The organism is Vibrio jasicida CAIM 1864 = LMG 25398, from assembly GCF_000400365.1.
GTDB lineage: Bacteria > Pseudomonadota > Gammaproteobacteria > Enterobacterales > Vibrionaceae > Vibrio > Vibrio jasicida.
In genome coordinates, this window is record NZ_BAOG01000063.1 from 173,015 (window position 1) to 230,182 (window position 57,168).

The 57,168-nt window shown below is 45.5% G+C and carries 57 protein-coding genes (1 of these 57 running past the window's edge); 35 read left to right on the forward strand and 22 right to left on the reverse strand.

Translation table 11 applies throughout. The features are described from left to right. Positions 1-49: 49 nt before the first annotated feature. A complete protein-coding gene (locus VJL_RS18240) occupies positions 50-277 on the reverse strand; it encodes a PAS factor family protein (RefSeq protein WP_038869823.1) in 228 nt (75 codons plus the stop codon). Positions 278-1,443: 1,166 nt separating this feature from the next. Here VJL_RS18240 and VJL_RS18250 point away from each other — a divergent pair. Next, positions 1,444-1,626: a hypothetical protein gene (locus VJL_RS18250; RefSeq protein WP_038869821.1), complete on the forward strand. Its 183-nt coding sequence runs from the start codon at positions 1,444-1,446 to the stop codon at positions 1,624-1,626. A 116-nt stretch (positions 1,627-1,742) separates the two neighbouring features. Beyond that, positions 1,743-3,008 (forward strand): RidA family protein, encoded by a 1,266-nt coding sequence (locus tag VJL_RS18255; protein WP_038880124.1) that lies wholly within the window; start codon positions 1,743-1,745, stop codon positions 3,006-3,008. A 68-nt stretch (positions 3,009-3,076) separates the two neighbouring features. Here the strand turns inward: VJL_RS18255 and rnk are convergent, their stop codons facing one another. Both rnk and VJL_RS18265 read right to left on the reverse strand, forming a co-directional pair. Then, positions 3,077-3,469 carry a nucleoside diphosphate kinase regulator gene (gene rnk, locus VJL_RS18260; RefSeq protein WP_038880127.1) on the reverse strand — a complete coding sequence of 131 codons (393 nt, stop codon included), beginning with the start codon at positions 3,467-3,469 and terminating at the stop codon, positions 3,077-3,079. Between the two features lie 214 nt (positions 3,470-3,683). Continuing rightward, positions 3,684-4,529 carry an AraC family transcriptional regulator gene (locus VJL_RS18265; RefSeq protein WP_038869815.1) on the reverse strand — a complete coding sequence of 282 codons (846 nt, stop codon included), beginning with the start codon at positions 4,527-4,529 and terminating at the stop codon, positions 3,684-3,686. Between the two features lie 776 nt (positions 4,530-5,305). Between VJL_RS18265 and ureG the strand changes: the two genes are divergently transcribed. After that, complete coding sequence (ureG, locus tag VJL_RS18270; protein ID WP_038869813.1) at positions 5,306-5,929, forward strand: urease accessory protein UreG; 624 nt, start codon at positions 5,306-5,308, stop codon at positions 5,927-5,929. Between the two features lie 302 nt (positions 5,930-6,231). Here ureG and VJL_RS18275 read toward each other — a convergent pair whose 3' ends face one another. Then, complete coding sequence (locus tag VJL_RS18275; protein WP_038880130.1) at positions 6,232-6,438, reverse strand: hypothetical protein; 207 nt, start codon at positions 6,436-6,438, stop codon at positions 6,232-6,234. A 360-nt stretch (positions 6,439-6,798) separates the two neighbouring features. Here VJL_RS18275 and VJL_RS18280 point away from each other — a divergent pair, with 360 nt between their 5' ends. Beyond that, positions 6,799-7,503 carry a carbonic anhydrase gene (locus VJL_RS18280; protein WP_038880133.1) on the forward strand — a complete coding sequence of 235 codons (705 nt, stop codon included), beginning with the start codon at positions 6,799-6,801 and terminating at the stop codon, positions 7,501-7,503. Between the two features lie 563 nt (positions 7,504-8,066). Here the strand turns inward: VJL_RS18280 and ulaG are convergent. Both ulaG and ulaR read right to left on the reverse strand, forming a co-directional pair. After that, entirely contained in the window at positions 8,067-9,134 is a 1,068-nt protein-coding gene (ulaG, locus tag VJL_RS18285) for an L-ascorbate 6-phosphate lactonase (RefSeq protein ID WP_005448892.1), read from the reverse strand. Between the two features lie 124 nt (positions 9,135-9,258). Beyond that, positions 9,259-10,014 carry an HTH-type transcriptional regulator UlaR gene (ulaR, locus tag VJL_RS18290; RefSeq protein ID WP_038880136.1) on the reverse strand — a complete coding sequence of 252 codons (756 nt, stop codon included), beginning with the start codon at positions 10,012-10,014 and terminating at the stop codon, positions 9,259-9,261. Between the two features lie 386 nt (positions 10,015-10,400). On the opposite strand from ulaR, the gene VJL_RS18295 reads away from it, so the two are divergent. The 8 genes from VJL_RS18295 to VJL_RS18330 all read left to right on the forward strand — a co-directional run bounded on the left by VJL_RS18295 (position 10,401) and on the right by VJL_RS18330 (position 17,460). Then, positions 10,401-12,161 (forward strand): PTS ascorbate-specific subunit IIBC, encoded by a 1,761-nt coding sequence (locus tag VJL_RS18295; RefSeq protein WP_005434683.1) that lies wholly within the window; start codon positions 10,401-10,403, stop codon positions 12,159-12,161. Between the two features lie 121 nt (positions 12,162-12,282). Further along, positions 12,283-12,759, forward strand: coding sequence for a PTS sugar transporter subunit IIA (locus VJL_RS18300; protein ID WP_009696580.1), 477 nt, complete (start codon positions 12,283-12,285; stop codon positions 12,757-12,759). Between the two features lie 9 nt (positions 12,760-12,768). After that, positions 12,769-13,461, forward strand: coding sequence for an L-ribulose-5-phosphate 4-epimerase (locus tag VJL_RS18305; protein ID WP_009696581.1), 693 nt, complete (start codon positions 12,769-12,771; stop codon positions 13,459-13,461). Between the two features lie 4 nt (positions 13,462-13,465). Further along, positions 13,466-14,287: a Cof-type HAD-IIB family hydrolase gene (locus tag VJL_RS18310; protein WP_038880139.1), complete on the forward strand. Its 822-nt coding sequence runs from the start codon at positions 13,466-13,468 to the stop codon at positions 14,285-14,287. Positions 14,288-14,292: 5 nt separating this feature from the next. Next, on the forward strand, positions 14,293-14,940 hold the full coding sequence (locus VJL_RS18315) for a 3-keto-L-gulonate-6-phosphate decarboxylase UlaD (protein WP_038880142.1): 648 nt from the start codon (positions 14,293-14,295) through the stop codon (positions 14,938-14,940). An 8-nt stretch (positions 14,941-14,948) separates the two neighbouring features. Next, the gene (locus VJL_RS18320; protein WP_038880145.1) at positions 14,949-15,830 is read left to right on the forward strand and encodes an L-ribulose-5-phosphate 3-epimerase; all 882 of its coding nucleotides are present in this window, start codon (positions 14,949-14,951) and stop codon (positions 15,828-15,830) included. Between the two features lie 183 nt (positions 15,831-16,013). Further along, on the forward strand, positions 16,014-16,442 hold the full coding sequence (locus VJL_RS18325; RefSeq protein ID WP_038880148.1) for a hypothetical protein: 429 nt from the start codon (positions 16,014-16,016) through the stop codon (positions 16,440-16,442). Between the two features lie 151 nt (positions 16,443-16,593). Next, entirely contained in the window at positions 16,594-17,460 is an 867-nt protein-coding gene (locus VJL_RS18330) for a glycerol kinase (RefSeq protein ID WP_038880151.1), read from the forward strand. 126 nt (positions 17,461-17,586) lie between these two features. Here the strand turns inward: VJL_RS18330 and nagB are convergent, their stop codons facing one another. Further along, a complete protein-coding gene (gene nagB / locus VJL_RS18335; protein ID WP_038869802.1) occupies positions 17,587-18,387 on the reverse strand; it encodes a glucosamine-6-phosphate deaminase in 801 nt (266 codons plus the stop codon). 374 nt (positions 18,388-18,761) lie between these two features. On the opposite strand from nagB, the gene VJL_RS18340 reads away from it, so the two are divergent. Continuing rightward, on the forward strand, positions 18,762-19,013 hold the full coding sequence (locus VJL_RS18340) for a DUF3081 domain-containing protein (RefSeq protein WP_038880154.1): 252 nt from the start codon (positions 18,762-18,764) through the stop codon (positions 19,011-19,013). Positions 19,014-19,156: 143 nt separating this feature from the next. On the opposite strand, the gene VJL_RS18345 is transcribed toward VJL_RS18340, so the two are convergent. Next, positions 19,157-19,510: a MaoP family protein gene (locus tag VJL_RS18345; RefSeq protein ID WP_038869800.1), complete on the reverse strand. Its 354-nt coding sequence runs from the start codon at positions 19,508-19,510 to the stop codon at positions 19,157-19,159. Positions 19,511-19,658: 148 nt separating this feature from the next. Here VJL_RS18345 and VJL_RS18350 point away from each other — a divergent pair, with 148 nt between their 5' ends. Further along, a complete protein-coding gene (locus VJL_RS18350) occupies positions 19,659-20,552 on the forward strand; it encodes a LysR family transcriptional regulator (RefSeq protein ID WP_038869799.1) in 894 nt (297 codons plus the stop codon). Positions 20,553-20,712: 160 nt separating this feature from the next. Here VJL_RS18350 and VJL_RS18355 read toward each other — a convergent pair whose 3' ends face one another. Further along, a complete protein-coding gene (locus tag VJL_RS18355; RefSeq protein WP_038869797.1) occupies positions 20,713-21,156 on the reverse strand; it encodes a DoxX family protein in 444 nt (147 codons plus the stop codon). 348 nt (positions 21,157-21,504) lie between these two features. Beyond that, positions 21,505-21,708, reverse strand: coding sequence for a hypothetical protein (locus VJL_RS18360; RefSeq protein ID WP_038869796.1), 204 nt, complete (start codon positions 21,706-21,708; stop codon positions 21,505-21,507). Between the two features lie 204 nt (positions 21,709-21,912). Here VJL_RS18360 and VJL_RS18365 point away from each other — a divergent pair, with 204 nt between their 5' ends. From VJL_RS18365 to VJL_RS18375, 3 genes are all read left to right on the forward strand, one after another. Continuing rightward, positions 21,913-23,280: a DNA-3-methyladenine glycosylase 2 family protein gene (locus tag VJL_RS18365; protein WP_038880157.1), complete on the forward strand. Its 1,368-nt coding sequence runs from the start codon at positions 21,913-21,915 to the stop codon at positions 23,278-23,280. Next, positions 23,277-23,759, forward strand: a complete 483-nt coding sequence (locus VJL_RS18370) for a methylated-DNA--[protein]-cysteine S-methyltransferase (protein ID WP_005434707.1) — start codon at positions 23,277-23,279, stop codon at positions 23,757-23,759. The genes VJL_RS18365 and VJL_RS18370 overlap by 4 nt, the downstream gene beginning before the upstream one ends. Before the next feature lie 108 nt (positions 23,760-23,867). Beyond that, entirely contained in the window at positions 23,868-24,689 is an 822-nt protein-coding gene (locus VJL_RS18375; protein WP_038880160.1) for a hypothetical protein, read from the forward strand. A gap of 72 nt (positions 24,690-24,761) precedes the next feature. On the opposite strand, the gene VJL_RS18380 is transcribed toward VJL_RS18375, so the two are convergent. Beyond that, positions 24,762-25,370 (reverse strand): DUF6198 family protein, encoded by a 609-nt coding sequence (locus VJL_RS18380; RefSeq protein WP_038880163.1) that lies wholly within the window; start codon positions 25,368-25,370, stop codon positions 24,762-24,764. Positions 25,371-25,588: 218 nt separating this feature from the next. On the opposite strand from VJL_RS18380, the gene VJL_RS18385 reads away from it, so the two are divergent. Continuing rightward, the gene (locus tag VJL_RS18385; RefSeq protein ID WP_038880166.1) at positions 25,589-25,984 is read left to right on the forward strand and encodes a GFA family protein; all 396 of its coding nucleotides are present in this window, start codon (positions 25,589-25,591) and stop codon (positions 25,982-25,984) included. A gap of 26 nt (positions 25,985-26,010) precedes the next feature. On the opposite strand, the gene nhaD is transcribed toward VJL_RS18385, so the two are convergent. Both nhaD and VJL_RS18400 read right to left on the reverse strand, forming a co-directional pair. Continuing rightward, positions 26,011-27,441 carry a sodium:proton antiporter NhaD gene (gene nhaD, locus VJL_RS18390; RefSeq protein ID WP_038869787.1) on the reverse strand — a complete coding sequence of 477 codons (1,431 nt, stop codon included), beginning with the start codon at positions 27,439-27,441 and terminating at the stop codon, positions 26,011-26,013. A gap of 420 nt (positions 27,442-27,861) precedes the next feature. Further along, a complete protein-coding gene (locus VJL_RS18400; RefSeq protein ID WP_038880172.1) occupies positions 27,862-28,887 on the reverse strand; it encodes an acyltransferase in 1,026 nt (341 codons plus the stop codon). Positions 28,888-29,140: 253 nt separating this feature from the next. Between VJL_RS18400 and VJL_RS18405 the strand changes: the two genes are divergently transcribed. Continuing rightward, positions 29,141-29,731, forward strand: a complete 591-nt coding sequence (locus VJL_RS18405) for a TetR/AcrR family transcriptional regulator (protein ID WP_038880323.1) — start codon at positions 29,141-29,143, stop codon at positions 29,729-29,731. Between the two features lie 122 nt (positions 29,732-29,853). Then, positions 29,854-30,708 carry an alpha/beta fold hydrolase gene (locus VJL_RS18410; RefSeq protein ID WP_038869784.1) on the forward strand — a complete coding sequence of 285 codons (855 nt, stop codon included), beginning with the start codon at positions 29,854-29,856 and terminating at the stop codon, positions 30,706-30,708. 113 nt (positions 30,709-30,821) lie between these two features. Here VJL_RS18410 and VJL_RS18415 read toward each other — a convergent pair whose 3' ends face one another. Continuing rightward, positions 30,822-33,362: a glycosyl hydrolase family 18 protein gene (locus tag VJL_RS18415; RefSeq protein ID WP_038880175.1), complete on the reverse strand. Its 2,541-nt coding sequence runs from the start codon at positions 33,360-33,362 to the stop codon at positions 30,822-30,824. A gap of 394 nt (positions 33,363-33,756) precedes the next feature. After that, complete coding sequence (locus VJL_RS18420) at positions 33,757-34,260, reverse strand: DUF2850 domain-containing protein (protein ID WP_038880178.1); 504 nt, start codon at positions 34,258-34,260, stop codon at positions 33,757-33,759. Between the two features lie 221 nt (positions 34,261-34,481). Between VJL_RS18420 and ppnP the strand changes: the two genes are divergently transcribed. Further along, positions 34,482-34,766 carry a pyrimidine/purine nucleoside phosphorylase gene (gene ppnP / locus VJL_RS18425; RefSeq protein WP_005448986.1) on the forward strand — a complete coding sequence of 95 codons (285 nt, stop codon included), beginning with the start codon at positions 34,482-34,484 and terminating at the stop codon, positions 34,764-34,766. Between the two features lie 163 nt (positions 34,767-34,929). After that, positions 34,930-35,211, forward strand: a complete 282-nt coding sequence (locus VJL_RS18430) for a hypothetical protein (RefSeq protein WP_038880181.1) — start codon at positions 34,930-34,932, stop codon at positions 35,209-35,211. A gap of 20 nt (positions 35,212-35,231) precedes the next feature. Here VJL_RS18430 and VJL_RS18435 read toward each other — a convergent pair whose 3' ends face one another. Continuing rightward, the gene (locus tag VJL_RS18435) at positions 35,232-36,416 is read right to left on the reverse strand and encodes a GGDEF domain-containing protein (RefSeq protein WP_038869777.1); all 1,185 of its coding nucleotides are present in this window, start codon (positions 36,414-36,416) and stop codon (positions 35,232-35,234) included. A gap of 447 nt (positions 36,417-36,863) precedes the next feature. Between VJL_RS18435 and VJL_RS18440 the strand changes: the two genes are divergently transcribed. From VJL_RS18440 to VJL_RS18480, 9 genes are all read left to right on the forward strand, one after another. Beyond that, positions 36,864-38,195, forward strand: a complete 1,332-nt coding sequence (locus VJL_RS18440; RefSeq protein WP_038880184.1) for a carbohydrate porin — start codon at positions 36,864-36,866, stop codon at positions 38,193-38,195. Positions 38,196-38,611: 416 nt separating this feature from the next. After that, positions 38,612-39,616, forward strand: a complete 1,005-nt coding sequence (locus VJL_RS18445) for a LacI family DNA-binding transcriptional regulator (RefSeq protein ID WP_038880186.1) — start codon at positions 38,612-38,614, stop codon at positions 39,614-39,616. A gap of 22 nt (positions 39,617-39,638) precedes the next feature. Further along, complete coding sequence (locus tag VJL_RS18450) at positions 39,639-40,886, forward strand: ABC transporter substrate-binding protein (RefSeq protein ID WP_038880189.1); 1,248 nt, start codon at positions 39,639-39,641, stop codon at positions 40,884-40,886. A 60-nt stretch (positions 40,887-40,946) separates the two neighbouring features. Further along, complete coding sequence (locus VJL_RS18455) at positions 40,947-41,936, forward strand: carbohydrate ABC transporter permease (protein ID WP_038880192.1); 990 nt, start codon at positions 40,947-40,949, stop codon at positions 41,934-41,936. 1 nt (position 41,937) lies between these two features. Beyond that, the gene (locus tag VJL_RS18460) at positions 41,938-42,822 is read left to right on the forward strand and encodes a carbohydrate ABC transporter permease (protein ID WP_038880193.1); all 885 of its coding nucleotides are present in this window, start codon (positions 41,938-41,940) and stop codon (positions 42,820-42,822) included. Positions 42,823-42,845: 23 nt separating this feature from the next. After that, positions 42,846-44,195, forward strand: coding sequence for a GH1 family beta-glucosidase (locus VJL_RS18465; protein ID WP_038880196.1), 1,350 nt, complete (start codon positions 42,846-42,848; stop codon positions 44,193-44,195). Further along, positions 44,195-45,289 (forward strand): ABC transporter ATP-binding protein, encoded by a 1,095-nt coding sequence (locus tag VJL_RS18470; RefSeq protein ID WP_038880199.1) that lies wholly within the window; start codon positions 44,195-44,197, stop codon positions 45,287-45,289. Before VJL_RS18465 ends, VJL_RS18470 begins: the two co-directional genes overlap by 1 nt. A gap of 134 nt (positions 45,290-45,423) precedes the next feature. Next, positions 45,424-46,446 carry a LacI family DNA-binding transcriptional regulator gene (locus VJL_RS18475; RefSeq protein ID WP_038869764.1) on the forward strand — a complete coding sequence of 341 codons (1,023 nt, stop codon included), beginning with the start codon at positions 45,424-45,426 and terminating at the stop codon, positions 46,444-46,446. A gap of 209 nt (positions 46,447-46,655) precedes the next feature. Continuing rightward, entirely contained in the window at positions 46,656-47,996 is a 1,341-nt protein-coding gene (locus VJL_RS18480; RefSeq protein WP_038880201.1) for an MATE family efflux transporter, read from the forward strand. 78 nt (positions 47,997-48,074) lie between these two features. Here VJL_RS18480 and VJL_RS18485 read toward each other — a convergent pair whose 3' ends face one another. After that, a complete protein-coding gene (locus VJL_RS18485; RefSeq protein ID WP_038880204.1) occupies positions 48,075-49,754 on the reverse strand; it encodes a pseudouridine synthase in 1,680 nt (559 codons plus the stop codon). Positions 49,755-50,000: 246 nt separating this feature from the next. Between VJL_RS18485 and yidD the strand changes: the two genes are divergently transcribed. The 3 genes from yidD to VJL_RS18500 all read left to right on the forward strand — a co-directional run bounded on the left by yidD (position 50,001) and on the right by VJL_RS18500 (position 52,304). Then, complete coding sequence (gene yidD, locus VJL_RS28050) at positions 50,001-50,351, forward strand: membrane protein insertion efficiency factor YidD (protein WP_081635002.1); 351 nt, start codon at positions 50,001-50,003, stop codon at positions 50,349-50,351. Between the two features lie 31 nt (positions 50,352-50,382). After that, complete coding sequence (locus VJL_RS18495) at positions 50,383-51,357, forward strand: DUF3137 domain-containing protein (RefSeq protein WP_038880209.1); 975 nt, start codon at positions 50,383-50,385, stop codon at positions 51,355-51,357. A gap of 149 nt (positions 51,358-51,506) precedes the next feature. Further along, positions 51,507-52,304 (forward strand): Cof-type HAD-IIB family hydrolase, encoded by a 798-nt coding sequence (locus VJL_RS18500; RefSeq protein ID WP_038880211.1) that lies wholly within the window; start codon positions 51,507-51,509, stop codon positions 52,302-52,304. A gap of 114 nt (positions 52,305-52,418) precedes the next feature. Here the strand turns inward: VJL_RS18500 and VJL_RS18505 are convergent, their stop codons facing one another. The 3 genes from VJL_RS18505 to VJL_RS18515 are packed head-to-tail and all read right to left on the reverse strand — an operon-like array spanning position 52,419 to position 54,389. Continuing rightward, positions 52,419-52,823, reverse strand: coding sequence for a hypothetical protein (locus tag VJL_RS18505; protein WP_038880213.1), 405 nt, complete (start codon positions 52,821-52,823; stop codon positions 52,419-52,421). 10 nt (positions 52,824-52,833) lie between these two features. Continuing rightward, positions 52,834-53,925: a GGDEF domain-containing protein gene (locus tag VJL_RS18510; RefSeq protein WP_038869750.1), complete on the reverse strand. Its 1,092-nt coding sequence runs from the start codon at positions 53,923-53,925 to the stop codon at positions 52,834-52,836. Positions 53,926-53,927: 2 nt separating this feature from the next. After that, positions 53,928-54,389 (reverse strand): putative pterin-binding protein, encoded by a 462-nt coding sequence (locus tag VJL_RS18515; protein ID WP_038880326.1) that lies wholly within the window; start codon positions 54,387-54,389, stop codon positions 53,928-53,930. A gap of 275 nt (positions 54,390-54,664) precedes the next feature. Here VJL_RS18515 and VJL_RS18520 point away from each other — a divergent pair, with 275 nt between their 5' ends. Next, positions 54,665-55,036: a DUF805 domain-containing protein gene (locus VJL_RS18520; protein WP_038869746.1), complete on the forward strand. Its 372-nt coding sequence runs from the start codon at positions 54,665-54,667 to the stop codon at positions 55,034-55,036. Positions 55,037-55,055: 19 nt separating this feature from the next. Here VJL_RS18520 and VJL_RS18525 read toward each other — a convergent pair whose 3' ends face one another. Next, entirely contained in the window at positions 55,056-56,246 is a 1,191-nt protein-coding gene (locus tag VJL_RS18525) for a BamA/TamA family outer membrane protein (protein WP_038880214.1), read from the reverse strand. A 196-nt stretch (positions 56,247-56,442) separates the two neighbouring features. Then, a protein-coding gene (fghA, locus tag VJL_RS18530) for an S-formylglutathione hydrolase (protein WP_038880216.1) crosses the window boundary here: on the reverse strand, positions 56,443-57,168 show its 3' portion. The gene runs 114 nt beyond the window's last position; the window shows 726 of its 840 coding nt (coding positions 115-840); the start codon falls outside the window, past its right edge; its stop codon occupies positions 56,443-56,445.

Consider the following 57,168-nt stretch of genomic DNA (forward strand, 5'->3'; position numbering starts at 1 on the left):
GCCGACTTTTTTGGTTAAGGGCGTGAGAAAGCTTATTCCTCGTTATCGATTATTTGTTGCTTAGGATGATTCTTTCCGCATCGCCTACCGCTCTGGTTAAGCTTTGGTTGCTGGACAGTTGACCGGAACTTACTGGACCAAGAACATGGGTATATAGTGCTAACTGCTTCTCGAATGGCAGTTTTAGAGTGTTGTAAAGCTCCTGCCTAATTTGAACATGAGACTCTTGTGGGGCTGAAGATAAGCGTAGTAGGGTTTCATGAATAACAGTTTTCATCTGTTGTTTGTCCTTTTGTTTTCTACGTTGTTAGGGCTTAAATAAAGTAGCACCACCGAGCATGTGCATACTCGGTGGTGGTCGTGTGCATCTATATTGGTTTGGGCGAGATTGCTCGCTTTATCCAAGTTTTAGTGAGTGCTTCAAAGTGAAAGCACTTCTTTTGTTATTTTCTAGCTCAAGAGCTTATTAATTCGGTTGATCACCGTTAGGTTCTGGTGCTGTCTGTCTTTTCTAATTTCGTTAACTAAGGTTTTCCTTAGCCTCGCTTTAGTGACTTCTAATGGAGGGACGTTCAGTGACCCCTTCACTCTGCATGAGATAGTGTCGGGGCAATATATCTCACCTTTGGCTGTATTTCTTAGTAGCCAACGAAAGCAATTTGGACATAACTTATCTGTTTTCTCGAACATATTTTTTTTGGCTTACTATCCGTTAAATAGATAAAAAATTAACACCATTCGAATATAAGCGGATGTTATACCCATCACTGGCGATAGACTTAAACTGACAAATAAAAACGTTATCGAAATTAAACTTGTATTTATTTGAATTTTCACAGTTGTAGAAGAGTAAGCTTGAGTCTAATTCGACAAAGACGTTGTCTTCTGAATCGCAAGAAAAGGAGGTGACATCATCAATAGAATTGAGAAAACTTAATATCTTGTTCCAGTATGTGGCATTGAAGGGCTTTAACCTAATCTCAAAGTCCTCAATCGATGAATAGTCAATCCTTTCTAAGTTCATTTTCTACCTCAAAAAAAGCCCTAACCAAAATTGGATAGGGCTAAGTTGTGCAAGAGCGGAATAAAGTTATTTGTGAGTAGGTTACTCAATTCATATGAGCGAGTGGACTCTATCAAATAGGAGTTTATATCGACAAGTGGGTGTGAAATATTTCTTATTATTTCAAAACATTATGACTTAATTGTTTAATTTATAAAATCAAATGCAAGCCTTTTTCTGTTCTTCTTGGTTTCATTTTATTAATGATATTAGAGATGAAATTTTGAGTAGGAAAAGCTGCATCAAGGCAATGGGAAACTTGAAATGTAAAGCGTGTAAAAATTAAACATAATGCGCGCATGTTGTAATGAATTGCGTCTAAATAATCAGCATAATCTTATAGTTTTACTTACGATGTGATTGTTTGTGAAAGGAGAGGTATGAAAATATTTAGAGGCATATTAATTGATTTAGTCATCCTTGTTGGGGTCCTATCCGGAATGATTACTTTCTCTTTAAATAAAATCGATATATTAGGAACGATTCTGATTATCACCGCTTCTTTGTTGATCTTAGCTCTATTTATCTATGGTTTAAAAGATGGATATAACAGAAGCGGTTAACTCTATTATTATTCTATATTAAATTGCAATGAAATATAGCTGATAGCTCTCCTTTCTAGCCTCAATGATGTTCACGTAAGTTAAATACTTTTATCATTAATTAAAGGTAACATTAAATGACTGGCACCATTATTAAATGCTCTAGAAACACAGAAACTGCACCACTTAACAGCCATTCAACGCAAAGTGTTGCGTTTTCTCACTACAACAATATCTCCGCTCAACTTCCGATTGATCCTCAAACCAACCAGCTTGTTGACGGTGGTATTCAGGAGCAAGCCAAACAATGTCTTTTGAACATTAAAAGAATTGTAGAGAGCATTGATCATGTAATGGATGATGTCGTTAAGATAAATGTCTACTTGACCAACATTCATGACGTTGAAGAAGTAAACAAGGTGTATGCGACTTTCTTTACTAACCTTCTACCAACACGCACAGTGCTGGTGATTGAGGCGGTGCCTTTTGAAGGAGCGTTACTACAAATGGATGCGCTTATTTCTAATGGAGAGGGGACAACACCCCAAAAGCCATGTGACTTGATCAAGGTGTCGCGTGATACTGATCTAGCACCGACCAATCCGATTTCTACACAAACGGTCGCATTCTCGCACTACAACAACACCTCCGCACAGTTGCCGGTAGATGCAGCGACAGGAGACTTGGTCGAAGGTGACGTAAAAGAACAAACTCATCAATGTCTGCAAAACATCAAGAACATTCTAGAGAGCATTGATGTTCCGCTAGATGACATCGTAAAAACGACCGTTTACCTGCAAGATCTAGCAGATATTGAATCAGTGAACGAAGTGTACCGTACTTTCTTCCCAGATTCGGCGATCGCAAGAGCCGTGGCTTACATGCCTGCTCGCTCGGTTATTCAAGCTTCAGCGCTGCCAATGGGCGCTGCAGTACAAATTGATGCCGTGATTTCTCATGGTGATGGCACGCCGCCTCAAGAAGTTGAAGATCGCCATGGCATTGTGATTAAGGCAAACAACACGCTGAATGCACCTCTTGATGCGCTTGCAACGCAAACTGTGGCGTTTTCTCACTATAACCACATTTCTGCGCAACTACCGATGGATGCTCTGAGTTATGAACTGGTTCAAGGTGGGGCTAAAGAGCAAGCTGAGCAATGTTTGAAAAACATTAAAGCGATCGTTGAGAGCATCGGTCACGTGATGAATGACGCGGTTAAGGTCAATATTCAAGTGACTGACATCGCTGATATTGATGCAATCAACGAGGTGTACGCCACTTTCTTTGATGGCGATTTGCCAGCAAGAACCGTGATTGCTGTGTCTAACATCGCGCTAGGTGCCAAAGTTCAAATGGATTGTGTGCTTTCTAATGCGGAAGGCACAAAACCACAAGTGTAATCAAACACAAAGCCATCACTCTGGTAAGGAGTGATGGCTAATGATTGAAATTACTCGTTGGATTATTTCTACTCTATATTTCTTTCTGGTTGAAAAACAACATCCAAGATCTCGATGGTTTTCTTGTTGCCGTTTGGCAGTATCCAATCGATGCGTTGACCGACAGATAGCCCAATAAGCGCCATGCCAATCGGAGCGAGTATGGAGATGTGAGAGTTATCTTTCACTTGGTTTGGGTAAACGAGCACTTTCTGAATGTGTTCTTCCTCACCAAGGAATTTAAACGTCACTTTAGAGTTCATCGTGACAATATCGCTACTAATCTCATGTGGCTCGACAATCAAAGCACGGTCAATTTCTTCTTCTAATTTAAGCAGCTCGTCGGTGAAATTCGGAATGTTATCAAGTAATCGACAGATATTGTTGTAGTCATCAGATGTAACGGTGATCGAATTAGACATAATATTTCCTTAAATCTAATTTTTATGACCCAGCCTTTGAGATGGCTTGGGTATATCGTGAAGTTTTCTAGTGCATAAAGCGAAACACCATACTCCTGAAGGACGAGAGAAAACGTTACCTGGACGCAATGATTGGTGATTTAAATGAAAAGCAAAATAGAGTGAGCAGAAAGCGCAAGGCTTTACGCTCGATCCGTCATCCACTAGAGCGTTGTTAGCTCACATCGTCACTTCTTGTGGAGACAAGTGACGCATCACTGGTCTTCTTAGACTGAGCTCGGAACTGTGATGGCGTTAAGTGATATTTTCTCTTGAAGGCATCACAAAAATAAGCGGCGCTACCAAATCCACAGCGGTTGCTGATCTGTGAAACGTTGTAGGAAGTGAACGTTAGCATGTTCAATGCAAGCCCCATTCTTACATCTACCAATAGCTGGCTAAACGACAGATTCTCTTTCTGCAAATGCCTTCTTAATGTTGAGGTAGAGGTAAACAGCTGCTTGGCGACATCTTGAATTTGCCACTTTCTTTGTGGTTCCTTTGTGATCATTCGTGCGATGACTTCACGTTTGCTTTCTTCGTAATTGAACTGAAAGACATTGAAAACATCGATACCAGATTCGCAAAGAGAGAGCAGTATGAAATATAGCGTTTGTTCTAAAAGCATGATTTTCAAAGCATCTCTACTTAATGAGTCATACACTTCTTTGAGTAGTTGAAAGTTATTGTCCACATCCACTGGTGTTGGGAGTTGATGAGCTACGGTATTTTTGATGAACCTACGCTTTTGAGGAAGTTGAAGTAGCAAGCCTTCTAACATGTCATCGGTCACGATTAACAATTGAATCTGTAATGGTGAGAACGACGATTTCTGAGTCAAATTACACGACAAACAGGTAAATTGAGGGATGATTAAGGTTGACGGGCCATCGATGGTGATTTGTTGTTCATTGATGTAAACGGTGCCTTTTGCGAAGGCGATGTTGACAATGTAGTGATACTCTACGTAAAACTCCTCAAGCTTCACTGGTTTGAACATTTCAATATATCTATATTCCACTATTGCTTATCTCATAATTGGGCTTACTACAGGCAGTAAGTTGGGCTAAAAGAAAAGCATCCATGCGACAGTACAACGCACAGTATAACGCTACTCCTTTGTTCTTTTCATAAATTCATCAAAGAAAGTGTCTTATCTCAGTAATTTGAGCTCAAATCTAAATAGGCGCTATTGATTTTTTATTTAACTTATTGAAAGTAATGAATAATGTTTTTGTTTTTATCAATCATGAAAATTAAGATTACGAGTCAGATAGCTGAATTGAGGATCAATAGCACACCTAGTAATAGTGTTCTTTATGCAGAGATGGTGCTTGAAGTATTTTGAACATCTTAGGATGTAGATATGAAGTCACAATGTTCAGATAATTTAGCCTGAATTCTAATTCTAAATTTTATGGGCTGATATCGGAATGGAATGGTGAGGCTTTTATTGTATATTGTGCTTCGAGAGTGGTTAGGAGACATAACCTACCAGTCGAATCATGTAGACATTGTTGATGATAAAAATTGCAAACCTTCGTTATCAATATTTACGGGTTAGTTAGTCAAAAACTTCGCCAATGAGTTTGCCTAATCACTCTCAAACCATTCACAACTCAGTGCCTTATTTAATACTCCAATACTCACTAAAAAAACATCATCTGTTCCTTGATGACTGCCATTCAAAATCATCCTCTTAATTGGTGACTTTCAATAACGTTCGGCTTTTTCATTATTAGCCATTAAATAATTACACATCGAATTTTAACTCCATCCATAATTTGGACAACTCTTATGCAAGAAAACTACAAACAACCTTTGCGAATTGGCGTTGGTGGACCTGTTGGGTCTGGTAAAACGGCATTGCTAGAGGTTCTGTGCAAAACTCTCCGAGATCTTTATCAGATCGCTGTCGTCACTAACGATATCTATACGCAAGAAGATGCAAAGATACTCACTCAGGCAGAAGCCTTAGATGCAGAGCGTATTATTGGGGTCGAGACTGGTGGTTGCCCGCATACCGCGATTAGAGAAGACGCCTCGATGAACCTCGCTGCGGTGGAGGAACTCTCTATGCGGCACAAAAACCTAGACGTGGTATTTATCGAAAGTGGTGGTGACAATCTCAGTGCCACGTTTAGCCCTGAACTGGCTGACTTGATGATCTATGTGATTGATGTATCGGAAGGGGAGAAAATTCCACGCAAAGGCGGACCTGGCATTACACGCTCTGATTTGCTTGTTATCAACAAAATAGACCTTGCGCCTTATGTTGGAGCATCATTAGAGGTCATGGAAGCGGATACCGCTCGAATGCGTCCAGAGAAACCTTATGTGTTTACCAACCTAAAAGAAGGTAAGGGGCTGCAGGAAATCATAGACTTCATTGTCGATAAAGGTATGCTTGAAAAGAGATAGCATCGAAGTATGCCAAAGAAACTGCTGCGTATCATGAAGAATTATGTTTATTCGCAGTCGTTTCTATGCCTAATGCTCACAATAAGTCGATACTGAAAAAAAAGCAGCTTTAAATGATTAAAGCTGCAAAGAATCAATAGCAGGAAAAGTAGATGATTACATCTACGGAACCAAAGTGAAACCAAACAATTGTGTAGTAACGTTTGATGAAAACTATAGTATATGACTCACGTTCTGTTTCAATGTGTTCAGCTGTGGTTGAAGCTGAATCTAAATATCTGGAGCAGATTATTAAATAGTCCCTACTTCAATAGCCTAATGATGTTCTTGGGCCTTCTTATATAGTCATAAAACTCTTTTGCTTTAAGCCTACCGACTGAAAGTTCAATTTTAAGCTCATTGGCAAGTAATCTTAATGTCGATCGATTAACCATATCTTTACGAGCATTCACTTTATCTAGGTATTCATCCAAGATTTTGTCATCATAAACGTAGATATATTCACTCATAATCGTATGTCCTTTTAAATGATAGTTTTAGTTGGCAATAAACCCTGAATTAGAGTTTGGTTTTTTATGACGAGGTAAATTGATGTCGTTTTAGACGATGTTCGTTTTGCGTTTGGATTATTAAGGTATAAGAATAAGGCTTCAAGCAGTTTTGCTGTGATTCTTGTATGTTGAAATAATCTAGTCTGATGGTGAAATACAAATCTCACTATTAGTTCTGTCCCAAAGTGATTTAAATATTTGTTTAATTTGTTTTTATAAATGTTGAATATGGGTGTGCTTGCATTTATCTGACACTGCAATGACTTTGAGGTTTTACTAATTATCTGATTTTTTAATAATTTATTAAATGAGGATAAGATGAAGAAATCACTGTTAGCGATTGGCCTTTTATTAAGTTCTGCAGCACATGCTGAGCATTGGGGGTACGAAGGCGAGAATGGGCCTGAGTTTTGGGGTAAATTCTCTGAAGATTGTCAGCAAGGTAAGAACCAAAGTCCTGTTAATATCCAATCAACCGTGTTGGGTATTATGGATGAAATACACATCTACTATTTAGGTCATGCCGTTTCAGCTATTGATAATGGTCATACTCTGCAAGCCAGTGTTGAGGGCAATAATACGCTACTGGTTGACGATAAAAAGTACACGCTTTCTCAATTTCACTTCCATACGCCATCTGAAAACCACATCAACGGAGAAGAGTACCCGCTAGAGGCGCACTTTGTTCATGCCGATAAGGATGGCAATCTAGCGGTTGTGGCAGTCTTCTATAAGCTAGGAGATGAAAACCCAACACTGGAGAAGTTGCTAAACCATGACTTTAAAAAAGGCAAAACAACCAGCTTTGAACCCGTGAGCATCAAGTCTCTTGTTCCTTCTAAGCACAGCTACTACCGATTCAATGGTTCGTTAACGACACCTCCGTGTTCTGAAGGTGTTCGTTGGTTGGTACTAAAAGAGGTTCAAACGGTATCTGCAGCGCAAGTGAAAGCGTTTATGGACATCATGGGTAAGAACAATCGTCCTATCCAGCCGATTAACGCTCGACTCATTATCAACTAACCCATTAATGACGAACCGAAGTTTGACGCGGTTTGCGTGCTATCTGAGATTAACGGTTGTCTAAACGAAAAAAGGACTCTTAGTGAGTCCTTTTTGATATTAAAATAAGAGCATACATCAAGTGGAACTCAAGTGTCTGATGGGTACTCCATCCTTGGAGATTTGACACTTAAGCGACATCGAACGCAGTCACACATTGCACTCGGATGTACTAACCGAAACCAATTTAACATTGGACTTGTAAGCAGTACATCAAATGATTTTTGTCGATTAAAGATGTCTAAGTAGCTAAATTTTAAGTGGTTTATCTTCGAGGCTTTAGATGGATATTGTGGATATTGAGCGTAAGTTAGAGCGAAGTTGGCATTTATTAGAATGCTTGTAGATGTACGCTAGCGTCCGGGGTTTTTGAGAGCGTTAGTCTCTCTGAAAGCTCTCCTACTGATAGATAGCGAATGTTAATCGTCGCATAAAATGCGCTCTGTATAATCTGAAGTTTCTGCAATAAAAAAGGGCTCAATTGAGAGCCCTTTTGGTTTTCGCTGTCTGACGTTGCGACGGAATTACAAGAACGCTTTGTATGGCAATTCTGGTTCGTTTTTGAAGATGTCGCTAAAGCCACGGAAGTGTTGGTAGTGCATGCGACCTTTATCGGTTGGGAAGGTGTATTTGCCCCCAACTTGCCAAAAGAACGGTGCGAACTTGTATTGCAGACGGTCTTTCTTCATGTTCCACAACACTTCGATTTCGCGTGGGTCGTTTTGGAAGTTAGCCCAAATATCGTGGTGGAATGGCATCACGACATCACAATTCAACGATTCTGCTGCGCGTAGGATGTCAGAAGACGTCATCTTGTCAGTCACGCCACGTGGGTTTTCACCGAATGACAACAGTGCCACGTCGATTTGGTATTCGTTGCCGTGTGCGGCGTAGTAGTTCGAGTAGTGTGAGTCACCAGAGTGGTAAACCGAGCCGCCTGAGGTTTCAATCAGGTAGTTCACCGCGCGTTTGTCCATGCCGTCGAGGATTTCTTTATCGTAAGAAGAAGTGCCCTCTGGTAGCGTGACAAGTGCAGTGCGGTCGAATGAATCCAGTACGCGGATCTTCATGTCGCCGACTTCAAGTACATCGCCCACTTTCGCGACCACACAACGCTCTTCTGGCACGCCCCAGCCCATCCATAAATCGACACACGCTTGTGGACCGATGAACTTCACGTGGTCACCACAGTTTTGCAGTACCGCCGCCGCGACGTTCACGTCGATATGGTCAGCATGATCATGGGAAGCCATCACAGCATCGATCTCTTTGATAGCAAATGGGTCAAGCGGGAAGATAGCAGTACGTAGATTTGGTTGCAGCGCTTCGACACCGCCCATACGCATCATTTGGTGCTGGTTCTTCATGAAGGCATTCTTTTGCGTCTTTTTACCCGTACCACACCAGAAGTCGATAGAGATGTTGGTGTTGCCCTCACTCTTCAACCAGATACCTGTACAACCTAGCCACCACATCGAGAATGTATTTGGTTCTACCACCGTATTTTCGATCTCTTCGTTCAGCCAGGTACCCCACTCAGGGAATGTATTTAGGATCCAAGATTCACGAGTGATTTCATTTACTTTACTCATAGCAACACCTTTTTGTTTCACAATTTTTATTAAATTTGGGATGTAGGGAGCCGAGCGCCTTAATTTGTAGTTAAGGCACTGAGCTGAATTATTTTTATTTATTTGAGAAAGAGGCTAGGGCGCGTTAGACCAGTATGACCTGTGTCCCTTTTGCTTCTATCGCTTTGATGACCTCTGGGTTGGCGTTTTTGCCAGTGATCAGAATGTCGATTTTCTCGGTAGGACAGAACAACATGCCCGTTCTGTGACCCACTTTGGAGCTGTCTACCACGACGACGAGCTTGTCGATTTGCTCAAGCATTTGCTGCTCTGCCACCGCGGTTAACATGTCGGCTTTGTAGAGTCCGGCTTCGGTTAACCCTTTGCCCGAAGTGAACATCCAATTGCCTGCGTAACTGCCAAGCGAGTTGGGCGCCGGATTTAAGAACAGTTTTTGTGAACGGTTGTATTGACCGCCAATGATGATCACATCGTCATGGTCTTCATTGATCAGGTAGCTTGCCAATGGGAAGTAGTTGGTGACGATCTGCACGTCTTGCCCACATAGCTTCTGCCCAAGTAGGAAAGCGGTCGAACCGCAGTTGATGACCACGCTGTCGCCAGGCTGACAAAGCTCAGCGGCTTGCATCGCAATCAAGGATTTTTCTTCGTAATGCTCAGTGCTGTTGATGTTCAGCGGTGACCATTTTTTCTTTTCTGCTTCGACGCGTTCTGCGCCGTTGCGTACTTTGCGCAGTTTGCCTAGTTCATCCAGCTTAGAGATATCACGGCGAGCCGTAGCTGGAGAGACGTTAAAGCTCTTAATAATGTGTGAGACGTTAATCGTCTGATTTTCTTCTAATAAAGACAGAATGCCATTGTGTCTTTGTACTTCATTCATACCCATCACCCTATTTGATTCAAATTCACCGAAATGTGTATCTAGTGATTATTTGGTGATTACTTGTGATTTGTTTTGATTCTATTAATCACGCTCTTGATTGTCAAATTCAAGACTGATGAAAATCTGAACTTCATCACAATAAATTATAAGTAATTGTATTTATTGATAATTTAATTTTTGTGTGTGATCCGCTTACCATTTGTAGGGTTTTTTGGAGGGCAAAATTGATAAATATCAAAATAATCACAAATGAGCATTGCGTGATTACTTTTGATTGTTAGAGTTTATTTCGTGAGCAAAAACTGAGTAGATTCTACGACATCAGATGGAATCACTCTGACCTACATACGATTACAAATAAAAAACACTCTAGGGGTAAAGATATGGAGTTCTTGTACGACATCTTCTATATTTTTTACAGCCAAGTTATGACCAAAGCCCCACTACTGCTGGGTTTGGTAACATGCATTGGCTATTGGTTGCTGAGAAGAGACGCCACCACCATCATTAAAGGTTCCATCAAAACGATCGTGGGTTTCATGCTGGTTCAAGTGGGTGCGGGCACCCTAGTTGCTGGCTTCAAACCTGTGATCTCCAAACTTTCCGAATACCACGGGCTAACCGGCTCGGTCATTGACCCTTACACCTCCATGATGTCTACCATGGAAGCGATGGGCGACAACTACTCTTGGGTGGGTTACGCAGTTCTATTAGCATTAGGTATCAACATCCTCTTGGTACTGTTCCGCCGCTACACGGGTATCCGCACCATCATGCTGACTGGTCACATCATGTTCCAGCAAGCAGGTCTGATTGCCGTGTTCTACTTTGTGCTTGGCGCAAGCATGTGGGAAACCATCATTTACTCTGCGGTGTTAATGGCGCTGTACTGGGGTATCTCCTCCAACATCATGTTCAAGCCAACTGAAGAAGTCACCGGCGGGGCGGGTTTCTCTATTGGTCACCAACAACAGGTCGCGTCTTGGATTGCAACAAAAGTCGCGCCAAAACTTGGTGATAAGAACGACAGCGTTGACCACCTAGAACTGCCTAAATGGCTACATATCTTCCACGACAGCATCGCAGCAACGGCGATCGTGATGACGGTGTTCTTCGGCATTATTTTGCTTTCATTCGGTCTTGATAACCTTCAAGAAATGGCGGGCACCACACACTGGACTATCTACATCTTAGAAACGGGTCTGAAATTCGCTGTTGCGATTCAGGTGATTGTTGCCGGTGTACGTATGTTCGTTGCTGAGCTGTCTGAAGCGTTCAAAGGCATCTCTGAGCGCGTGATTCCAAACGCGGTATTGGCGATTGACTGTGCGGCTATCTACGCATTCTCTCCAAACGCAATGGTATTTGGTTTCATGTGGGGTGCGCTTGGTCAATTCGCTGCAGTACTGGCGATGCTGGCATTCGATGCGCCAATCATGATCATCCCTGGCTTCATTCCAATGTTCTTCTCTAACGCGACCATCGGCGTATTTGCTAACCACTTCGGTGGCTGGAAAGCGGTGATGAAGATCTGTTTCGTGATGGGCATCATCGAGGTGCTAGGTTCTGCTTGGGCTATCCACCTATTTAGCCAACACGGCACAGAATTCAACGGCTGGATGGGCATGGCGGACTGGGCGCTTGTATTCCCACCAATCATGCAAGGTCTGTCTGCATCGAAAATGTTCTTCTTCGTTCTTGTTGGTCTGTCTCTGGTTTACATGTTCTTCGCCTCTCGCAAGCTACGTGCTGAAGAAGACGCGCAAGGCACAGTAGAAATCAGTGAAGAGCCAGAAGTGATTGAAGCGGTAGAGCAAGCAATCAAAGCGAGCGACGGTCTGCGCCCAGTCAGCATCCTAGCAGTATGTGGTAACGGTCAAGGCTCATCGATGATGATGAAAATGAAGATCGGCAAATACCTAGAGAAGAAAGGCATTCCTCACGTGATGGACTCATGCGCAGTGTCGGACTACAAGTCGAAGCTTGCGAGCACGGACATCATCGTATCGTCGAAGCACCTGTCTGCAGAGATGGAGCCAGGTGAAGGCAAGTTTGTACTCGGGGTGCAAAACATGCTTAACCCTAACTCCTTCGGTGACGAGCTACTCGACATCATCAATAAAAACTTTGTACCAGCAAAATAAAACAGCATGACCAAATATCTCTCAATGAAGAGATAAGAAACCAATAACAAACAGCGGATGACAACAGTGGTGCCGGGCTTCGGAAAGCCAAAGTCACGGCACCCAAACTGGAGATAGAACAATGGGATTAAAACAATCACTGATCGACAACAACTCAATCAAACTGCAAGCGCAGGCGTCGAATTGGCGTGAAGCCATCAAGATTGGTACGGACATGTTGATTGCCTCTGGTGCGATTCAGCCTTCTTACCACGACGCCATCATCAGCAGCGTGGAAGAGTTAGGTCCTTACATCTGCATCGCGCCTAACTTGGCACTGCCACACGCACGCCCAGAAAACGGCGTAATTCGTACTGCTTTCGCACTGGTTACGCTAGAAGAGCCAATCTACTTTGAAGGCGAAGACGAGCCAGTTGATGTGCTAATCACGCTAGCGGGCAGCTCTTCCGATGAGCACATGGAAGGTCTGATGGAAGTGACCCAAGTGTTGGATGATGAAGACAGTGAAACGGGCGTGGATTTAGACAAGCTTCGCCGTTGCCGCAGCAAAACCGATGTATTCAACGTGATTGATGAAGCTCTGGCTGTTACTGCCTAAGGAGAACTCATGTACAGCGAACTGAAACAACGTGTGCTCGAAGCCAACCTCAAACTACCGAAATACGGCTTGGTGACCTTCACCTGGGGCAACGTGTCTGAGATTGACCGCGAGCGCGGCGTGATTGCGATTAAACCGTCGGGGGTGGAATACGATGGCATGCGCGCTGAGCACATTGTGGTGGTCGATTTAGACGGCAATGTGGTGGAAGGCAACATGAATCCATCCAGCGATACCGCGACCCACATTGAGATCTACAAAGCGTTCCCACAAGTGGGCGGCGTGGTGCACACCCACTCACGCAGCGCAACGATTTGGGCGCAAGCAGGGATTGATATTCCTGCGCTGGGCACGACTCATGCCGACTACTTCTACGGCGACATTCCATGTACTCGCAAGCTCTCACAACGCGAAATTGCCGAAGAGTACGAGAAGAACACTGGCTTAGTGATAGTGGAAGAGTTTCGTCAACGCCGCATCGATCCAATGGCAGTGCCAAGCGTGATTGTAGCAGGGCATGCGCCTTTCTCTTGGGGCACTAACGCCGATGATGCCGTGCACAACGCAGTGGTATTGGAAGAGATTTCTGCCATGGCATTAGCAACACGTTCACTCAACAGTGGCATCAAGATCCAGCCTGAGCTTTCAGACAAACACTACCTGCGTAAGCACGGTGAAAACGCCTACTACGGGCAGAGGTAACGACATGTACAAAGTGCTTGCTTTAGATTTAGACGGAACTGTCCTCACCGATGAACACAGCATTCACCCAGAGGTGAAAAAAGCGATTCAAGAAGCGCAGCAGAAGTGTCACGTGGTGATTGTCACCGGACGCCATCACACTGCGGCACGTCCGTATTACGATGAGTTGGGTCTTACCACGCCTATCGTCTGCTGTAACGGCACTTATGTTTATGACTACCACAATGACCGAGTGCTCAAGCACAACTCCATCGATAAGGAAGACGCGCTGACGTTCATCGCCTTGGCGAAGGAGTTTCAGGTCAAGATGGTGATGTACGTAACCGATGCCATGACGTACTCAAACTACAACCCAATTCACTACATGGAAGCGTTGGAAAAGTGGGCGAAAACCGCGCCTGAGCACCTTCAACCGAAGATCTACAAAATCGACTCGTTCAGTGAAGAAGTGCGTAATACCGAGTTCGTGTGGAAATTCGTGGTGGAAGGCTTACCAAGCTCGGTAGAACGCTTAATTGAAAACCCATGGGTGAAAGAGAAATTCAACGGCGAACGCTCGTGGTCGAATCGCATCGACTTCGCAGCAAAAGGCAACAGCAAAGGCTTAAGACTGGCGGAATACGTTTCTGAGCTGGGTTATCACCCGAATCATGTCATTGCCGTGGGCGATAACCACAATGATATTTCCATGCTCCGTTACGCCGGATTAGGTGTTGCCATGAATAACGCAGACGAGACGGTACGCTCAAGCGCCCGTTTGGTGTGCGAAACCGATAACAATAACGACGGCTTAGCTCGTCTGATACGTGAAAAAATTCAAGGATAAGCATCATGACCAAACCAATGATTCAAATCGCTCTAGACCAAACTAACCTAACTGACGCCGTGGCGGTTGCAAGCAATGTACACAGCTATGTTGATGTGATTGAAGTGGGCACCATTCTCGCGTTCGCAGAAGGGATGAATGCGGTCTCAACACTGCGTAAGAACCACCCAGACCATATTCTAGTGTGCGATATGAAGACCACTGATGGCGGCGCTATTTTGTCTCGCATGGCGTTTGAAGCTGGCGCTGACTGGATTACGGTCTCAGCCGCAGCGCACATTGCGACCATCGAAGCGTGTAAGAAAGTGGCGGATGAATTTAGTGGCGAAATCCAAATCGAAATCTACGGCAACTGGACGATGGAAGATGCGCAAGCGTGGGTGGATCTCGGTATCACTCAAGCGATTTACCACCGTTCTCGCGATGCAGAGTTGGCAGGGATTGGCTGGACAGATGCTGACATCAACAAGATGCGTCAACTCTCTGAGCTAGGTATCGAGCTCTCTATCACGGGCGGTATCGTGCCAGAAGACATCTACCTGTTCGAAGGCATCAAAGCGAAAACCTTTATCGCAGGTCGTGCATTGGCGGGCGACAAAGGGCAAGAAACCGCAGAAGCATTAAAAGCGCAAATCGACCGTTACTGGAACTAGGGGGCGACATGTATCAGAACCTACAACGTCATCGTGTTGGCTTGTATGAGAAAGCGTTGCCGAACGAGTTGAGCTGGGAAGAAAAGCTCAGCGTGACCAAAGAATTAGGCTTCGACTTTCTTGAGATCTCGGTGGATGAATCAGACGAGCGCCGCAGCCGCTTAGATTGGGACGACGAGACGATCTACGCCCTGCGTCACCAGTGCGAACGTTATGGCATGCCATTGCAGTCGATGTGTTTGAGCGCGCACCGCAAGTTCCCGTTTGGCTCGGCTGATCCGAAGATACGCGAGCAAGCCGTGCTGCACATGGAAAAGGCGATCGCATTGGCGTACAAACTTGGCATCCGTACCATTCAATTAGCTGGCTACGATGTGTATTACGAGCCAGCAAACCGTGCCACGCATTTGCGTTTTATTGAAGGTATGAAGGAAGCGGCGAAACTGGCAGAGCGCGCAGGTGTGATGCTTGCTGTTGAAATCATGGACACCGATTACCTCAACTCATTGAGTAAGTTCGAAGTGCTCAATCGCGAAGTGAATTCGCCGTATTTCACTGCTTATCCAGACGTGGGCAATATCTCTGGTTGGAACTATGACGTGTGTACTGAGCTGAAATTGAGTAAGCCACACATTACCCAAATCCACCTTAAAGACACGTATCGCGTGACGCCGGAATACAAAGGTCAGTTCCGCGATCTGGTGATTGGTGATGGTGAAGTGAACTTCGATGCCATCTTCCGCACACTCAAAGAGACAGACTGCGTCGTGCCACTGGTGATTGAGATGTGGGCGCAAGATGAACATTGGCGTGCGCACATTCAAACCGCCCAACAGCGCTTAAATCAAGCGTGTGATCATGCGGAATTACCAAGGTTGTTTGCCGCATAATTCTTTCTGGGTCGTATAGACACTTACATGCTCCGGTGCTCGTTATTGGGCACCGTTTTCCCATCGTGGGAACGTGCAGTTTTTGACCCTCGTGAAAACTGCACTCTTTCGTTTCATTGGTTGACTTACCATCAGGGTTGGCGCAAAGTTGCGCTTTGTCGTTATGAAACCCTGTTAATCTGAATGAAATTACTCCATCTGCAACTTTTCTGGTACGAAAAACATCACACCCTATTGGAGATGGAAGACCTGCCAATTCTTACCCCAGCGCAAGAGCAAGAACTGCGTGAGTGGGCGAAAACACGCCGCAAAATCCTCAGCTACGAAGTGCATCAACAGCCTTGGGTAAAAGTGAACGTCGACGGTTTCTCATCGATTTTAGAGCTCAAACCAAATGGTACGCTGATGGAAAAAGACTTGTTCAGTGAGCGTGGTTTACAGGGCTTATGGAAGGTCAGCGACGGCTTCTTGTTCATCAAAGTCATCAGCGGTGAATTCATCGTCGAATACCAAATTGTTGGTCATACAGAAAACAATGTGCACAGTGGTATCGAGTACATCAATGGCAAAATCAGCACCTACAGCAAATTTGCCAAACTCGCGAATAATTAAGCCGATTCAATTCGATGTAGAGAAAGGAGCCAAAGTGCTCCTTTTTTGTTGTGGATAGAAAATCCCAACTATTCTTACTTCAAGCAATGAAATCAATGCGTTAATATCCAAGTCATCATCTTATTTCAAACAGTAGCAGGAGGCATGAATCGTGTCTGAAAAAATATCGACGTCGGCGCTGGCAAAAATGCGTCAGATGGAAGCTAAGCTGCTGTTTGCGGATCTCAAACGCGCTGGTTACATCGTTCGCCAAGACGAGAAATGGATTTTGACCGAAGAGGGCGCCAAGTTTGGCGGTGAGTATGTCGATCACCCTAAATTCGGGCAGTTCATTGTTTGGCCGACCAACTTGCACATCGAGCTTGCCGCAACGTCTGGAAAAACTTACAGCGCAACCCAGTTGGGCGAGAAGCTGAAGCTCAATGCCAAGCGCATGAACCAGCTGTTAAGTGAATTAGGCTGGATCAGCAAATCCGAAGAAGGTTGGAGTTTAACCGAAGCCGGAATTCGCGCTGGTGGTCAACAGAGAGCCGATAAAGAGTCTCAGAACACCTTTGTGGTGTGGCACGACGTAGTGCTGCGTAACAAGCGTCTCAAGCAGTCTGTGATTGAGTTTTTAGGTCAAGATGCCGAGTCCCATTCCACAGATAAGTCGTTTTCTAGTTTTCGCCAGAAGTTTGAAGCCAAGCACCGCACATTGGACGGACACTACGTTCGTTCTAAAGGGGAGCTTCTGATCGATAACTGGCTGTACTTGGCAGGAGTAGTGCACGCTTACGAGCGCCAACTGCCGATCGACCAAGACGTGACAAGCGATTTCTACCTACCAGGCGGCAAAGTCTATTTGCAGTTTTGGGGCAGCGATTCTGGCGAGATGTTAGAAGCGGAGCGAGAGAAGATTCGTGCAGTTTACGAGCAGCATAACTTCAACCTCATTGAGGTCGAACCGAGTGAGTTAGATAAGCTCGATGAGGTATTGCCGAAACGTCTGCGCCAGTTTGGTATTCAAGCTTATTAAACGCCTCGCTAACGGTTGTTTAAATTCCTACACCTTCAAACCTGCCAGTCTTTAAAAACGAAAAAACCCGTGATGACTCACGGGTTTTGTGTATTCAGCGTTTATCTTTGGTTGTTATCCGAAGGATTAGAAACCTTTGATGTTTTCCGCTTCTAGCTCAGAGAAGTACTTAACTGTCTTCACTTTAAGCTCTTGTTGTGAAGGCTCATCACAAACGATCACTGCTTTAGGGTGTAGTTGAAGTGCAGAAACCGTCCATAGATGGTTCACGCTGCCTTCTACCGCTGCTTGTAGAGCAAGTGCTTTGTTGTGACCTGTTACTAGGATCATCACTTCTTGAGCGTCTAGTAGTGTGCCAACACCGATAGTTAGTGCGTACTTAGGAACTTGGTTGATGTCGCCATCGAAGAAACGAGAGTTCGCGATACGAGTGTCTTCAGTTAGTGTCTTGATGCGAGTGCGAGAAGACAGAGAAGATGCTGGCTCGTTGAATGCGATGTGACCGTCGTTACCTACGCCGCCCATGAACAGGTTGATCTTGCCGTAAGACTTGATTTTGTCTTCGTAGCGTTGGCATTCCGCTTCGTGATCTTCCGCGTTACCGTTAAGAAGGTTGATGTTCGCTTCTTGGATGTTTACGTGGTTGAAGAAGTTGGTGTACATGAATGAACGGTATGATTCTGGGTGATCCGCAGGGATACCGATGTATTCGTCCATGTTGAAAGTCACAACGTGTTCGAAGCTCACTTCACCAGCTTGGTAAAGTTCGATCAATGCTTTGTAAGTTGCTAGAGGAGTGCCACCTGTAGGTAGACCCAGAACGAACGGACGCTCAGCAGTTGGTTTGAAGTCGTTGATGCGCTTAGCGATGTGTGCTGCTGCCCACTTGCCTACTTGTGCTGCTTGAGCTAACGGGATAAGTCTCATTTTGTGCCCCTAGTTATTGGAATTTAAGATGTTCTGAAACATTAATTCGCATTATAAAATAAGTAATGTTGAACTGCTATTGTTTTAGGTCAAAAATTTGCTTTTTCTTTAACCAATGTTGCTTTTCTGGGCGATTTTTACGTTTGCTTCGAGTTGAATCTATGCAAAGCCGTGAAGCAAGCCTAGTTGATTAGCATGTAAAATTTATGACTGAAATTAAGTTTTTTGGCTGAACGAGCGAGCCGAATTGAATGGAGTTACGTAGGAGAAAGGGAAGAAAAATGCCGAAGTTATGATCTCACGCAATCTATGGTGTGGCACGGCGTTTCTTCCTTATCCATACTTTAAGTGTGTTTATTGCTGAGGGAATCGCAATGAAAAACGAATTAGACGCAACCAAAGTGCTCCAAGCATACGAATGTGTGATGAACAACGGCACGCCTACTGAGTTTGGCAAGATGTATGAAGGGATAGAGGCCTATTCTGATTACGATGGCTATAACGTGTTTCTGAGAGGCAATGGTGTGGAGCTTACGGTGGGGTTCCACAACACCTATCATTTGGAATATGACCAAGAGCATCTGAAAGACAGCTTCTTGAAGAAGGTAGCCATGTTGGCGAAATAATCGCTCGCCAAATAGTTGTTCGGAAAAAATGAAAAGCCCTTAGGAATGGTCACCTTCGGGCTTTTGGAAAAGAAATGGTTTTGCAACACCACCAAGTTGTATTTTTTGGCGGCTTAGCCAAGCATTATAACTCGGCTATTCGATTAATCGTCTTCTGCTAGGCTCTCTTCCGCATAATCATCTGTCGCTTCTTGTTTGTTACGTCCATTTAGCGTGTGGAAGCGCTTGCGACCACGAGCTAGCTGTACGTATTTTAGCCAAGTGCGCTCGATCTTAGTTTTCGCTTTGCCTGGGTTTTCGAGAACTTTTACGAAGTGTTTTTCTTCGCTGTTCTCAGGTGTCAACTCGCCTGACTCTAAGCCAAGCATAGTATCCCCATAAATTGTTAGGATTTCCTCTTCTGAAAGAGTAAAATCGCCAGACTTTGCAAAGCCGCGTGGGAATTTTACGTTGTCGTAAAAACGTTTTTTGCCATGACGAAATTCAGTGTCAGACATATCAACAGCCTCTGTAACCGTTATTGATGAATGTGATGAATTACGGCGAAAATTAGGCGCAAAGCTAACAAAAGAAAAACAAAACTTTTTTGTCGTCAAAATTTTAATTAGTTGTTAATCTGGTTTTATATTGACCAGGAGATGGTTTATGGATGTAAAGGTCTTTCGAACATTTTTAGAGCTGGCAAAGGTTCGTCACTTCGGACGAGCTGCTGAGAACTTGTATATTACACAAGCTGCGGTGAGCGCACGCATCAAACAATTGGAAAGTTATTTCGATACGCAGTTGTTTATTCGTGATCGAAATAACATAAAGTTGACCTCCGCAGGTGAGCGTTTAATAGGCTATGCAGAGGTGATGGTTACCACTTTGCAGCAAGCCAAGCTCGAATTATCCCTCGAAGATGGTAAAGCGTTACAGCTGACCATGGGGGGAACGCCAAACATTTGGGATGCTTACTTACAAAACTGTCTAAGTGTTGTTACTGACTCTTTCGGCGGTTATGGCTTTATGGCGGAAGTCATGGGCCGTGAGATGCTAAGCCGCAGCCTACTTGAGCGCACGCTAGATATGGCGTTTGCTTTCGACCAAATCAAAGCGGATGAGCTGAACTGTAAAAAAGTCGCTGATGTGGTGCTTGTGTTGGTTTCAACTAAGCCAGATTGTTTAGAAACCGTATTTGAGCAGAAATACGTTTACGTAGATTGGGGCACACGCTTTGCGTCTGAGCATGCAGAGCGCCACCCTAAAATCCCTGCGCCTTACCTTCGCACTTCTACCGCGCGTATTGCGTTAGACTTCGTTTTGGAGAAGGGCGGCAGTGCTTACCTACCGGTGTCTCTGGTTGAGCCGTTCATTGCAAGCGGGCAGCTTCACAAGGTATCTGGCGTAGAAGATTGGTACCGTCCTATCTATTTGAGCTATCGCAAAGCCAGCACGTCTGTAGAAGCGATTAAGCAGGTTGAAGAAATCGTGAAAGAGATTGACCCGTTAACGGCGTACAGCTTGCAGCAAATTGCGGACATTCCGGCAGACGAGTAATTTCTGCTTTTGCGATCCAGTGCAAATTTAAACGAAAGCCCTTTGGTATAAACCAAGGGGCTTTCTGTATTGGTTTGCGTAAATTTACAGATGTTTATAAATTCAGCGTGATGCTTGAAGCGAGAGTCATGGCAGAATTTAGGCTCATGAAGAACCTGCTTTACGCCAGTTTTTGATGAAGTGTGCCATCCAGTGCCGCTTTGCCTGCGCCAGAAAATGCGAGAGAAACACAAGCTGCCAGTAATGCGAGACCAAATTCGTAACCGTTGTTCGACATGAACAAACCATTCTCGAAATGAACCGAGAAAATCGCAATCACCATGGTGAATGCTAGAGCCACAGCCGCTGGTCGAGTTAGAAGACCAAGCAAGATGAATAAGCCGCCAAAGAATTCTGCGCTGCCCGCAAGGAGTGCCATCAACATGCCTGGGCCTAAACCGACCGATGCCATCCACTGACCTGTTGCTTCAAGGCCGTATCCGCCAAACCAGCCGAAAAGTTTTTGTGCACCGTGCGCCATAAAGATAATGCCAACCGGAATGCGAAGGGTGAGTGCGCTGTAACCTGCATTTGAAGTCGTGATTTTGTGTAGCAGTGCTTTCATGATTTTATCCTTCCTCGGAAACTCTACTTATTTGGGGTGATCGCCCCTTTGTTGTTGGAGCAAGTTTAGGTCGTGGGTTCAGAAGAAAAAATCGGGACAATTTGATGCTCTCGTTCGAGAAATTTGATGGAACATTTTTAACGTAACAAATACAGAGTTTTAGGCTGTTTTTAGGATCTGTTTATTGTTCGGTACTATGGTGTTTTTGTTTATGGAAGTCGCAAATTTTCGAATAACTTTCCGAGCGTGTTTTGTATTTTGAAATAAGAATGTCGTAAATGCTGAGCAAAAAAAGAGCACATTTCTGTGCTCTTTTGTTTTTACGATTAACAAGGGAGAAAGGAGTGTTTAAAGGTTCATTAAGCTTTCAAGCGAGTCCTCTACGCTATGGTAGTGGTAGGTGCGTATACTCACACCATCCGACGCATTGATTTGAATTTCTGAAATCTCGTTATCAGAGTCGCGCTCAATAATCCCTATAGAGTGCTCGACTGATTTACTGGTAATAACCTTGTGATTTCTAAGTACAATCACGCACGTGTGTAAGTCCATGCCAATTCCCTTTAGCCGACGTTGTTGTGTTGTTCTGATTTAACTTTAGTGCACAAATTTACTAATGCCAAAAATTCTCAATATTGAGTTCCGAAAATGGCTAATTTACAGTAACCCTTCGTTCTACAATGAAGTTATACCGTTTGAGTTGTAACCTAACATGCGGCTCTATAGAGCACCCAATGCGAAAGCAAGGACAGCATCATGCTTATCCATCCCCATACATTGTTGACGTTCGAGCAGTGCCAAAAAGCGCGCATGGCACGTGACAGCCGTTTTGACGGTCGTTTCTACGTTGCAGTCAAAACCACTGGGATTTTTTGTCGACCAATTTGTCCAGCCAATCTGCCCAAAGAGGAAAACGTTGAGTACTTCACTGACAAGACGCAGGCACTGAAGGCCGGATACCGCCCTTGCTTACGTTGCCGCCCAGACAGTGCGCCAGGATCATGGGCTTGGAAGGGGGTTGAAACCACATTTCAACGTGCGATCAAAATGATCGATCGTGGTGAGTTGCACCATAGGTCCCTCGCGGATCTCTCCGATCGTCTCGGGATCTCAGATCGTTATTTGCGCATGCTGTTCGAGCAATATTTGGGGATGTCACCTAAGCAATATGCGCAGTATCAGCAGTTGATGTTTGCTAAGCAGCTCTTGCATTCGAGTTCGATGTCAGTCACTGAAGTTGGCTTTGCCGCAGGATTTAACAGCACTCGACGATTCAACGATGCGTTTCAAAAGTTCCTCCAACTGACACCTTCTCAAGTGCGCAGAAAGGAATTTGATGGCGTAGGGACGAATCGAATCGTGCTCCCTTATCGGGGCGCGTTGAACTGGCAACACATGCTCGATTTTTATCGTCTGCGTGCGATTGAGGGGATGGAGCAAGTTACGCAAAACACCTACCAGCGCAATGTTGTGCTGGATGATTGCCATGCACGATTCAAGGCTACTCAAGGGGAGGGCTACCTTGAGGTAGAGTTTGATATTGAAGATGTTACTAAGCTGCAAAACCTTGTGTCTGGCGTGCGTCGAATGTTCGATCTCGATGCGGATATTTGCACCGTCGAGCAGCACCTGGAATACATTGCGCCCGGATTGGTGAAAACCCACGGGATTCGGATTCCGGGCGTCTGGAGTGCGTGGGAAGCTGGTGTACGTGCCGTGTTGGGTCAACAAGTGTCGGTCAAAGCCGCAATTGGGCAACTTAACTTGTTAGTGGAAACACTCAGCAGCGATCAGCATACGCGCCACTTTCCAACGCCAGAAGTGATTGCTAATGCCGATGTTAGCTTCTTGCGTATGCCGCAAAGCCGTAAAGACACGCTCGTGCGATTTGCTCAGTACATGCAGCAAAACCCAGAAGCCGATCCGCAGCAATGGCTGGAATTAAAAGGCATTGGTCCGTGGACGGTGAGCTATGCGCAATTGCGTGGCCAATCTCAGCCCGATTGTTTTTTAGATAAAGACTTGGTGGTGAAGAAAGCCATGCCAAACTATCCGTCATTGAATGCTCATACTGCATCGCCTTGGGGCAGTTACGCGACTTTTCACTTATGGAATCAATCATGAAATCACTTTATACGGTAATGCCAAGTCCGTTAGGCGCTGTGACCATTCAAGCTAACGATCAAGGTTTGCTCGGAATTTGGTTTGAAACGTGTACCACCAAACCAGATGATTTGGGTGAGCGTGATGATCAACATGCAGTGCTCAGTCAGACTGTTACTCAATTGGAAGAATACTTTGCGGGGCTGCGTAACGAATTTGACTTGCCCCTTGCAGCGACAGGTACGGATTTCCAAACTCAAGTTTGGCATGCGCTAACGACCATTCCTTATGGTGAAACATGGAGCTACCAAGACTTGGCGAATGCCATCGGCAATCCGAAGGCGGTACGAGCGGTGGGACTGGCGAACGGTAAGAATCCTATTTCGATTGTGGTGCCGTGCCATCGTGTGATTGGAAAAAGTGGCAAGCTCACTGGTTATGCGGGCGGGGTAGAGCGCAAACAGCGATTATTGGCTTTGGAGAAGGGCTCGCCACTTTAAGTGAGGCCATTCTCAGAATCCGGCAAGGTTTACCTTATTTGCTTCGATTTTGTGTAGGGTTGTTGAGCTAAAGAGCAATCCAGAGCAATGAAAAAGGAAAATAAGGATATGTCTTTCAAAACGGATTTTGATGCATTCATAAACCAAAGTTGGCAGCAGCATGAAGCGCAGCCACAACAAACATACACTCAATTAGAACAAGCGCTTAGTGAGGTGGAAGACACTAACCATGCTGAGCGCATCTTACCCTTGATGCTGCACACTTCCATCGGTCATCTGCACGACCCGAAGCAGTTTCTCACCAGTTTAGATAAGCTCGAAAATGGCGTAGCGAGTCAGTGTATGGTGCGTCAGAGAGCCAAAATTGTCGCGCAGTACTTTGTGGATCAAACGACGGACCATATCGTTGACTTGGAAGATGTCGATCAGCGCCGCGTTTTTGCTCAGATTGCCAACGAGCTATCTGCGATGAACGAGCTAGAGCAAGCTAGCACATGGTTAGCAAAAGCAGCCAACGGGATAGATTCAGACCAAACTGCCGAGCCGTTGGCACGTTCAATTGCCATTACGGGCAACAACCTTGCCTGCCAATATGAAGAGCTTGAAACGCGCTCTGAAGCGCAGGTAGAGCGAATGCTAGAGGCTGCAACATTGGCGCTTGAGAATTGGAAGGTTGCTGGTGGTTGGATGCAAGAAGAGCGAGCAGAATATCGTTTAGCCATGAGCCTACTTAAAGCAGGAAACCCACTCCAAGCCAAAGTGCACGCTGATCGCTGTGAGGCAATCTGTCGACAAAATGGAGAAGATGCTTTTGAGCTCTTCTACGCGAATGATTTATTGATGCTGGTGCATTATCACTTAAGCCAACAAAACAAGCTCAAGCTGGCTGAAGGGGACCAACAATACTGTGAGAATTCGCCTCTAGTGTAGTCTTATGTTATTGACAAGGAAAAGCCCCGAGAATTTATCTCGGGGCTTTGGTTTTTGTCATGTGTTAGAAGATTATGCCGATTGTGGCGTTGGCTGATATCGCCCTGGTTTGTGGTTCATTGCCAAGATTAAGTTGGTCGCCACCGCGCCAAGTATAGATAGGGCGATCAAGTGAATATCGACGATAAATAGAGACATCACCACGATGGTGCAGTCGAGCGCCATTTGAACTTTGCCTGCACGAATGCCAAAGCGTTCCTGAAGGTAAAGTGCCAGTATGTTGAAACCGCCCAAGCTCATCTTGTGGCGGAAAATTACCAGCATTCCCATACCAATCAGGCCTCCACCGAGGAGGGCGGCGTAAACGGGTTCAATACGAGAAATTTCAATCACATGGTGCAGGTGGTCTACCGCAAAGGACACGATCGAAACCGCAATAAAAGTGTTGATGGTAAAACGCCAACCCATGCGCATCACAGACAAAATGTAGAAAGGTAGGTTCAGTGCAAAGAAGATCTGACCAAAGCTAAAATCACTCACTTTAGTGAGGAAGATAGCAAGACCAGCAGTGCCACCTGTCAGCAGTCCCACTTTGCTAAAAAAGATAACTCCAAGTGACACCAACGCACTACCGAGCGTCAGAGCCAAGAGGTTCTCTCTAAGGCTATGATCTTTATCCATAAAAGTATTTTCCTTGGTTTTAAAACCGTTTTAACTGCAAGCGCACAACCAAAACGGATGCGGTTGGCAAAACGCCAACCAAATAGTGATAAATCGATGAATAAAATGTCGTGAAAAGTGATTGATGTCGAGTTTTTGACCTAGATTGCGCGGATGTTAACTGTTTAACAGACTTTACACATTAAGCTAGATGAACACTGAAGCAACAAGGAAAAGTCATGATTAAACAAGTGGGTAGTACCACAATTCAGCCTTTGCATAAGCTCTCTTGTCATTGCGGAAAAGTACAAATCGAACTGTCATTACCAAATGGAATCGAGAAGCCTAGACGTTGTGATTGTTCTATGTGCCGACGTCGTGGCGCGATTGTGGCATCAGTACCTTTGAATGGGATTCGCATCATCCAAGGTGAGGAGGCACTCAAGCTGTATCAGTTTAATACCAGCACGGCTAAGCATTTTTTCTGTGGTGAATGCGGTATCTACACGCATCATCAGCGCCGTTCTGACCCGAGTGAATACGGTTATAACGTTGGTTGCTTAGAGGATGTAAATCCTTATGAGCTGGGAGGTATTGAGGTGATGGATGGCGTGAACCACCCATCAGACCGGTAAGAATATTCAATATTGATCAAGGTAGGTTAAGTGAACAAACTGCCATTCATCCAAAGGTGCGCCGCAATACTTGCGGCATAACCTAGCGCAATCACCGGTGCCCATTTTAAATGGCCAAAGAAGGTGTATTGTCCCCTTGCTGCCCCCATTAATGCCACGCCAGCCGCTGAACCAATCGAAAGCAAGCTACCACCCACGCCTGCAGTCAGCGTGACTAACAGCCAGTTCCCCATCGACATGGTTGGCTCCATCGTTAATACAGCAAACATCACTGGAATGTTATCCACGATAGCAGAGAGAATCCCCACCATGACGTTAGCCCAGATTGGGCTCCATTCGGTGTACATCACGTTGGAAACTAACCCAAGATAACCGAGCAAACTCAAACCGCCGACACACATGACGACACCATAGAAGAACAGTAAAGTATCCCACTCTGCACGTGATACACGGTGGAATACATCAAACGGCACCACTGAACCTAAACGCTTTAAGGCATAATCATCGCCATTGGCAATCGCTTCGGCCGCTTTTTTAGCAAGTGAATGTTTTAGTGTTCGACGCAGGAAATAACCGAAAAACTGCAGGTACGCCAAGCCCATCATCATTCCGATTACTGGCGGGAAGTGAAGTACTGCGTGGAAAGATACCGCCGTCGCGATAGTGAGGATAAACAAGCCTACAATTCGTCTTGCTCCACGTTTCAATTCAATATGTTCATGGACCGTATCTGGCTTAGTGTTTGGTACAAACAACGACATGATGAACGCAGGAATGACGTAGTTGATCAATGACGGAACAAACAACGGCATAAATTCAGCAAAACTGACGTGTCCTGCCTGCCAAACCATCAGGGTCGTTATATCACCAAATGGACTGAATGCGCCGCCAGCGTTCGCCGCAATGACGATGTTAATACAGGCAAGGTTCACAAACCTTGGATTATCGCCAGAAACTTTCATCACCACCGCACACATTAACAGGGCCGTGGTTAAGTTATCCGCGATAGGTGAAATGACAAATGCCAAGCCGCCTGTAAGCCAAAATAGCTGTTTGAAATCGAAACCTTTACCGACCATCCATGCTTGCAGAGCATCAAACAGCCTCCGCTCTTCCATTGCATTGATGTAAGTCATCGCTACTAGTAGGAACAATAAAAGTTCGGCGTATTCCAGAAGGTTGTGTTCCAGTGCGGCTTTAGCGACGTCAGCTTGGTTGTGTTGGGCAAAGGTGTACCCAATCAAAATCCAGATTAATCCCGCGGCGAGCAGTACTGGTTTGGATTTTCGCATATGCAGGTATTCTTCCAGCATCACCAGAATGTAAGCAATGGTGAAGAGAATCAGTGCGGCATAGCCGACGGCAGAATTGACGAGGTTGAGGTCACTGGTGGACGCTGCAAAACTGGGGCTTGAAAAGAGTAAGCAGCAGAAAGCGACAATTGGATAGATTGACATAGACATTTCTCCTTGTCTGACTGGAGAAATTTTAGCCACAAATTAATAAGTTAAGTGTGAGAAAGCTCGAATTAACGGTAGGAGTTTTGAATTGATGTAGCTTGCGCCACTACTTTCTGAGTGACGCAATACTTGCAGCGCCAAATAGGAATACTGCAGCGTATAAACCGTAAGTTAGCCAATGGCTAATTTCTAAAAAAGGAACGAGTCCTTGACCTGCCCACATACCGCCTCCGTTTAATGAGCATTTTGTTGATGTCGAATAAATCTAAAGTAAATGAACAATGTTTTTTGTGAGTGAAAGCAAATTACGTAGCATTAGAAGTGATAATGTTGGCGAGTGAGAGAGAGCTCTCATTTTTGAGAGGCTTGCTTTAACCCCAAAGTGTTAGAGCAAGCCATACATAGTGCTGAATGGATTTAGCGCAGCAATAGTTTTTTCAGTGGAGTGGCTTCGATGCCTTTCACAAGGAGCAGAGTGACCACAATCGTTGCTGGGTAAATAAAGGCGTCTTTAGCTAGGTTTTCTAGCCCCAACATACCTGCGATGTTCATCATGATGATGATCACCAATAGGTGGCTCACGTAGATGCCTAGAATACTCGGTGACCATTTAAATACCCATGGCATATTGCCGAAGTTTGGGTGAGCAAGAAGCCACATGAATGCACCCAACGACCAAATTACGGTACCAAACAAGAAGTCGTGTGAGTTAAATGCGATTTCATAATTCATAAGGTAATAGGCTTCGCCAAAATGCAGTGCCATACCGATCAGTATTAAGCGAATGGTGTTATTGCGCGACCATTGCCACTGATGTTGTCTTGCTAAGTAACCAAGCACCACCAATAAAGTACTGAAGAACGGACCATTACGTGTAAAGAAGGGCGTTGGTAGTTCAGTGAGTGTGACGTAGCTGCCTGCAAACACACCGTAGACGTAAAGTAATACCGCCGCAGGAAGCAACAGTTGTACCATGTTAATGCGAACCAGCAACGCAATAATAGCCACGGCGATGACAAGTGCAGGAATGAACCACAAATGCACCAAGCCACCTTCTAAGAGCGAGTTCACTGGGTTCGACATCAGGTAACCCCAATAACCCTGTCGCTCGACGAGGTAACCTGCTTCTGCAACTACTTGCCAGCGAAACGGCATTAACAGACAAATCAGACTCCAAATCAGCCATATTTTGAGCAGAGGCTTGGCGTAGTTTTTCAGTGTCTCAACGGGATTTGTGCTGAGTTTAGGCTGGAGTAGATATCCGGAGATGAGAAAAAACAGTGGTACAGCAAAGCGAGCCAATTGGTTAAGCATGTACCCAACCCAAGGTACTTCATCCCATTGCCAATACGTGAGAGCCATCTGACAGTGAAGCCCAATGATCGCAAACATTGCGATGATGCGGGCAAATTCTAAACTGGCAATTTTCTTTGTTGTTGCCATAAGTGCTTACCTAAAAAAGTGAAAAATCGCTGCGAAATTAGCAGTTAACGATTCAGTTCTCGCGGTAAAAAATCAACTCATGTGCAATTGACGGCAACCAGTTTGCGAAATTCAGACCCATCTCTAATTTCTAAAATCAAGATTCATTACTTCTTTCAATGTATTGAGATCGAGGCTGTGTCTGATCATGATGGTTGGTTTGACCAGTAAACTTAACATTGCAAAAAAGTACGGTCGTGCTAAAAATGCAGTTATGAAAAAAGGAAAAGTAACCAAAGAACTTATTCTGCAACGTGCATTCCAACTGGCGAGCGAAAATGGATTGGAAAGTCTTACCATTGGTGAGTTAGCGAAGCAGTGCGGGATGTCGAAAAGTGGTTTATTTGCTCACTTTAACTCGAAGTTAAATCTTCAGCTGTCAGTATTGGAACACGCCAATCTAGTATTTGCTGAGCGTGTGATTGCGCCTGCACGTGAGTTAGGTGATAGCAATATTGAACGTAAAGTACGTGGCTTACTAGACACTTGGATGACGTGGAACCACTCTTTTCAAGGCAGTTGCATGTTCCTCGATGCTTGGAACGACACCGCAGAAGAAGGTTGTGCGTTGCAAGCAGCATTGCGTAAATCAATTGATACTTGGTTGAATTACCTAGAAATTCAGATCAAGAAAGGCAAAGAAAACCAAGAGTTTGTGGCGGACTTAGACACGCGACAAGCGACCTTTGATCTATACGGGCAGTACTTAAGTGCACACGTATTTTACTCGATCAAAGGGGAAGAAGAGAGCCAGAGATTGTTCTGGCAAGGCATCGATAACTTGTTTAGTCGATGGAAGCGCTAGCCCCGCGGTAACGGGCATAGTAAGAGATTCATAACAAAGGGCGACACAGAGCGCTCTTTCTTATCAGCTTAAAAAGCACGACCGTTCTATTTTGTGCAAAGCTGGTAGCTAAGGAAACGATCATGAGTGAGAAAATTTACTTCAATACTTCGCAGAAGTTCAGTGTTAAGCGCAGTCTGATCAACATCAGTACGCGTTTACATCACACGCTAGCGCCCTCACACGCAAAAAATACCGCGCGTAAATTGCTGCTTACTCCTGCGCGTACTCAGCCAAAAAACGCTGAGCCACAGGGACTGATCAAAAGTGAAATCCAAGGTCATGCCGGGGCAATTAAAATCTATCAGCTTGGAAGCGGTCCGGTATGGATTCTTACTCACGGTTGGTCTGGAACTGCCAGTCAGTTCTATCCGTTGATGGAGCACATTGCGGCATCTGGTTACACCGCATTAGCATACGACCATCCTGCACATGGTGAGAGTGATGGTCAGTACGGACACATCCCTGCGTTTGTTCGTGGCCTAGAGGATGTATTGGATTCGGTGGAAGACGTAGCAGGTTTAGTTGGGCACAGCATGGGCACTGCGTCGGCGCTGGAATGTCGCCACAGTAAACTAGAGAACAAACCTCTTTTGTTGATAGCTCCGGTTCTGAATTATGTAGAAAACCTGTTTGGTAGCATTGCACGCTCAGGATACTCCATGAAGTTATTCAAAGCGGTGGTGTCTGAGGTTGAGGACCAGTTTGGCTATCCACTGCAGTCGATTGACCCAGAAAAGCGTCTTGCAGAGCGCGAAGCAAAAACCATCATTGTTCATGATGAGCAAGACAAGTTCACTAAGCACAGTGTCTCTGCGCAAGCAGCGAGTGAGATGGCACGGGTTGAATTAGTGACGACTCAAGGCCAAGGTCACGGTCGTGTGATGAAGTGTGAAGAGGTGTTCCAGAGTTTCGACCGTTTAATTGAAGCTAGCTGATTATTGAAAAGCACTTAATAGATTCTGTTAGAACAACAAAGGACAGCCGAAGCTGTCCTTTTTATTACAATATTCAGAGCGATTAGTGTTGAATCACAACACTTTAGCTGTGTTTAGTTACAGTTAGCTGGGCCCACTTCTTTCCAAACACCCCATTCGCCAGACTTACTAGGATCTTGTCCTTGTGTCCACCACTTCGCTTCCCAAGTTTTACCTGCGTAAGTCACTTGGTCACCGCCAGTGTAAACAGCTGTTGCATCCCATGCGTTAGTACAAGTGCCACCACCTGTGCTGTGCTTAGATACAACAACGGTTGCACTTGCTGAAGATGCTGCTTGGCCATCGCTTACGCTTACTGTGAAGCTTAGGCTAGTGTTTTGCGGGTATTCTGCTGCTGTGAACGTCACTTTCGCACCGTTAACTGTTGCGTTTAGACCTTGAGGTAGCGTCCAATCGAACGTGAGTGTGTCGTTGTCAGCATCGCTAGAAGCGGAAGCGTCAATTACAACCATGTCACCAGCTTTCGCACTTGCAGGTGCAGAGACCTGCGCAACAGGTGCTGTATTTGGTGGATCAATCACGCCAGCAGGCTTAACCGTTACCACAACAAGATCAGAAGCGCTTGCGCCGTCATTGTCTGTCACGGTTAGCTTGAACGTTAGCTGTTCTTCTGCAGTCACTTCTGCTGCATCAAAGCTTGCTGTCGCAGTGTTTGCGCCAGATAGAGCCACTGCTGTACCTGATACTTGCTCCCAAGCGTAGCTTGCGATTGTGCCATCAGAGTCTGTTGAGTTGCTGCCATCAAGCACAACACTTGCAGGGCCTGTTACTGCTTGGTCCGCACCTGCTGCTGCCGTTGGTTTACGGTTTGGTGGAACAACGACACCACCCGCCATACCTTCGTGCATTGCATTCAGGATGTCGCCGTTATCTGCGTCAATTTCCCAAGAGAACAGACCTGCAAGACCTAGCGACTTCGCGTAGTTACCTTTCGCAAGAATAGAGCGGTGGTCATCAAATGTGATCAGCTCACCTGTTGAACGGTTCCACACCCATGGAGCTTCTGCTTGTGCATCGTAACCGTATTCAAAGCCGTTGATACCAGTATTGTTTGCACCAAGCATGAATGACTTAATGCCTTTGTAGTCAATCACGCCATCTTCCCAGACGCCTTGAGTCGTGCTGCCTTTCAGTTTGCCTGTTGCAGTACCTGTCATTGGGTCATTTGGATCGGTTAGCGTATCAGGTGTTACGCCTTCCCAGCCACGGCCATACATTGCTGTACCTAGTACAAGTTTGTTCGCAGGAACACCTTGAGCTAGAAGAAGTTGGATACCGTTGTCGGCTGTATATGCAGGACCTTTGTACGCTTCACCGTTCTCATCTACACCGCTGCCGTCACACTGACCTGGGCGCATAAATGAACCACAGTAAAGTGCCGTTTGGTGACCAGGTACGTTGTTCCAACCGCCGTAGAAGTCGTAAGTCATTGCGAAGATGTAGTCCATGTACTGAACAGCGTCTGCGTAATCAACATCTTCAATTTTGTCGTAACCTACACCGATTGCAGACGTTAGCTCGTAAGTACGGCCTGTTTCTGCTTCTAGCTCATCCAACATTGCACGTAGTTCACGCATCAATGCGATGTAAGCCGGGCCATCGTTTACTGGGTCACCTTTATCTGCTGCGGCACCGCCACCACCAGGGAATTCCCAGTCGATATCAACACCGTCGTAGAATTTCCATGTTTTTAGGAATTTCTTCACAGATGCGACAAACGTGTCACGGTTGGTCTTGTCAACGAAATCGAAGAATGGGTCAGACAGTGTCCAACCACCGATCGATGGGATAATTTTTAGATCAGGGTTACGTTGCTTCAATGCCATTAACATCGCGTAGTTACCCTTGATCGGCGTGCTGTATTCGTGACCAGCTTGCGCGAAACTCTTTTGATAAGCCGCCCATGGGTCATGGATAACCACTTCGTAGTCGTTCACACCACGACAAGCGGTTTGCAGTGCGTTGAAGCTATTGCCACCAACCGATTTCACTGATTCATTTGGACCACAAATTGGGATGAAGCCGTAAAGGATGTGAGTCAGGTTGTCGACCGGCATATTATCAACCGTGTAGTCACGGCCATAGATGCCCCACTCAACAAAGTAAGTACCCATGACAACACTTGGGTCGGTGTTGTAGGTTTTGTTGTTCGGGTCAACGTTCATAGTTAGCGGCGGTAAATGAGAACCGTCTGTATCCGCAATCGTAATCTCTACTGGTGCGCTTTTCGCACAACCTGTTGCGTCACACGCTTCGATTTCCATTTGGTACAAACCACCTTGGCCGTATTCAAACGACGCAGTAGTTTGGCTACCAGTGATAGGGCCTGTAGCGACTTGAACTCCATCAAAGTAGATGTTGTAAGTGTCACCAGAAGTACCACTCCACTGGTTAAATTTCACGTTGATCTTAGCTAGCTCATGGTACTTAACCATGTCGTTGTAGCCAGATGTGGTTTCCATTGCCAGTTCAATTTTAGAAAATTGCAGGTTATTAGAACCATACATGTCGATACTTGGTGCTGTTGGAGCCGCATTTGCAGCGCCAGAAAGAGCCAGGGCAACCCCAGCTGCACATAGGTTAAATCGAATCATAACTTCTCTCTCAATCCTTGATTTTATGTTCATTCACGAACACAAGCTGCTCTTGCGACAGAAAAGACAACCGATTCACACACTGTGCAAAAGCATCACATTCAGCATTTCAGAAGCTTTTTTTTTTTCAAAAAAAAATAAATCAAGATTCGACTCTGTTACACAAATCTCACTACAAGAAACATTGTTTTGCATAGAAAATACAATATTGAGCCAATAATTTATAAATATTTTGCATGCGTTTAATTAATTATCTACTCAGTCTGGCGGTGTTATTTTGCGAGTGAAATTAAATTTTTATTATGTAACAGAGCAAGTTACGTTAGAAATTGCCAGTAACGGCCCTGTTGAATCTGGGGAAAGATACGTATGATTGATGGGGTCGATAACAAGATTACTTGCGATTGAAGTGCTCGCTCAATGCGGCTCGGCGTTTGGACGCGGCACCAATTTCTGAACCTTGTACGGTGTGCTCGAATCCTTTAAGCACAAAGCGTTGGTCAGGTAGCTTTGGTTCTACGCGACGTATTTGGGGAGAGAGGTGAGAACCAGACAATTGGTAGGCTGTTTTACCTAGTCCGGTGTTTAGGGTGACAACTTTGCCATCGAACTCAAACTGGGTAGCGACGAGGCGATGGTTGCGAAAGACCCCGTCGGGCGTAAAGGAAAGTTGTTCGGTCTGATAAGGCGGCGCACCAATTTCAATCCATTCGCCATACACTTTATCTGGATCGATATAGTCGAGATAAGAAGCGTAAAGTTGGTAGCCGAGAAAGCTCAACAGCGCGCAGCCAAACGTCACAAATCCTCCTTTGATGATTCTGAACTGATGACGAGCCCAAAATGAAGGTTGCGGTTCTGGTTTCTTCTGGCGTTTTCGGCGCGGTGTGGTCGTCATGATCCCTGCTTGTTTTCCTTTTTTAATATGGTGAGAAGCTTACGCTGCAAAAACAAACAATCTCGCCTTTGCGACACCTAAACTATGATCTGATGTCCACTTTTACATTCCGAAACACAGTTATTGAGTATTCGATAGCTCAAAAAAGGTCAATTTAGAGACTTGAGTCGTAAACCGAAACAGGGTAAAAAAGAGCTGATTTTTGATAAGGAAACCAAAGAATGAGTATTAAGGAAAACAGTTATTTTGCTGGTGGCGTAAAGTCACTGGGTTTTAGCCAACAAGGACAGGATGTCAGTGTCGGTGTGATGTTGCCAGGTGAATACACGTTTGGTACACAAGCTCCTGAACGTATGAGTGTCGTCAAAGGTGCACTGATCGTAAAGAAAGCTGGAGAGGTTGATTGGGTGACTTACAACAGCGGTGAGTTTTTTGAAGTCGAAGGTAACTCATCATTTGAGCTTCAAGTTAAAGACGCAACGGCTTACCTATGTGAGTACTTATAAGCACAGCGCCATCTCTGACAAGTGATTGAAGACTGATTTATATAGAAGCTACCTGCGGGTGGCTTTTTTTATGCATGTTATTCAGATGCAACGGTTTTTGGCAATAAAGCGTTAATTATGTATATACTTAAAACAGGTGCACCCATCGACCAAGGAGGATGAGATGGCAGTACAACCTAAACATACCGATCTTCCTCCTCGCTATGAGGCAACGGATTTTACTAATGAGCAACGTCACCGCTTTACTAAGGTGGCCAACGCGGCTCAAAAACGACGTGCTTTCTATAAGCGAGCGATTGAGAAAAGCCTTGTCGGCAAAATGAAAGAGCGAGCGCTCAAGCCTGTTCTTGTCCCACGAGATGATAAACCAAGCAAAATCGGCCAAGTGATCTGGCTTGTCACATTTTTACTTGTTGGCTTATGGGCCATGTATATGTACGCCTAACTTAGGCTCTGCGGTTTGGTTTATAAACTGGCGTCACGCTGCAATGAAGTCACATTTCCCATTGCGCCAACCAACGAGTGTCTTTGATGACGCAACTCTTCTGCATGTGAGCAATGCTCGTAATATGCATACTGGTTTTTGCCAGTGTGCTTCGCAGCGTACATAGCTTTGTCTGCGCAACGAGTCAGTTCAGATAAATCTGTTGCATCTTGGCCGTAAATGGCCGCTCCCACACTCATGGTTAACTCATTGATGTTGTCGTCCGTTTGATAGCCTTTTTGGAACAGGTTGACGATACGCTCCAAAATATTGTCTAGGTCTTTCTTACCGCGCACGTCGTAAAGCATTAAGACAAACTCGTCACCAGCAAAGCGAGCAATCGAGTAGTCATGCTTGTCCGTTTTTCTGTCTTTATTACGAATGTTGTTTTTTAAGCGAGTCGCAAAGTGTTTTAACACACGGTCGCCGACATCGTGTCCGTAGTTGTCGTTAATGTGCTTGAAGTTATCGATATCTAAAAAGACTAAAGCCGTGACACTTTTGGTCTCAACTTGTTCCAACTCTTCTAACTTGGCACGTGCCCAAGTTTCAAAACTCCAACGGTTGGCTAATCCTGTTAACTGGTCAAGGTAAGCCAGTTCTTCGATGCCTTCGCGATACAGGGTTTGAATGTAGTTCACGACTTTAGAGTAATAGTAAGAAAAGGTATGACAAACAAAGCAGATCGCCACCAGCGTAAACATAAATCGGCGCTCGGTCATGTCACTGGCGGTGGGTACACTCTCTAAAAAGGTTAAACCGAAAAAGATGATGAGGGAGTACGTCACGCTAAACAGCAGACCAACTTTGAATTCGTTGATCAAGATAATGGCGGCCACTATCGGGTAGAGCCAAAGCAGTCGACCTGAAGGGGCGTCGTTATAAAGCAGCAGCAACAGTCCATCAAACATCAATACGCCTGTGAGTAGAAGATCGGCGTATTGGTGGTGACCACGGACTTTGATCAGATAGCTGATGGTTAAGCATGCCAAAGCACATAAACCAATGAGTAAACTGAGCCCCCAATTTCCTTCAAGGTAGTGTAGGACAGAGCCATAGGTTAGAAATGCAGTGGCGATGCTAGAACAGAGAAAAACTATCTTCTTTTTTCTTGTCGATCGGATATCCGCCATTTCTTCTAGGCGTGCTCCGGCCAATTTCGACATTGTGTATCCCTACTTTAGACTTACTTAATGCCTATTCTAGGTCGTAATTAAGTAGTACATGGAATAGCAAAGCCCTTAATTGTGATATGAAGCATGTTTGTTATTTACGTGACTTGTTGAATTTGTAAGAAATTTACGAAGTATGAAATGTTTCATGATTATGAAATGTTTCATGTCATCATGAGTGGATTGCTCTTATTTTGCACAAATTAACGTGATAGAAATTAAACAATCCTGTGAAATGAAAGCGATTTCAAAATGTAAAATCTAACAAGCACTATTTTAACTGTCTGATTTTACGCGCTAATAAATATTGTGAGTTTCACGCGTTGTTTCATGTCATTTTGAACACGATGGCCATGTGAAGCTGTAGCGGCTTTTCAAACGTTTCATTCCTTAAGATCCCTATTGAAATAATTACACCTACTAAAAACTTAGGGAAATCACATGAAAAACTTAAAGGTTTTACCTCTCGCGCTTGCAGTGGCCGCTTCGCTTGCTTCTCTCTCTACTTTTGCTGCCGATTCTGATGTAGAAGCTCTGGAAAAACGCATTCAAGAACTGGAGAATCGCATCGATCCTAATTATGTTGATGATCAACAACCGGCTGTACTGACTCCGGATATTGAGATTCCTTATGGTGTTGTCTTCTCCGGCTATGCTCGCTACGGCGCACATTATCAAGCTGGCGACCAGAAATATGTGATGGTTGATGGTTCATTTAATGGGTCATCAGCAATTGGTCGATTAGGTAACGAAGGCAACGGCGGTGAATTCCAGTTAGCGAAAGCGTTCAAGAATGACAGCGGTGCGATCTGGGATGTGGTTGTGATGTTCGATCACTGGGGCGATGAAGTAAACCTGAAAAAGGCTTACGCAGGGGTAACGAATGTTTTCGAAAGCCAGCCGAATGCTTACATTTGGGCGGGTCGTGATTTCCATCAACGTCCACAACAAGGCATCAATGACTACTTTTGGATGATGCATGATGGTCAAGGTGGTGGTATCAATAACCTTGAGCTTGGCTCTGTGAAGCTGGATTTCGGTGTGGTTGCAGCGGTAGAAAATTGTAGCCCAGAAATTGTCGATCCAGGTTCAAACCCTTCTATCTCATGTACGGGTGGTGCAGGAACGGGTGACAGCGGCGCATACGCTTTCACTTCTAAATTGCATGGTATCGACATGGGTTTTGCAGATCTAGAGTTGTACGCAAACTACGGCTTTGATTCCGAAGCGATTGATAGCTCTGAGCACATAGACGCGTACCAATTGGGTGCGGTGATTTCTCGTGCACACGATAGTGGTTCAAACCGTTTAGTATTGCGTTATTCAGACAATGCCGATAACGGCGTATTCTGGAAAACAGAAGACCTCACTACGATTTATGCAAGTTTCGAAGGTAATGCCGATCTCGGTGAAAAAGCCGCGATTGAATACCTATTGGCTTACCACGATTATTCCGTTGATGCTTCAAGTGCGGTGGAAGATGAGCGCACCAACTACAGTGCTATCGTACGTCCGATGTACTTTTGGAACGATGCACACTCTACGTGGTTAGAAGCAGGCTACCAGATGGTCGACTACGCACGTGCTGACGATGACAACACAGGTTGGAAAGTCACCCTATCACAAAACATCTCGTTTGATTGGGGCGCTGGTGCTCGACCAATGCTGCGCTTCTACGCAACAGTCGGTGAGGTGGACAACAAAGCGACTGGCATCAACGATCCTAAGCAAGATACGGTTAGCCTAGGTGCGATGTGGGAAGCTTGGTGGTAAGCCATCTCAAACTACACTCTTAACTCTCTCTATTTTGTCATGGCGCTCATTGCAGCCAGTTGAGTGCCAAACTGTCCATTCTTAACCCTATTTTGAGCCGCATTTGCGGCTCTTTTTTTTTCTTACTCGCCGTTTTTGATTCAAGAGTCAATATTAAAGAGTTGTGAAATCAATGCCTTTGCTTGGTTTCATTTGAGCGTGAAATAACCATTTCATGAAACGGTTTCATGAAATGAAAGCAAACTGCCACGCGCCTCATTCTTTCAAACATTGCCCGAATTTAAAGGGATTTCGGTGTGATTTCTCTCACGATAACACCTCAGTGAATCCGAAATACTAACTGCCATGAAAGCGGTTTCGAGGAGCTTATCTCGAAGCAAGATTGAATCTTGAGGTTCAAGTGGAAGAGGTTTCTTGTGGCGACGATTAAAGATGTATCTGAATACGCTGGTGTTTCTCAGGCTACGGTTTCTCGTGTGATCAACGGCACCAGCCGAGTGAGTCATGATAAAAAGCTGAAAGTCGAAAAAGCGATTCAAACACTTGGCTATCGTCCTAATTCTATTGCGCAGGCATTGGCATCAAGCCGTACGGGCAGCATTGGCATCATAGTGCCGGAGCTTGGTGGTCCATTTTACTCTGGCATCTTACACAGCATGGAAGAGCGTCTTCGTCGTTTTGGCTACCACGTGATTGTTACAGCGGGTTCTAACTCAGAACAAAGTCAGCGTGAATCGGTGGAGTTCCTGCTTGGTCGACGCGTTGATGCCATGATTTTGCACGCACAAAACCTAACAGATGATTATTTAATCGATCTTAAAGAAAAGGGTATGCCGGTGGTGTTAGTTAACCGCTTCATCCCTGAAATGGCACAAAGCTGTATTGAGATCGACAACGAATTTGGTGGCCAGTTGGCGACCGAATACTTGTTGCGTATGGGGCATCGCAACATAGCGTGTATCACCGGCCCTCTGGACAAGTCCGATGCACGGGGGCGTCTACAAGGTTACCGCAAGGCTCTTGAAGAAGCGGGAATTGAGTATGACGAAGCATTGGTCTCAGAGGCCGGTTTTACCGAAGAGTCTGGGGAAAGCGCAATGCGCAAGTTGTTGAAGCGCGATTGTCATTTTACTGCCGTATTTGCTTGTAATGATCACATGGCCTTTGGTGCTTATGAAGTGCTTAAAGCCCATGGCGTTGATGTTCCTGAGCAAGTATCTCTGGTTGGATTTGATGACATTTTGTTTGCGCGCTACCTCACGCCAGCCCTTACCACAGTTAACTTCCCTATTGAGCAAATGAGTGCTGAAGCTGTCCAGCTCGTGATTCAAATCCTCAATAAAAACAAACGAGATGTGAACTTCAAATTATCACCGGCCTTAGTGCCAAGAAGTTCGGTCAAGGAACTGCATACCCTATAAAACGATAATTAAGGACAACAACATGAAACTGAAAACTTTGACGCTTGCGATGACCGCTGCATTGGGTGTGGCTGCGACGGTAAACGCAGCTGATGAATCCAAAATTCGCTTTGATGGCTTCCCAGATTTCGACAGCAGTTTGAAAGTGCTGCTACCGGATTTCGAGAAAGAAACAGGGATTAAGGTTGATTACCTGATGAATAACCACGGTGATCACCATACAAAGCTAACAACCAACCTAGCAACGGGCTCTGGTGCGGGTGATGTGATTGTTGTTGATGTAGAGAAAATAGGCCCATTTGTGGCATCGGGTGGTTTGGTTAACCTGTCTGAAAAATACGGCGCTGATAAATATGCAGAGAGCTTCGCACCTTATGCATGGGCGCAAGGTAAAGGCGCAGACGGTGATGTGTACGGTATGCCTGTCGACCTTGGTCCGGGTGTGATGTATTACCGCACTGACATTTTTGAAAAAGCGGGTATTGATATCAATGAGGCAATCAAAGATTGGGATTCTTACATTGCAGCAGGTGAAAAACTTAAACAACAGAATGTTCAATTGATTGCCTCTGCAGCAGATGTGGCGCAAGCGATCATCTTCACCACAGTACCCGAGGGGGAAGGTCTTTACTTTGATAAAGACGGCAACCCAGTAGTGACGTCAGAGCGCTTTGTTCACGCTTTTGAAGTAGCAAAAGAGATCCGTGATAAAGGCTTGGACGGTCGCATTCTTGCGTGGTCAAACGAATGGTATGAAGGCTTCCGTAACGGCACATTTGCAACACAGCTTTCTGGTGCTTGGTTACTTGGTCACCTAAACAACTGGATTGCGCCAGAAACAGCAGGCAGTTGGGGCGTATCTAACCTTCCTGATGGTATTTACGGAAGCTGGGGCGGCTCATTCCTATCGATTCCTACGCAATCTAAGCACCAAGATGACGCTTGGAAGCTGATCGAATACATGACAACTAAGCGTGAGATTCAACTTAAACACTTCGACACTATTGCAGCGTTCCCTGCAAACACCACAACTTACGACGACCCAATGTTTGAAGAGAAAATTGAATTCTTAGGTGGTCAGCAGGCGCGCTTACTGTTTGCAGAAGTGGCACAAAACATCAAACCAGTGGCACCAGCGAAAGGCGACCACGTTGCTCGCTCTATCATCTTAGAAAATGCACTGATGGAAGTGTTGGATGAAGGCAAAGACATTGAAACGGCATTGAAAGATGCAGAGCGCATGATCAAGCGCCGTACTCGCAACATGTAAGCAATTTGCTATTTGGTAAGCAAGGAGGGCACCACGCCCTCCTGATGAGAGGTCGTTACTATGAATCAGGCAGCGAGCAAGGTAATGGAAACATCAGAGCGTGAGAGTATTTTTTCTCGTCTAAATTTGAAAGCGCTTACACCGTATGGATTCCTACTGCCGTTTTTGATTATTTTTTCCGTGTTTGGGATTTTCCCGTTACTGTTTTCTATTTTTCTTTCCTTCCATGAGTGGAACCCTGTTGAAGGTTTGGGGGCGATGGATTATGTGGGTTTTGAGAATTACCACATTGCACTGACCGACCCATGGCTTTGGCGTTCATTAAAGAACACACTCTGGCTAGCGATTACATCGGGCGCGGCGCAGCACTTGGTTGCTCTACCTGTGGCGTACATTTTGGTGTCTTTGGGTGACCGTTTCCGCCATTGGTTAACGTCGGCTTACTTCCTACCGTTCATCACTTCAACGGTGGCTGCATCGCTCATCTTCTTCAACATGTATTCGCCAAACTCAGGGATTATCAACCAAAGCTTGATGGCGTTGGCAGATAGCACGCTGTTCGGCTGGGCATTCTCTTGGGTTAACGATTTCCAACCAATCCGTTGGTTAGATGATGCAACTATGGTGAAGCCTTCTATCGCCATCATGGTGTTCTGGAAATACACCGGTTTCAACATCGTGCTTTACACCACGGGCTTGATGACGATTCCTAAAGACATCCTAGAAGCGGCACGCATGGACGGTGCAAACGCATGGCGTCGTTTCTGGAGCATTTCGCTGCCAATGATTCGTCCATTCATCTTCTTTGCGGTCACCATGACCATCATCGGTAACTTGCAGCTGTTCGAAGAACCTTTCGTCCTAACGCGCGGTACGGGTGGTACAGGTCAGTCTGGTTTAACCATCTCTATGTACCTCTACAAAGTGGGCTGGGAGTGGTTAGAGATGGGGACTGCGTCAGCGATTTCATGGTTACTGTTTACCTTGATTGCAGGCTGTACGGCGATTCAATTCTTCTTCTTCGGTAAGAAAGGTCTAGGGGAGCAATAAGATGACTACAACTACCTTACCTGCGGCGCAGCGTTGGCGTCCAAGCGATCGCAGCATCGAGATCTTTACCAAGATATTAATGGTGATGCTCGGCACTGTGTTGGTGGTGTCTGCCATCATGACTGTATTCCCATTCATTTGGTCGGCGTTGCTATCGACGCGTGACCGCACTGAAATCTTCGGCACAGGCATCAGCTTTGCGATTGGCGACAGCCTCGCGGTGAACTACGCCAAGTTACTGGAAATCATGCCTTTTTGGCAGGCGATGTTTAACTCTATATACATCGCGTTCCTAGGTACCACGATTTCATTGTTGTTTTGTAGCATGGGTGGTTACGCCTTTGCGGTGTACAAGTTCAAGGGAAAAAACCTGCTGTTTGGCATGCTGGTTGGTTCGATGATGATTCCACCTGTATTGAGCTTGATCCCGTACTTCATGATCGTGAAGTTTCTTGGCTTACTCGATAACCACTTAGCGGTTTGGTTGCCGTTCACGACCACACCATTTGGTATTTTCTTGATGCGCCAACACGTCGTGGCATCGATTCCTAAAGAGCTGTTAGAAGCGGCGAAGTTAGATGGCGCAGGTGAATTCCGTACTTACTGGAGCGTGGTATTGCCACTGATGAAACCGGCGCTCGCAACCCTAGCAATCGTGCAGTTTGTCTTCTTCTGGAACATGTTTATGCAGCCACTTGTGGTTCTGACAACGCCAGAAAACTACGTGATTACGCAGGCACTGCGAAGTGTGCAGGGCATTCCGAATACGCCGTGGGGAGCGGTGATGCTCGGAACCACCATCTCCATTTTACCGTTAGTGATTACTTACTTATTTGCCTCAAAACAGATGATCAGCGGCTTGACCTCTGGTGCCGTCAAGGGCTAAGCGAAATAAAAGGTTTTATAACAATGAATAAATTCCAACTACCACAAGATTCAAAATTACGTAGCCCAGAGTTCTTATTTGGTGTCGCAACCTCTTCTTATCAGATTGAAGGCGGTGCGCAGCTAGGTGGTCGTACACCTTCGATTTGGGACACGTTTTGCAATAAGCCAGGCGCAGTTGATAACGCAGACAATGGCGACGTTGCATGTGATCACTTCCATTTGTGGAAACAAGACATCGAGATGATCCAAGGTTTGGGTGTGGGCGCTTACCGTCTATCGATGGCGTGGCCTCGCATCATTCCTGAAGATGGTAAGGTGAATGAAGAAGGCTTGAAGTTCTATGAGCAAATCATCGATGAGTGCCACGCTCGCGGTTTGAAGGTTTTCGTGACTCTATACCACTGGGACCTACCTCAATACTTAGAAGACAAAGGCGGTTGGCTAAACCGAGAAACAGCTTACAAGTTTGAGGAATACGCGAAGGTAGTTAGTGCTTACTTCGGTGATAAGATAGATTCATACGCAACATTAAACGAACCGTTCTGCTCTGCTTATTTAGGTTACCGCTGGGGTGAACATGCTCCGGGTCTTAAGGGGGAACGTGAAGGTTTCTTGTCTGCGCACCACTTGATGTTGGCCCATGGTCTTGCGATTCCACACATGCGTAAGAATGCACCCAATGCGATGCACGGTTGTGTCTTCAATGCGACGCCAGCTTACCCATACAGTGACGCAGACATTGGTGCGGCAGAATACAGTGATGCAGAAGGCTACCATTGGTTTATGGACCCAGTACTGAAGGGGGAATACCCTCAAATTGTGTTGGATCGTCAGGCGCATAACCTACCTATGATTCTGGAAGGTGACCTCGATATTATTCAAACTGACTTGGACTTTATTGGCATTAACTTCTACACCCGTTGTGTGGTGCGCTACAACGAACATGGCGATATTGAAACAGTACCTCAACCGGAGCAAGAGCACACATTCATTGGTTGGGAAATTCACCCACAAGCGCTAACGGATTTACTCCTGCGTTTGAATGACCGTTACCCGAACCTACCACCACTTTACATCACTGAAAACGGCGCGGCTGGTGATGACCATTGCATTGACGGCGAAGTGAATGATGAGCAACGTGTGCGTTACTTCCAGCAGCACCTAGAAGCGCTAGATGCTGCTATTAAGGCTGGTGTGAAGGTCGATGGTTACTTCGCTTGGAGCCTAATGGATAACTTTGAGTGGGCTTATGGTTATAAGCAGCGCTTTGGCATTGTTCACGTGGATTACCAAACGCAAAAACGCACCTTAAAAGCGAGCGCAATTGCTTATCGCAACATGCTGCTAGATCGAGCAGAGGAGAACCAGTAATGGCAAAAGTCGAATTCAAAAACATCAAGAAATCCTACGATGATGTTGAGGTTGTGAAACACTTCGACTTTACGGTTCAAGATGGCGAGTTTGTGGTTTTTCTCGGTCCTTCGGGCTGTGGTAAGTCGACTACACTACGTATGCTTGCGGGGTTGGAAAGCATCACTGGTGGTGAGATTTACGTCGGTGACAAGTTGATGAACAAAGTCGATGCCAAAGACCGTGACCTTGCGATGGTGTTCCAAAGTTATGCACTGTACCCACATATGACGGTTTACGAGAACATCGCTTTTGCCCTTAAGCTAAAAGGGATGTCAAAAGATCAAATCGATGTCGAAGTACGCAAAGCTGCGAAAATGCTTGAGCTTGACGCGTTATTAGAACGTAAGCCAAAAGAGTTGTCTGGTGGTCAACGTCAACGCGTGGCAATGGGTCGTGCAATGGTACGTACGCCAAAAGTATTCCTGTTTGATGAGCCTTTGTCGAACCTAGATGCCAAGTTACGTGGCGTCATGCGTGAAGAGATCAAACACCTTCACCGTGAACTGAAGACCACTACCATTTACGTGACACATGATCAGATTGAAGCCATGACATTGGCGGATCGCATCGTGATTCTAAAAGATGGTTATGTGGCTCAGGTCGGTACACCAACAGAAGTGTTCCAACGCCCGGCAAACAAATTTGTGGCTCAGTTTATTGGTAACCCATCAATGAACATGCTGGATGCGAAGCTAGTGGGTGAGGAAGGCAACTGGGAAGTGGAATTGGGCGAGGTTCGTATTCCGTTGCCAGAACGTTTTAAAGCGCATGCGTCTAAGAACTTAGCTTTGCACTTTGGTGTTCGTCCAACGGATATCCATCTGCGTGCAGAACAGGTCGATCACGATCGCGTACTGCCATTCCCTGTCAAAATTAAAGACAAGGAGCTACTAGGCGCCAGCATTCTATTGAAGACTGAAATCGCGGGCCAGCCTTTGATGGTGGAAACTCAAGCCGCAGAAGTGGATGTGGACACACTCACACTTTACTTAGATTTGGATGCTATTCATCTATTTGATGCGCTGAGTGAAAACTCGCTCGCAACATTCTAAATCCCCGATATGAAAGCCAGTGCGCGTTTGCGTACTGGCGACTTATCTAGTTCTCATTTCCCTTATCAAAACGTTGTCGCGCTCCCCGTCGCAACTTATATTTTTATTATTAGCTTGCTGGGAAAATTCCTACAATGAAAAAAAATAAAAAAGCGGCATCCATTTATGATGTGGCAAAGTTGGCGGGGGTTTCCCCGAGTACCGTTTCACGTTTCCTCAATCGCACGACGTATGTCTCTGACGAGAAAAGTCAGAATATTGAAAAGGCGATCAAATCACTCGGTTACAAACCGAACTATCAAATGGGACAGGGCACCAATACGCGTTCAATGACGATAGGTGTGCTGATCCAGCATCCTGAAAGTCCACACTCCAGTCGTATCTTGAATGACATGGAAAAGGGGCTCAATGCTCAGGGGTATTCACTTGTGATTGCTACAGGGCATTGGCAGCGTTCACTGGAATCTCATGCTTTGGAGTATTTGGCAAAGAGTAATGTAGACGGTGTAATCATCGTGACGGGCAGTTTAACGGAAGAGCAGATTCTCGATTATGCCCAGCGAATTCCCGTCGTTGCTGTTGGATATGACGTGATAGGTGACAAGGTTCGATCGATAAATATAGATAATGTATTGGGCGGATACATGGCGACGCTGCATCTAATGCAACAGGGCCATGTGAATATCGCCCATATCAAAGGGTTGTTGAATCAACCGGATGCGGTGGCTCGTTTTGTGGGATACAAAAATGCCCTGCAAGAAGCAGGTATTAAAGTGTTGCCAAAATTGGTCAAGCAAGGCGATTTCAGCAGTGAAACCGGTTATGAAAAAACCGTTGAGTTGATTGAATCGAAAGTGCACTTTTCAGCACTGTTTGCTGCCAATGACCAAACGGCCTATGGGGCGATAAAGGCATTGCATGATCATGGTATTCGTGTGCCTCAAGATGTCTCTGTGATTGGTTTTGATGACTTGCCAACTTCGCAATATTTCACACCTGCGCTTACCACAATGCGTCAACCGATTGAAGAAGTTGGTGCAGTTTGTGCTGAGTCCATTCTCAATTTGTTGAGCGGAGATAGGCACGAAGTTCGTCTACCACCGATTGATCTGATTGTCCGTCAATCGACTGTGTCTAAGTTTCGTTCTCCGAGTTAAAGTGCGTCTCTAATCCATTAGAAAATATTTTGCGAAACAGGCGAAATATCGCTGTATTTGTGACCAAAGTCCGTCTAGAATTCGCGCCTGCATTTTGTTGATTAAATACACAATCAACAAACATAGCCAAATTCTAAGAAATCTAATTTTTTGAACTGCCTCACAGTTTTCTGTGGGGCAGTTTTAGTTGTAGGAAAGGTCCCAAACACATGCCTAAAAGCCAGAATATCAACCAACGTATGTCCATCGTGGCATTGGCTTGGCCGATACTTGTCGAAATTTTGCTACGGACGGCTTTAGGAACCAGTGACGTATTCATGTTGAGTGGTTACTCAGACAAAGCCGTGTCTGCGGTCGGCGTTATCACTCAATTAACGTTTTTCCTGATCATCGTATCCACCTTTGTCAGTAGTGGCACGGGCATTTTGATTGCGCAATATAACGGTGCAGGGCGTGAAAGAGAGTCGGTCGATGTCGGTGTCGCCAGTGTTGCGTTATCGGTCATTGTTGGTGCGTTCTTAAGTGTACTCGCCGTGATTGGCGCGGTTTTCTTCTTACCGTATTACGGCTTAGAAGCTCAGGTTGAGCAATATGCGCGCGAGTACCTGCTGATCAGCGGTGCGATGACGTTCAACGTCACCATCGGTATCGTCTTTACCACGATTCTGCGTAGCCACGGTTATTCACGCTCACCAATGGTAGTGAACCTGATCTCTGGTGTGTTCAACATCATCGGTAACTACATTGCACTTTATCAGCCATTTGGCGTGCCTGTTTATGGAGTAGAGGGCGTAGCGGTTGCAACGGTAGTTAGCCAAGTCATTGGTACGTTATTGTTGGGCGTGATTTTGAAACGCAGCAGCATTGAACTGCCTATGTCCAAGGTAAAACAAGTGCCGAAAGACGTGTTCAAGAAGATCTTAAAAATCGGTGGAATGAACGCGGGTGAGGTGCTGTCTTACAACATGGCGCAGATCTGTATCGTGTATTTTGTAGTGCAAATGGGGACGTCATCACTTGCGGCGTTTACTTATGCGCAAAACATCGCGCGTTTCTCGTTCGCCTTTGCGTTGGCCATTGGACAGGCGGCTCAAATTCAGACTGGCTATTACATAGGTAAAGGTTGGGTAACCAGTATTCTGAAACGCGTGCAGATTTATTTCTTAGTTGGCTTTGCTGCATCAACGGCGGCAACGTGTTTGATCTACCTGTTCCACGAAGAGATTTTGAGTGTATTTACCGATCAGCCTGAAATCTTGGCATTGGCAGGCGCATTGGTGATGGGCTCAATCGTGCTAGAAGCGGGCCGCGTGTTTAACCTTATCTTCATCTCGGCACTGAAAGGCGCTGGAGATATCAAGTTCCCAGTACAGATGGGTATTCTGAGCATGTGGGGCTTGGGTGTGGTGTTTTCTTACCTCTTCGGTATTCATTTGGGTTACGGCGTGATTGGTGCTTGGATGGCGATTGCGCTGGATGAATGGGTACGCGGTATCATCATGGCAAGACGCTGGCGCTCTCAAGTGTGGACGAAGTTTAAGGTGAGTTAACCTTATCTCGCTCTAAACGTAAAAAAGGCACTGAAATTCAGTGCCTTTTTGCTATCTATTCTGCATTGATAAGTCGTTTTAAAACTCACACTCTGCTTGGAAACACATACGCTCTTTGCTGTATGGATGGTCTAACTCCAACATCTCAGCGTGCAAATGCAGGCGGTTGGCTTTTTCGCCATACAAGCCGTCACCAACCATTGCCATGTTCAATCCCATGTGGTGGGCGCTGTGTACACGAAGCTGGTGGGTTCGCCCTGTTTTCGGGTACATGTATACCTTGCTGCGTCCGTCTTTCACTTCAATCAGTTGCCAGTAAGTTTCAGCGGTCTTACCGTGTTCAAAGCACACCAGTTGACGTGGACGGTCATCTGGATCGCCACGCATCGGCAGCGAGATTTCACCTTCAGGTTCGGTTAACACGCCTTCTAACAGCGCCATATAACGCTTTTGTACGCCACGTGTGATGAATTGCTTTTGCAGGCTCTTGTTGGCGCGTTTGGTTAAAGCAAACACCAAAATCCCCGAAGTTGCCATATCCAAGCGATGAATCACGAACGGCCCTTCGACATCAGGGAACATGGCTTGCAGGCGTGTGTACGCTGAATCCTTGATGGTTTTGCCCGGAACGGAAAGCAGACCTGAAGGCTTGTTGACGATCACCATGGCTTCGTCTTGGAAGAGAATTTCCAGCTCTTTATCTTCTGCCCAGTTTTCTGCTAATGGGTTTGGTTCCACATCCAAGCCTTGCAGCATGTGCCCCAAAATCGGTTGGCATTTGCTGTTGCAAGATGGGTAGAACTTCTTGTGCTGGCGCACTTCCGACTTCGGTGAGACGCCCCACCAAAATTCAGCCAACGCAAGCGGTTGGTAGCCATGTTTGTATGCGAACTGAAGCAGTTTCGGCGCTGCACATTCACCTGCACCTGCTGGTGGTACTGGGTTGGTGGTAGGAGCAAAAATGTCCACCAAATCGCGCTCGGCACTGTGGTTGTCCAAGAAGCGGTATTGCTTATGCAGTTTGTGCTGCAGCGCATTAGACAAATCTTTGCGCTGCTCTTTAAGTTCTGCCAGTTTTTGTTCTAGCTCAGTTAAGCGCGCTTCTTTGATTGCTAGCTTTTCGTCCCAAGCCTGTTTGAGGTACTTGAGGACATTCTTCTCGGCCACACTTTGTTTACCCAAATCATCCAGTAGCACTGTCAGATCTTCTGGACTCAGAGTTTGTTCACCTTGTTTGCGTTGCTGTTTTCGCTCCGCACGACCAGCAATCATCACTTGGCGATGGGCATTCTCTTCTTGCTGATACGCTTCACGGTCTGCTTTGATTTCTGCTTTAAGTTGTGCCAGTTCAGGGTTGGCAGCAAAGGCTTTGTATTCCGCGTTCGCAGCATTAATGGCATCTGTCTCACCCCGGAAGAAACCTTCTTCTGTCAGCATGTCGAATACGGGTGGAACAAAACCTGGAAGCAAGTTTTGATCGGCAATCTTGCCTGAGAATGCACTGAAATAACCAAGCACACCTTGCAGGTTACGCACTAGCAAAACACCGAACATCTTGCCACGTCCATTTTGCTCATCCTCAAGACCAAAATCGTGTTCGAAGTCAGTTTGTGTTGTGAGGTGCTGCTGTAATTGCTCGGCAGCCAACACACATAATGGGTGAGGCGTGTAGTAGAACGGAAACGTAAACTGCGCCGGCAAGTCGTAGCCAGAAATGTCCGCAGTAAATCGAGTAAAGCATTGTTCAGGCGAGTGCATGAGAGTGAGTCCGCGCGAAATAAAAATCGAGCACGGATTGTACCTGTTTTGGCAGTGATTGCTATTCGAAGGCGCTCCTGAGCTAGCTGTGTCGGCTTGCCTTTACTTTCTATCTCAATGATTTTCATCGCTTAGAGCGCAGAAATCAGGATTGCGTTTGAAATGATTAATTTGAGTGATGTACTGTCTTGATTGATTAGTAAAGGCGTAGTTCTCAAATGACTCATTAGATGCAAAAGGAAAAGCATGTCTAAACTGGTGTTGGCATTGATACGATTTTATCAACGCTATCTTTCCCCACACAAAGGCTTCCGCTGCGCTCATGCGGTGTATTACGGCACGGATTCTTGTTCTGCTGCCATCAGCAAAATGATTCAACGCAAGGGAGTGATCTCTAGCTATAGCAGCGTTCAAAACCAATTCGAACGCTGTCGACATGCGCATCAACGTCTGCAAAATGGGGATTCTTCCCATAACCGAAAAAGGCGTAAGAACAAAGACTCATCTTGTGTGACAGATATGGGGTGCAACTCTTTGGACTGTCTTCCTAGTGATGCGTGTAGCGGTGGTAATGATTCATCTTGTAGTTGTTGGTAATGGACTCAACTCTAAAAATGAAAGGAAAGTGATGACGACAGATCAGCTCAAAACACTGTTTGAAAATGACTTAAGGCACAAACTCGAACCGCTTGAAGCTTTACGTTTAGAAGCACTGCGTCGACGCAAGTTTCTAGGTTTGGCGGTTCTGGGTTTCTTTGGCACAGTCGTGTTTGACCTCACTACCTCCGCCATGATGTTTGTTCTTTTGGCATTGATGCTCGGCGGTTGGGCGTACTTCAATCAAAAGCACAATCAGTTTCGCACGACCTACAAGCAGCACATCATGCAGAGCTTGTTAGCGCACATTGAGCCCTCACTCAGTTGGGACCCAAATCGTAAACTTTCCAAAGAAGCCTTCGAGCACAGTGGTTTGTATTTAGACCGTTGTGATGGTTTCGAGAGTGATGATTTTATTTCAGGCACCATTGGAGAAGCGAAGGTGGTGATGTCTGAGATAGAAGCGTCAAAGCTCATCAGTTCAGGAAGCGATAGTTCGAGTAAGCATCACGTGTTTTTTGCGGGGTTGTTTTGTGAAATAGACGTTCCGATGAATGACGACGTTTGCACCTTTGTTTTGAGTGACCGCGATGATGGGCCAACGCTTCGTGAAAAGCTGTGGGACCGTTTCTTCAAGATTCAGATAGGTAAAAGAGTGCGAATGGGTCACCCAGAGTTTGACCAACAGTATGAGGTGTACAGCGACGATTTAGACACCGCAAAGCAACTGCTGACGGATGAATTGATCGAGCGTGTGCTGACTTTTCATCGTGAGAGCGAGTTTTCTCGCTTGTCGTTTTCTCAAGTGAACGGAAAGCTCTATATTGCCATTTCGCATTGGAAAGAACTGTTTGAGCCAAAATTGGATGAGCCAGCGGGGGAGTTTGAAGCCGTTGCTGAGATTTATCGCGAACTCGATTTCTTGATTGGCACTATTCACAGTCTGGAGTTGGCCAAACCAATGGTTCAGCCCATGGCGGAATCTAGTACCTTGGCTACCGCCTAATTTCCTCATTATCTCAAGCTGATTCCTGAATGATACCCTATCATTTCAGCTTGAGATTCACCCAATATCCTGTACCTTACCAAGACTATTTTTTGCAGCCTGCTTTCATTCGATGAGTGACCTGCGCTGCTTTATTTGAGTTTAAGTTCATGTCACAAGCTAGCATCAAATTTATTGCCACCGATATGGATGGCACCTTACTTGACCAATACGGTCGTTTAGACCCTGAGTTCTTTGATCTGTTTTTGCAGCTAGAAGAGAAGGGAATTCTATTCTCGGCGGCATCGGGGCGTCAGTACTACAGTTTGCGCGATACGTTTGCACCGATTCAAGACCGTATGATTTATGTGGCGGAAAACGGCACCTTGGTGATGTACCAAGATAAAGAGCTATACAGCTGCACCATTCCAAAAACAGAAATTGATGCGATCATCCAAGCGGCTCGTGAGATTGAAGGTACGCACCTAGTGCTGTGTGGTAAGCGTTCGGCTTACATTGAAACTAAAGATCCTAAAGCGTTGGAAGAGTTCCAGAAGTACTACCATCGCTGTGAATACGTGCCAGATCTACTGGCCGTTGACGATGAGTTTATCAAGGTAGCGATTTGTCACTTTGGTGGTTCTGAAGAGTTGGTTTTCCCAACCATGAGTGCGAAGTTTGGTTACAGCCATCAAGTTGTGGTGAGCGCGAAGATTTGGCTAGACGTGATGAATGCAGAAGCATCAAAAGGCGCGGCGATCAAACACCTTCAAGATACCATGGGGTTTGGTCCAGAAGAGACCATGACGTTTGGTGATTACCTGAATGACCTAGAGATGCTGCAAGTGAGCGAGCATTCCTACGCGATGGAAAACGCGCACGAAGCGGTGAAGAAAATCGCACGTTTCTCCGCACCAAGCAATCGTGACTCGGGCGTAATGAAAGTGATCAAAGAGAAAGTGCTTTAATCTCTGCCTCGCCAGTTTCGAACATAAAAAGCCCCGCAACGTAATGAACGGGGCTTTTGTTTATCTCAAGTTAAGTATCTGCAGCTAAGTAGCTGAAGCTAAGTATGCGTCTGCTTAGCGGACGTATTTCGCTGTCGCGCTGACAAACCAATGTTGCAACTTGCCATCTGGGTTCTCTACCCACAGGTCGTTATGGTAGCGGTAGATGCGACCATTCACGGTGAGGGTTAGCGTGTTATCACCGGTTTGCTCCATGCGAATAAACTGATCAGAAGTTACCAAAAACGGCTCCAAATCATCCGTGCTTGCGCCTTTGTACACCACGAAGTAACCAAACATATTGCCGGCATCTGGGTCTGTCGAATGAATGCGATGGCCAACCAGTGTGTAGTTGTCGTTGAGCGCTTCTTCGAGGGTTTGTGCACCTACGGTTTCGTGAGAAGGGATAAATACCCAAGCCAGTACACCTATCGCGATCACTAGCAGTAATAGTACTGCTCGCATGAAGTTTTTCATCATGGTTATCCGTTTAACGTTGGAATTTCATTTTGTACATGCGCTTATCCGCTAAATTGATCAGGAAGTCAATGTTGTCTGCGTCTTGCGGGTAGCTAGCGACCCCCAAACTTGTCGATAGGCCATTGGCTTGCTCAGAGGAGAGAATCGGCTTTTCAAACACCACATTGATATGGTGCGTGACTTCATCGATTTTCGTTTGATCAATAGAGTCGACGATCACGGCAAATTCGTCGCCGCCCATGCGATACACGGCAAAGTCATCCAGCGCCATTTGGCTTAGACGAGTTGCGATTTCTATGAGCGCAATATCGCCAGCTTGATGGCCTAAGGTGTCATTGATGTCCTTAAAGCCGTTTAAATCGAGCAGCATTAGTGAGAAAGGCGAGTTGGTTTCTTCCTTTCGGTGTAAATCAATAAACAGCGCGCTTCGGTTAGCAAGCTTGGTGAGCGGATCGCTCAATGCCATTTTTTTGTGGAACTTGGACTCACGTTTATAAAAATACGTCAACAGTGCCACGGTTAGGACAAAGATACCGAGCAATACGTATTGCGCTTGCAGCAAGTTATACGCTTTCTCTTGTTGATGTTTGTAGAGGGGACTGGCAACACGAAAATGCAGAGTGACGTAATCGATCATTTGCATGTAGAGGTTTTGAGTTTCACGATAAAACTGACTCGCGGCGACGCTACTGCCCGTTTTCGCTTCTACTAATATTGGTTCGAGTTGTTGGAATTGGTCAAACAGAGAAAGAAAATAAACTCGAACCTCTTCTCGTGAGAGAAAAGAATCGGCTTCTTTATTGTTAATCAGCAAATCAAAACGGCTCCACGCTAGCTCGTATTGCAGCTCAGCGGAATCAATGTTCATCACGCTTTCGTTCAAGCGTCGAGCTTCCCCTACCAGTTCAGATAATTCTTTCGAAAGATGGAACAAGAACCAAGTGGCTTGGTTTTGTTGATCCGAATAGGTTTTAGTGAGCGCTCGAGTTTCTTGCAGTAGGAGTACGTTTGCGAACAGCAGTGTGGATGCAAATATCAGTAAGAGTAACTTGCTCTTGGTTGAAAATGGCCCCTGATGAGGGGGATTGGGCTTTGCTTTCATTGTTATTCTTCTTTCGCGCTGATCCTGTTTATTTGCCACACCATTTGTGAATGGTATAGGGCGATATCAATTTCCGGATATTCATCCATTGAGTAGATCAGCCAGTATGGGCCTTTATTTCTTACTTTAATGTAACGATGGTTTTGCTTATACGCCACGATCGGTTGATAGCGCAGGATGTCTTCGCGCGAGAGGTTTGAATGGTAGTCATTAAGTGCACGAACTTCGACACGCTCAGGTACTTTGCCAAAGGCATGTTGTAGGAGGGTGCTAAGTTTTACACCGTCAAATTCTGCTGGGCTGTCTAGCCAAGGAAGTTGTGTGGTGTAAGTGGTTTGAGGCAAGGACTCTAAGTCTTTTAGTGCCACAACGACATTGGGTTTCTCAGGACTGCTAAACTGTATTGTGTTTGCAAAAAGTATTGGTGCAAACAAAAGCAAAGCGAGTGCTAGTGTTTTTCTCATCTTGTGCCCTTTGATTTTTATTGCCGGCATTGCAACTAGAGCGAACATCGCCAGTTAAAATCTCGGTCATATATTTATTAATAATAGAGCCAACCTGATGGTTTTATATAATACGTTATGGGTGAAAAGTAACCGTTGGTGGAATATACGTCAAGGTTAATGAGAGAGTTAAAAATAGAACTATTGGATGAATATATCATTTCGTTCATTTTATGTGCAACTTGCACCACGTTGTCTAACTTTCGCGACACATTCAACTCAATCGGAGAAGCGATATGTTTGATTGGTATTACAAGGTTATCCTCAATTACACCAACTTTAGTGGTAGAGCAAGACGCCAAGAGTATTGGTACTTTACGTTGGTGAATGTGTTGGTCAATTTAGTCATGGCTATCATCGATAGGGTGATTGGTAGCCTGATGCAAATGGATAATTTTGGTTTTTTCGGTGTGATTTATGCGCTGTTTATTATGATACCGTCGATAGCGGTCACCGTGCGTCGCTTACATGATTCAGGACGCTCAGGTTGGTGGGCTCTTATCGCCTTTGTTCCAATTATAGGTATTTTGGTGCTGTTGTACTTCTTAATTCAAGACAGTGAAGAAGGCTCGAACCAATACGGTGCGAACCCTAAGTATCAATCATGATGATGAGAACCGAGTGGGTTTACATGCCTGAGCCCACTTGGAAATAAACCGCACTGTCCTCATCGCTGAAGGCAAAGTCCATACCTGCTTGTAACCCATAACGACGAGCGATGAGGTAACGAAAGCCGACGCCATAAGCGTATTCGGCATCATTTTCGAATAACGGCTCATTTGTTGATGCGTAACCAAAACCGCCAAAGATATTGGTCGACCAGCGGGTATTCCATTGGTAAGTCAGTTGAGATTCTACTGATAAGGTTTCGTCACCTTGATAGCGATTTCTCGCCACGCCACGCAGTTCAATGTCTGGGTAAGACGCTGGTGGTAAAAAGCGTTCGTCAGTGTAGAGTGCCTTGTATTGTCCACGCAGTGCCAACGACCAGTCGTCTGCCAGTTCCCAATAATTAATCCCCTCTACATCCAACTGCTCGTATTCGTAATCACTGCCAATGGCGTCGTTGTACCAAAGATACTCCGCTTTGTAGTTGTAGCCCTCAGTTGGGCTAAAGAAGTTGTTTCGGCTGTCCCATTCCAATGTCAGACCCAACCCAGAGGTGGTGGGTGAGGTGTTGGTCAGGGTTTGCAGCAACTTATCCGCAACAGGAGAGTTAGTGATTTTTTGGTCGGTGACGAAATAGAGTTGTTTCACCCCGATAAACAACGGGGCATCAATAATGCGGTATTGAAGATGGTTGAGCATGCCGCCGCCAGTTATCTCGAAATCTAACCCCTTACCATTAAATACGTTATCTAGCCCAGGTAAGGAGGATTGTGGATAGAAGGTCATATTAAAGTCGCCATATCCGACGCCACCAAGGTAACGAACGGTGTCTTGCGCCCAGGTCCGGCGGTGACCAAGAAAGCCCATCCAAGTGCCGTTTTCAGTCGCGAAACCACCTACCGCGGTGATTGCAGGTGTTAACAGTTGAGCGCCTCCATCGAGAGACGTTTCGGCTAACTCACGTCTTTTCTCTCGTTGCTCATCGGATTCATGCAAGAACACGCCAGTAAAGCCCAAACCGTAGCCGACGGCAGGCTCAGTAATCACAATCGGAACAGGTAGAAAGCCATAGGCGTTTTCAGCAAGGTACTCGCCCATATCTAATTGCCCATCGATGGGATCGAAGAAGCTTATTGCCTCGGCAATAGGAGAGGTTGCTAACAACCCGAAGCAAGTCGAGGTTAACAGGGCTGACGTTGGTTTTTTCATACAGTGTTAGCGATAATTGAATGATGTTCAATTACAAGTTAGACGTCATTTCGGCAAATTGCAATGGGGGCTGTGTAAAGGGGAGGTGAGTGTTTTTAGAACACAAAAAGCCACCCAATGAATGAGTGGCTTTGTATAGGACAAGATATTAAACCGTTTGGTTTTTCATCGCTTTTTGTTTTATCACCAGCAAGTACTACGCAAATAAGTGCTTCGCATGGAAGTTTAAGTGCTCAGCAATAAAGCTCGAAATAAAGAAGTAGCTGTGGTCGTAACCTGATTGCATTCGCAATTCAACTTCAGAATCATGAGCTTTTGCTGCCGCCAGTAACGCATCTGGTTTCAATTGCTCAGCAAGGAAGTTATCTGCATCACCTTGGTCGACTAAAATCGGCAATGGGGATTTGTTTTGCTTAAGTAATTCGCTCGCATCGTATTGTTTCCAACTCTCAATATCTGTGCCTAGGTAAGCGGTAAACGCTTTTTGGCCCCAAGGACATTGCATTGGGTTACTGATTGGGCTGAACGCTGAAATTGAGCGGTATTGGCTCGCGTTTTTCAAACCAATCGTGATTGCACCGTGACCACCCATGCTATGACCGGAAATCGACTTCACATCTGAAACAGGGAAGTTGCTTTCTATGATCGCAGGCAGCTCTTTGGTGATGTAATCGTACATATGGTAATGACGTGACCACGGTTCTTGCGTCGCGTTTAGGTAGAAACCTGCGCCTTTACCTAGGTCGTAATTTTCGTCGTCTGCCACGTCGTCACCGCGAGGGCTTGTATCTGGCGCCACAATCGCGATACCCAACTCTGCTGCCATTTGAAATGCACCGGCTTTCTGCATGAAATTCTCGTCGGTACAAGTCAGGCCAGATAACCAGTAAACCACTGGAACTGGGTTTGATTTTGTTGCATT

Excerpts from the sequence above, each read along its gene's own strand:
- VJL_RS18240 (WP_038869823.1), bottom strand. The coding sequence starts at position 277 with ATGAAAACTGTTATTCATGAAACCCTACTACGCTTATCTTCAGCCCCA.
- VJL_RS18250 (WP_038869821.1), top strand. The coding sequence starts at position 1,444 with ATGAAAATATTTAGAGGCATATTAATTGATTTAGTCATCCTTGTTGGG.
- VJL_RS18255 (WP_038880124.1), top strand. The coding sequence starts at position 1,743 with ATGACTGGCACCATTATTAAATGCTCTAGAAACACAGAAACTGCACCA.
- rnk (WP_038880127.1), bottom strand. The coding sequence starts at position 3,469 with ATGTCTAATTCGATCACCGTTACATCTGATGACTACAACAATATCTGT.
- ureG (WP_038869813.1), top strand. The coding sequence starts at position 5,306 with ATGCAAGAAAACTACAAACAACCTTTGCGAATTGGCGTTGGTGGACCT.
- VJL_RS18275 (WP_038880130.1), bottom strand. The coding sequence starts at position 6,438 with ATGAGTGAATATATCTACGTTTATGATGACAAAATCTTGGATGAATAC.
- VJL_RS18280 (WP_038880133.1), top strand. The coding sequence starts at position 6,799 with ATGAAGAAATCACTGTTAGCGATTGGCCTTTTATTAAGTTCTGCAGCA.
- ulaG (WP_005448892.1), bottom strand. The coding sequence starts at position 9,134 with ATGAGTAAAGTAAATGAAATCACTCGTGAATCTTGGATCCTAAATACA.
- ulaR (WP_038880136.1), bottom strand. The coding sequence starts at position 10,014 with ATGAATGAAGTACAAAGACACAATGGCATTCTGTCTTTATTAGAAGAA.
- VJL_RS18295 (WP_005434683.1), top strand. The coding sequence starts at position 10,401 with ATGGAGTTCTTGTACGACATCTTCTATATTTTTTACAGCCAAGTTATG.
- VJL_RS18300 (WP_009696580.1), top strand. The coding sequence starts at position 12,283 with ATGGGATTAAAACAATCACTGATCGACAACAACTCAATCAAACTGCAA.
- VJL_RS18305 (WP_009696581.1), top strand. The coding sequence starts at position 12,769 with ATGTACAGCGAACTGAAACAACGTGTGCTCGAAGCCAACCTCAAACTA.
- VJL_RS18310 (WP_038880139.1), top strand. The coding sequence starts at position 13,466 with ATGTACAAAGTGCTTGCTTTAGATTTAGACGGAACTGTCCTCACCGAT.
- VJL_RS18315 (WP_038880142.1), top strand. The coding sequence starts at position 14,293 with ATGACCAAACCAATGATTCAAATCGCTCTAGACCAAACTAACCTAACT.
- VJL_RS18320 (WP_038880145.1), top strand. The coding sequence starts at position 14,949 with ATGTATCAGAACCTACAACGTCATCGTGTTGGCTTGTATGAGAAAGCG.
- VJL_RS18325 (WP_038880148.1), top strand. The coding sequence starts at position 16,014 with ATGAAATTACTCCATCTGCAACTTTTCTGGTACGAAAAACATCACACC.
- nagB (WP_038869802.1), bottom strand. The coding sequence starts at position 18,387 with ATGAGACTTATCCCGTTAGCTCAAGCAGCACAAGTAGGCAAGTGGGCA.
- VJL_RS18340 (WP_038880154.1), top strand. The coding sequence starts at position 18,762 with ATGAAAAACGAATTAGACGCAACCAAAGTGCTCCAAGCATACGAATGT.
- VJL_RS18345 (WP_038869800.1), bottom strand. The coding sequence starts at position 19,510 with ATGTCTGACACTGAATTTCGTCATGGCAAAAAACGTTTTTACGACAAC.
- VJL_RS18350 (WP_038869799.1), top strand. The coding sequence starts at position 19,659 with ATGGATGTAAAGGTCTTTCGAACATTTTTAGAGCTGGCAAAGGTTCGT.
- VJL_RS18355 (WP_038869797.1), bottom strand. The coding sequence starts at position 21,156 with ATGAAAGCACTGCTACACAAAATCACGACTTCAAATGCAGGTTACAGC.
- VJL_RS18360 (WP_038869796.1), bottom strand. The coding sequence starts at position 21,708 with ATGGACTTACACACGTGCGTGATTGTACTTAGAAATCACAAGGTTATT.
- VJL_RS18365 (WP_038880157.1), top strand. The coding sequence starts at position 21,913 with ATGCTTATCCATCCCCATACATTGTTGACGTTCGAGCAGTGCCAAAAA.
- VJL_RS18370 (WP_005434707.1), top strand. The coding sequence starts at position 23,277 with ATGAAATCACTTTATACGGTAATGCCAAGTCCGTTAGGCGCTGTGACC.
- VJL_RS18375 (WP_038880160.1), top strand. The coding sequence starts at position 23,868 with ATGTCTTTCAAAACGGATTTTGATGCATTCATAAACCAAAGTTGGCAG.
- VJL_RS18380 (WP_038880163.1), bottom strand. The coding sequence starts at position 25,370 with ATGGATAAAGATCATAGCCTTAGAGAGAACCTCTTGGCTCTGACGCTC.
- VJL_RS18385 (WP_038880166.1), top strand. The coding sequence starts at position 25,589 with ATGATTAAACAAGTGGGTAGTACCACAATTCAGCCTTTGCATAAGCTC.
- nhaD (WP_038869787.1), bottom strand. The coding sequence starts at position 27,441 with ATGTCAATCTATCCAATTGTCGCTTTCTGCTGCTTACTCTTTTCAAGC.
- VJL_RS18400 (WP_038880172.1), bottom strand. The coding sequence starts at position 28,887 with ATGGCAACAACAAAGAAAATTGCCAGTTTAGAATTTGCCCGCATCATC.
- VJL_RS18405 (WP_038880323.1), top strand. The coding sequence starts at position 29,141 with ATGAAAAAAGGAAAAGTAACCAAAGAACTTATTCTGCAACGTGCATTC.
- VJL_RS18410 (WP_038869784.1), top strand. The coding sequence starts at position 29,854 with ATGAGTGAGAAAATTTACTTCAATACTTCGCAGAAGTTCAGTGTTAAG.
- VJL_RS18415 (WP_038880175.1), bottom strand. The coding sequence starts at position 33,362 with ATGATTCGATTTAACCTATGTGCAGCTGGGGTTGCCCTGGCTCTTTCT.
- VJL_RS18420 (WP_038880178.1), bottom strand. The coding sequence starts at position 34,260 with ATGACGACCACACCGCGCCGAAAACGCCAGAAGAAACCAGAACCGCAA.
- ppnP (WP_005448986.1), top strand. The coding sequence starts at position 34,482 with ATGAGTATTAAGGAAAACAGTTATTTTGCTGGTGGCGTAAAGTCACTG.
- VJL_RS18430 (WP_038880181.1), top strand. The coding sequence starts at position 34,930 with ATGGCAGTACAACCTAAACATACCGATCTTCCTCCTCGCTATGAGGCA.
- VJL_RS18435 (WP_038869777.1), bottom strand. The coding sequence starts at position 36,416 with ATGTCGAAATTGGCCGGAGCACGCCTAGAAGAAATGGCGGATATCCGA.
- VJL_RS18440 (WP_038880184.1), top strand. The coding sequence starts at position 36,864 with ATGAAAAACTTAAAGGTTTTACCTCTCGCGCTTGCAGTGGCCGCTTCG.
- VJL_RS18450 (WP_038880189.1), top strand. The coding sequence starts at position 39,639 with ATGAAACTGAAAACTTTGACGCTTGCGATGACCGCTGCATTGGGTGTG.
- VJL_RS18455 (WP_038880192.1), top strand. The coding sequence starts at position 40,947 with ATGAATCAGGCAGCGAGCAAGGTAATGGAAACATCAGAGCGTGAGAGT.
- VJL_RS18460 (WP_038880193.1), top strand. The coding sequence starts at position 41,938 with ATGACTACAACTACCTTACCTGCGGCGCAGCGTTGGCGTCCAAGCGAT.
- VJL_RS18465 (WP_038880196.1), top strand. The coding sequence starts at position 42,846 with ATGAATAAATTCCAACTACCACAAGATTCAAAATTACGTAGCCCAGAG.
- VJL_RS18470 (WP_038880199.1), top strand. The coding sequence starts at position 44,195 with ATGGCAAAAGTCGAATTCAAAAACATCAAGAAATCCTACGATGATGTT.
- VJL_RS18475 (WP_038869764.1), top strand. The coding sequence starts at position 45,424 with ATGAAAAAAAATAAAAAAGCGGCATCCATTTATGATGTGGCAAAGTTG.
- VJL_RS18480 (WP_038880201.1), top strand. The coding sequence starts at position 46,656 with ATGCCTAAAAGCCAGAATATCAACCAACGTATGTCCATCGTGGCATTG.
- VJL_RS18485 (WP_038880204.1), bottom strand. The coding sequence starts at position 49,754 with ATGCACTCGCCTGAACAATGCTTTACTCGATTTACTGCGGACATTTCT.
- yidD (WP_081635002.1), top strand. The coding sequence starts at position 50,001 with ATGTCTAAACTGGTGTTGGCATTGATACGATTTTATCAACGCTATCTT.
- VJL_RS18495 (WP_038880209.1), top strand. The coding sequence starts at position 50,383 with ATGACGACAGATCAGCTCAAAACACTGTTTGAAAATGACTTAAGGCAC.
- VJL_RS18500 (WP_038880211.1), top strand. The coding sequence starts at position 51,507 with ATGTCACAAGCTAGCATCAAATTTATTGCCACCGATATGGATGGCACC.
- VJL_RS18505 (WP_038880213.1), bottom strand. The coding sequence starts at position 52,823 with ATGATGAAAAACTTCATGCGAGCAGTACTATTACTGCTAGTGATCGCG.
- VJL_RS18510 (WP_038869750.1), bottom strand. The coding sequence starts at position 53,925 with ATGAAAGCAAAGCCCAATCCCCCTCATCAGGGGCCATTTTCAACCAAG.
- VJL_RS18515 (WP_038880326.1), bottom strand. The coding sequence starts at position 54,389 with ATGAGAAAAACACTAGCACTCGCTTTGCTTTTGTTTGCACCAATACTT.
- VJL_RS18520 (WP_038869746.1), top strand. The coding sequence starts at position 54,665 with ATGTTTGATTGGTATTACAAGGTTATCCTCAATTACACCAACTTTAGT.
- VJL_RS18525 (WP_038880214.1), bottom strand. The coding sequence starts at position 56,246 with ATGAAAAAACCAACGTCAGCCCTGTTAACCTCGACTTGCTTCGGGTTG.